We start from the raw sequence: 56,354 nt of genomic DNA on the forward strand, positions 1-56,354 counted from the left end.
CGCCGGGGGCCAGCGTCGGAAGGGCGGCGGTCAGCAGGAACTCGTCATCGACGGTGACCTCCACGGGGCCCGCCAGCAGGGCCTGCTCGGTGGCGTTGGACAGGACGAGCGTCGCGTACGCGGTCGGCTCGACGGACGGCACGCAGAGGTACTCCGTCCGCAGCCCGACCGGGATCTCGGTGACGGTGACGGTGTGCCAGCCGCCGTCCGACGGCACGTCCGCGCGGGCGGCCGCGTCGAAGCGGTGGTCGAAGGAGCCCGCCGACTCGCGGGGCCGTACGGCGTGCCCGGGCAGCGGCAGCGCGGCCACCGCCTCGGCGCGGCGGCGGTGTTCGGCCCCAACCGGGTCGACGGGCTGGTCCGGGAACAGCCGGCCCCGGCGGCCGACCGGCTCCTCAGGCCCGCGCAGCACGAGGGTCGCGTAGTCCAGCTCGGCGCCGCTCGGCCGCGGCGGACCCGCGGGCCGCGCCGGCGGCGGCGCCGCCATGCCGGGAGCCGCCGGCGCTGCCGGAGCCATGGCGCCGGCCGCGCCGGGCCGGGGCCCGCCGGGCCCGGCCGACCTACGCGCCCGGGCCGGCTGCGCGAAGGCCGGTGCCCCGCCGGCGAGGGACTGGGGGGCGCCGCCGGGAGCGGGCGGCGGCGGCCCCCCGTAGGCCTGCGGCGCCGGTGGCGGCGGTGGTGGCGACGGTACGGGCGGCGGCGGGGGAGCCGCTACGGGAGCGGCGACGGTCGTGGCGCGTGCGGGGACCGGGGCCGGGCGGGGGCCTGCCGCCGCGTACCCGGCGAACAGGTCCGCGAGGCCGGCCGGAGGCTCCCGCCAGCCGGACGGCGCGAGGTCGCCCTGCCGGCGGCCGATCCGCACCGACCGGAGCTTCGGCAGGTCGGTCCGGCGACGCAGGTCGGCGGTGGCCAGCGCGATGCGGACGCCGGACCAGTCCTCGCCGGTGCGCTGGGCGACCGAGGCCCGCAGCACCAGACGACCCGTCCCGTCGCCCTGACGGTGGGTGAGACGGTAGGCGGGCACCCAGACGGCGCCCGGTACCCCGTACTCCAACTCCAGCTCCACCTCGGCCTCCGCGGCGGCGCCGTCGAGGGTCAGCACCGCGCAGAGCGTGGTCTCCAGGTGCGCCGACGGGGCGTCGGTGGAGGCGCGGGCCAGCCGGTCCGAGGCGACGGCCCACTCGTGCCCGACCAGCGCCAGCGCCTCCTCCAGCTCGACGAGGCGGGCGTGCAGCCGGACCAGTCGCCCGTCGACGAAGTCGGCGAGGTCCAACCAGGCGTCGACCGGCGTCCGACGGTGCGGATCCTCCTCGCCGCGCGGCGGCGGCACCGGGTGCAGCGCCCGGACCTCCTCGATCAGGCCCAACTGCCGGTCCCGGCGGGCCAGCGCCGCCGCGTGCTCCGCGGCCAACCGCTCGACCTCACGGCGCAACGCGTCCGGAGCGTCGGCGGCGTGCGGCTGCGCCTCGACCTCCACCCGGGCCTCCGTGACCCGCACGCCGGGCGATCCCAGCACCGCGGCCCGCAGCGAACCCGGGTCCAGCGAACGGGGCAGGCCGCTCACCCGTACCCGGCCGTCGGACGGCACACTGCCCCGTGCCAGGCGCCGACACAGCGCGCCCCGCGCGTACACCACGACCGAGTCGAGCTCCGACCCCCACCTCTGTCCCACTCCAGCAGTCATCCGCTCCGCCCCCCACGACGTCCGTGCCTGCCGGAAGCCTACGCCGGGCCACTGACGGGCCGGGCCGGAACGAGCGCCGACGGCGCCCCGAGGAGTTCGGGCGGGCGCCGGGGCGGCGCGTAGGGTCGGGGGCGTGTCCGCTCCTCGCCTCCACCGCGTCGCCGTGCTCGTCCTCGAAGGCGCCAAGCCGCTCGACGTCGGGATCCCCGCACAGGTCTTCACGACCCGCGCGAGCATGCCGTACGAGGTACGGGTGTGCGGGGCGGCGCCCGGGCTGGTCGCCGGGGGCGACGGACTCTCGTACCACGTCACCCACGGGCTGGAGGCCCTCGCGTGGGCCGACATCGTCTTCGTCCCCGGGTACCGCTTCCCGGACCGTGATGATCCGCCGCGACCCGTCATCGACGCCCTGATCACCGCCCACGAGCGGGGCGCCCGACTCGCCGCGATCTCGACGGGCGCGTTCGCGCTCGCCGCCACGGGTCTCCTCGACGGCCGGCGCGCCACGACCCACTGGCACTACGCCCGTGCCCTCGCGGCCCGGCACCCGCTGGTCCGTCTCGACGAGAACGTGCTGTTCGTCGACGAGGGCAGCGTCCTCACCTCGGCCGGCGCGGCCTCCGGCATCGACCTGTGCCTGCACATCCTGCGCGGCGACCTCGGCGTGGCCGCCTCCAACCACGCCGCCCGGCGACTGGTCGCGGCCCCCTACCGCAGCGGCGGTCAGGCGCAATACGTACCGCGCAGCGTGCCCGAGCCGCTCGGCGAGCGGTTCGCCGCCACCCGGGAGTGGGCGCTGCACCGGCTCGGCGACCCCCTCACCCTGGACGTCCTCGCCCGGCACGCGGGGGTCTCGCCCCGCACGTTCTCGCGGCGCTTCGCCGAGGACACGGGGTACACGCCGATGCAGTGGATCATGCGGGCCCGGATCGACCTGGCCCGCGAGCTGCTCGAACGCTCGGAGCGGGGCGTCGAGCAGATCGCCGCCGACGTGGGCCTCGGCACCGGATCGAACCTGCGGCTCCACTTCCAACGCATCCTCGGCACCACCCCGACCGAGTACCGGCGCACCTTCACCCGGGGCGCATAGGCCGCGGCGCACACGCGAGAGCGCGGCGCCCGCCCGCGCGGCGCACACGCGAGAGCGCGGCGCCCGCCCGCGCCGGGCGGCGGGACCCCGGCGGCCGTAGCTCGGGGGAGGGGATTCCACGGCGAGATCCTTCTGGCGGGATCCTTGTGAACCATGGCGATCCCGCCTCTGTCGCGCAGCGGGGAGCGGCAGCGAATCTGGTGGCGAACGAAGGGACATCGCTCATGACTCGCATCGCCATCAACGGATTCGGCCGCATCGGTCGCAACGTGCTGCGCGCGCTCCTGGAACGCGACAGCGACCTCCAGGTCGTCGCCGTCAACGACCTCACGGAGCCCGCCGGCCTCGCCCGGCTGCTCGCCTACGACACCACCTCCGGCCGGCTCGGCCGCCCGGTGACCGTCGACGGGAACGTCCTCGTCGTGGACGGCCACCGCATCACGGTGCTCGCGGAACGCGAACCGGAGCGGCTGCCCTGGGCCGAGCTCGGTGTCGACCTCGTCCTGGAGGCGACCGGCCGCTTCACCTCGGCGGAGGCCGCCCGCGGCCACATCAAGGCGGGTGCGCGCAAGGTACTGGTCAGCGCGCCGTCCGACGGCGCCGACGTCACGCTCGCGTACGGGGTCAACTCCGACACCTACGACCCGGCCGTGCACACCATCGTCTCCAACGCCTCGTGCACGACCAACGCGCTGGCGCCCCTGGCCGCCGTACTGGACGACCTGGCGGGCATCGAGCACGGCTTCATGACCACGGTGCACGCCTACACGCAGGAGCAGAACCTGCAGGACGGCCCGCACCGCGACCCCCGCCGCGCCCGCGCCGCCGCCGTCAACATCGTGCCGACCTCGACGGGCGCCGCCAAGGCGATCGGTCTGGTCCTGCCCAACCTCGCCGGCAAGCTGTCGGGCGACTCGATCCGGGTGCCGGTGCCGGTCGGCTCGATCGTCGAGCTCAACACCACCGTCGCCCGCGACGTGACGCGCGAGCAGGTGCTGGAGGCCTACCGGACCGCGGCGAACGGCCCCCTGGCCGGCGTACTGGAGTACTCGGACGACCCGCTGGTGTCCTCCGACATCACCGGCAACCCCGCCTCCTCGATCTTCGACTCGGAGCTCACCCGCGTCGACGGCCGCCACATCAAGGTGGTCGCCTGGTACGACAACGAGTGGGGCTTCTCCAACCGGGTGATCGACACGCTCACCCTGCTCGCAGGCTGAGCCGACACCACCCACCGCCGGGACTCCGGAAGGCCGCCACGGACGGCCCGACCGGAGCCCGCGCGGGTAGGGCCGACGCGGCGCGGACGTACGGACGCGCGCCCCGGCCCGCGCCCGCCGACCGTCGGGCGTCCGGCCCCGATCACGCGCCGGTGCTCCTGGACCGGTTCGCCCTCACCACGTGGCGGCTGTTCGACCCGATGCCCGACCCGGCGGCGTGAGCGCCGGCGCCATCCGCCCGCAGCGGTGGACCGGACGATCACCCCGGCGGGGAAACCTCCGCGCGGTGGCCGACACGGGGAACACGCCATGGTCCGGGCCGCCGGTCGTCCCCGCCGCAGGACTTCCGCGGATCGCGCCGGAGCCCGTGTTAGCTTCCGGTCATGGAGCAGCGCGTCAGTCTGATCACCCTGGCAGTGGCGGACCTCGGGCGTTCCCGGGTGTTCTACGAGCGTCTCGGCTGGCGCGGGCAGGAGGTCGAGGAGACCGTCTTCTTCCAGGCCGGTGGCCTCGGGCTGGTCCTGTGGGACCGGGACAAGCTCGCCCTGGACTGCGGCCTCACCGACAGCCGTGGCACGGGGTTCGGCGGCATCGTCCTCGCCCACAACCTGCGGTCCCGGCAGGAGGTCGACGCCCTCCTCGCCGCGGCGGATCGAGCCGGCGGCACCCTCAGCAAGCCTGCGGAGGAAACCTTCTACGGCGGCTACTCGGGCTGTTTCGCCGACCCCGACGGCCACCTCTGGGAGATCGCCCACAATCCCGGATTCCCGTTGGCCGAGGACGGCGCCCTGACGATCCCGGACCTCGGTTCCCCGTAACGGAGTCCGGGCGGCGCGCGGCGACCGGCGTCGGACCGGGGGCCGAGGTGGCGCGTCCCGCGCCGGCCGGCCGCCGGCGGGACCGGTCGGGTGGTGGCCGGGCCCGGCGGGGACGCGGCCACGCGCGCCGGCCTAGCGCACGTGCCAGGTGAACTTGCCGCCGCCCACCCAGTGGACGTCCTCGGGGTCGTCGAGGTCGTGGACCGTGACGCCGGCCTCCGCGGCGACGAGCAGCACGTCCGTCATCGATGTGGCCCTCCCGATGAACTCCCCGTCGACCTCGACGAGGCGGAAGGGCGGGTTGCCGGGCTGCACGGCCAGCACGGTGACCCGGGCCGCGGAGATGTGAGGCGTCGAACTTTCGGTCATGCGGAGACGGTTCCACGTCCCGGGCGCCGGCGGGCGCGGCGACACGAACGGAAACCGCGTTCGTGGCGGCGGGGCGCGCACGGGGCACGGGCAGGGAACCCGATAGCGGCCCCCGGGGCGAACCCGCGTGCGGTCCGGATCGCCGGGTAGGCGCCGGGCATGCCCCTCCCGATGATCGACGGCACCGTTTCCCTGTGGACGCAGGGCTACGCCTGGCTGCCCGACCTGCGCCGACGCCGGGGCTCGGACGGCGGCCCGGTGCGCACCCGCGTGCTCGGGCGGCCCGCGATCGTCCTGCACGGTCCCGCCGATGTCGCGTTCTTCTACGAGGAGCGGCACGTCCTGCGGCACGACGCCCTACCGGGGCCCGTGCTCGACACCCTCTTCGGTCGCGGCGCCGTCCACACCCTGGACGGCGAGGCGCACCGGGTCCGCAAGGAGATGTTCGTGTCCCTGCTCATGTCGCGCGAGGGCGTCGCCGCCTTGGTGGACCGGATCGGGACGCACTGGCACGAGGCGTTCGCGCGGGCCCGCGGCCGGGAGATCGTGCTTTTCGACCGGATGGCCGCGGTGCTCGCCGAGGCGGTCTGCGACTGGGTGGGCCTGCCCGTGACCCAGGACGCGGCCCGCGAGATCGCCGAGGACTGCGTGGCCATGGTCGACGGTTTCGCGACGCCCGGGCCACGGCACTGGAAGGCCCGCCGGGCCCGCGCCCGACAGGAGCAGGGCTTGGCGCACGCCGTGACGGACGTACGGGCCGGCCGCGCGCATCCCGGTGTCCTCACCTTCCCGGGCGGCGGCGCGGGGCCGTCCCGGTCGGTCCTGGAGACGGTGGCCGAGCACCGCGACGCCGACGGCATGCCGCTCGACCCGCACACCGCCGCCGTGGAACTGCTCAACATCATCCGGCCCACCGTCGCGATCGCCTGGTTCGCCGCCTTCGCCGCGCACGCCCTGGAGCGCGACCCCGAGCTGCGCGCACGGCTGCGCGCGGGGGACTGGACGTACGCGCGGGCGTTCGCGCACGAGGTCCGCCGGTTCTACCCGTTCGTCCCCTTCGTGGGCGGGGTCGCCGCGCACGACCTCGAACACCGGGGCGACATCGTTCCCGCGGGCACCCTGGTCCTCCTGGACGTGTACGGCCACCACCACGACCCGGAGCTGTTCGAACGGCCCTACGTCTTCGACCCCACCCGCTTCCTGGGCCGCGAACCGCACGGCGACCTGCTGATCGCGCAGGGCGGGGGAGACGTCCGTACGGGGCACCGTTGCCCCGGCGAGGACGTCGTGGTCGGTGTGCTGACCGCCCTGGCCACCGCGCTGGGCCGGCTGGACCACACCGTCGCGCGCCAGGACCTGACGATCCCGCTGAACCGGATACCCACCCGGCCGCGCAGCGGCATGGTCATCCGACCCGTGTAGCGGCTCGGGCGCACCCGACCGGGACGGTCGGCCGGTCCCGGCGGTCAGGCGGCCGCGATCGCCGGGCAGGCGTGCCCCGGTGGGCGGCGTCGTCCGGACACCCCTTCATCGAGCGGCTGCCGCGCCCGCCCTCCGGTTGAACGGCAGCCGGCCCAGCACGACCGCCATGCCGCAGGTGTTGCTGAGGGCCGAGAACACCAACCCGGCCGCGACGCCCGCGGACAGCAGCTGGAACGCGGGGTGCGCGAAGCGGCCGAGGACCAGGCCGAGCAGGACCAGGGAACCCGCGGCGAGGCGGACCTGGCGTTCCATGGCCCAGACGGCCCGCGGCCGGCCGTCGGGGTGGACGAGGCGGTGGCCGCCGGCCGCCCAGGCGGTGGTGCCGCCGGTGAGCACGGACGCGTCGAGGCCGTGGGAGGCCAGGACGGCGACGGCGTTCGACGCACGGGCTCCGGAGGCGCACACCACCAGCAGCGGCCTGCGACCGGACGCCTCCCGCAGCTCCGGCAGGGACCGACCGAGCCGGTCGAGCGGCACGTTGACGGCGTCCGGCAGGTGCCCGGACGCGAACTCGCCTGGGGTACGGACGTCCACGACGGTCAGTTCGTGGAGGCGGGGCAGCGCCTCGGGCACGCTCAGGGCGGCGGTCACACTCATGGCGGATCGTGTTCCTCGGCAGGGGGACGGCGTGCGCGGAAGCGGCGGCACGTGCCGGGGATCCTAGGCGCCGCACCGCACTCGAAGCGGCTCCCCGGCCCGACTGCCACACGCTCGCCACGTTCCCGCAACAACGGACGCGGACCCGGCGCCGCGCACCGTGACGCACGAGATCGGCTTCGCCCGGGAGGTCGCCGACACCGTCGTGTTCATGGCGGCGGACTCGTCGTCGAACAGGGGTCGCCCGCGGCCGTGTGGGACGCGCCACGACAAGAGCGAACCCGGGCCTTCCGCTCCAAGGTGCTCTGACCCGGAGCACCGTTCACGCGGCGGGCGCCGGCCCGTCGGACCCCGAACGGGCGTGCGGAGCGCCCCGCACCGGTCCGATCCGGTCAAGCTGCGTGGCCGTTCGGTGAACCGCGCGCGGCGGGCGGCGAGTCCGAGCGCAGGTCACGGCCCGTTCCGCGGCGGGCCGGTGATCGCGCCGGGAGCGGAAGCACCCGCCGTGAGCTGCCCGAACGACCATTCGGTGCCCGCTATCCGAACGGAGTGTCCGTAAATCGGTCATCGATGTGCGCTGCCCCTTCGCATCGGACACTGTTTGTCGAGTCAAGGCGCGATATTGCAAGAAAGTATTGCGTTCAACCTTGGAATCGAAAGTGAGTTGTGCTGTGCGTCGCATCACCACGGTCTCTGCCGCCGCCCTCCTGTGTCTCGTAGGAGCTTCCGGTGTGGCCGAGGCCCGCCCGACGAGCCTGTACGCCCCGTCCGCGATGGTCTTCACCATCGTCCAGGGCGACACGGCCACGGACACCGCCTTACGTGCCGCCACCCTCAGCTGCGCCCCGACCGCCTCGGGTACGCACCCCGACCCCGCCGCCGCCTGCGGGGCGCTGAACGCCGCCGGTGGCGCCTTCGACCGGCTGCTGGCCGCCCCGGACCCGCAGCGGGCGTGCCCCATGCACTACGACCCCGTCACCGTCACGGCCGACGGTGTCTGGCAGGGCAGCCGGGTCGCCTGGAAGCACACGTTCTCCAACGCCTGCGTCATGAACGCGACCCTGAACGGCAACGCCGTCTTCGCCTTCTGATCCACGGCGGTCCGCGGTGGGGCGGCGTGCGTCGCGGCGCCGCGACGCGCGGCGGAGGGGTTGTGGGCGCCGGGGGGGCTACGGGTGGCGGCTGTGCGGGCGGCGCGCTCTTCGGTTCCCTCCCGCACCCGTGACATGCGTCACGGCCCGCACGCCGGCCGGACGGCCTTCGCGGTGATCCTAGGGGCGGCGACATGTCGGCTTATGTCGCTGTTTCGCGAGGACATGCCGCACTCCGCCAGAACGGAATTCCTGACTCCTGTTCGACCCGCTCCAACAAGGCCGACGGGGGCCGGTTCTGGCGGTCCACCAGGTGGGGGCCCTCGCGGCCGCAGCCCGACATGCACGATCTTCGGGCCGATTCAAGCCGTGTCCCGGACCCCCTCCACGGCTCCGGGGTCGCGGCTTGCCAGGCCCCTGCCGGGCTTCTAAGAATGGCGACTCCTCCGGCGCCTTCGCGGTCCGGCGCCGGGAGCTTCGCGATCACCGAGTGAGGTCCCGCATGAAGAAGCACCGTAAGAAGAAGCACCACCGGAAGATAGCCGTCGCCGTCGGCGTGCTGGCCGTCGTGGGCGTGCCCACCACGGCCATGGCGTGCCTGGACACCCAGGAGACCGACCCCGTACGGGTCGTCTCCTCCCAGCAGGACAGCCGCCCCTGGCACGGCCGACCGGGGGCGCAGCAGCCCGTGCAGGCTCCGGTCCGGGCCGAGGCCCCCGAGGCGGCGCCGGCCGAGCCCGTCGCGCAGCCGGTGGCGCAGCCCGTCGCCGAGCCGCCCGTCGCCGACCCGGTGGCCGAGGCTCCGCAGCCCGCCGAGCGGCCCCAGCAGGCACCCCGGCAGCCGGCGCAGCCGCCGGTCGAGCAGCCGCAGCCCGTCGAGCCGTCGACCGAGGCGCCCGGGACCGGCGCCCCCGCCGACGCCCAGGCCCCCACCGGCGCCGCCGCCGAGGTCCTGGCACTCGTCAACAAGGAGCGGACCGCCGTCGGGTGCCCCGTGCTCACCGTCAACGAGAAGCTGACGAAGGCCGCACAGGACCACAGCGCCGACATGGCCGCCCACTCCAACATGTCCCACACCGGTTCCGACGGTTCGGACCCGGGGCAGCGCATCACCCGCGCCGGCTACCAGTGGAGGACGTACGGCGAGAACGTCGCCTACGGCTACGACACCGCCGCGAAGGTCATGGAAGGCTGGATGAACAGCCCGGGGCACAAGCGGAACATCCTCGACTGCTCCTTCAAGGAGATCGGGATCGGCCTCGCCCAGCCCGGCCAGTACTGGACGCAGAGCTTCGGCGCCACGCGCTGACCCGCCCGAGCGGCCCGGTGACGCGAGGCGCCGACGTACGGCGTACCGCGCCGACGGAGGACGAGGGGGCGGCCGGATTCCGGCCGCCCCCTCCGCGTTCCCGCCCTCTCCGCGTTCCCGCCTTCCCGTGCTCCCGTGCTCCCGTGCTCAGACCTTCGCACGGGCCCGACCCCGCGGCGCCCGGCCGGCGAGCGCGTGCAGCCGGGGGTACCGTGCGCGCCGTTCGCGCGAATGGCGGTCCAGCTCCTCCATCAGTCGCGCCGAGCGCTTCTCCACCCCCAGCTCGTCCAGCACCCGGTCCGCGTCGGCCAGCAGGGACCCGTAGAGCTGCCACTCGTCGGGGTGCCGCGCGATCTGCCCCGGCAGCAGGGCGGCGAACCGCTCGCGGCTGCGGCGGGCGATGGCCAGCTCCTCGTTCAGCCGTTCCTCGGCCGCCTCCGCGTTGGCGCTGACCTGGGCCGTCACGAGCTGGGCGAAGGACTCGACCGCGCCCGCCAAGTGCTCGTACACCTCCTGGAGCGCCTCCGCCACCAGGGGCGGGAACAACGGCTCCGGACCGCGGGAGCGGGCCATGTCGGTCAAGGTCCGGCAGGACACCCGCAGGACGACCGCGCAGATCTCCAGCGTGTCCAGACCCGTGCGCAGCACGAGCCGGAAGAGCAGGCCCTCGCGGACGCGGGGATTGAGCCGCAGGCTGTCCTCGGCCTGCCGCAGCGCCGCGTCGACCTCGGCGACGTCGTTGTCGAGGCGGCGGGCCTCGTGCAGCCGGGCGGCGGCCGATTCCACGGTCGTGGCGTGCTCCGCCTCGCTCCCGATGTGCAGGAGGAGCGTGCGCATCCGCGTCGCGAGACCGGTGATCGCGGCGCTCGCCGGCTCCACCCACACGGGCGGGGCGACGAGCACGTTGAAGGCCAGCCCGACCGCCGCGCCGATCAGCGTTTCGAGGACCCGGTCCCAGGCGGTGTCCGCCACCCGGGTCACCCCGAGGACCAGCATGGCGCTGATCGCCACCTCGGGAACGAACTCCCCGGCCCGCACCAAGCGGCCCACCACGAGCGAGGCCAGGATGACCAGGCCGAGGCTCCACCACGTCAGACCCACCAGCGCGCTGAACGCGATCGCGACGAGGACCCCCGCGACCACCGAGTTCACCCGCCGGATCCCGGTGGTGAGCGTGGTGAAGAGCGTGACCTGTACGACGAGCAGGGCGGTCAGCGGCGCCGTCAACGGCGCGGGTTCACTGCTCAGCCGTAGCGCGACGGCATAAGAGACGACGGCGGCGGCCGTCGAGCGGAGCGCTTGGACGACCGCTGGTTCTCGACGTACGACGTGCAGGAGCGAGGCAAGTGCGTGGGTCATGCTCGTGCGCCTGCCCGCGCGCGGCGGCGGAAACCCGTGACCGGCAGGTTTGGGGGGCCCGGGACGTTTCAACCGCGCCGCGCCGAGCACGCGCCGGACGAGGCAAGTGACCCCAGCCAGGAGGGAGCCGGCATGGCAGCCGACCGGCAGCACAAGGATCAGGACCAGGACGTGGTGGCGCTGATCCTGAAGGACCACCGCAGGATGGAGGACCTGTTCCGCCGGATGCGGAGCGTGGAGTCCGACCGTGCGGACGCGCTGGCGAAGTTCTCCGCCCTGCTCATCGCGCACGGCGAGGCGGAGGAGTCGAAGGTGTACGGCGCCCTGAAGCGTTTCCAGGGCGTGGACAACGAGGAAGTCGAGCACGGGACGGAAGAACACGAGGAGGGCAACGAAGCCCTGCTGGCCCTCCTCGAAGTCGACGAGGTGGGCTCCGACGAGTGGGACTCCAAGCTGGAGGACCTGGTCAAGGCGGTCTCCCACCACCTGGACGAGGAGGAACGGACCATCCTCAACGGCGCCAGGGAGAACGTCCCCGACGAGCGGCGCGCCGAGCTCGGCGCCGCCTTCCTGGAGGAACGCGCCCGTCACCTGGCCGCGGACTGCGGCAGCGTCGAGAACGTCCGGGCCGTCGTCGGCAAGTAGCCGTGAACGGGACGGGCGGCCGCCTCGCAGCCCGCCCCCGCCCCCGCGGTGGTGCGGGGGCGGCACGGCTGCCGTGCCCCCCCCCGCGATGCCCCGGGGCAGCGGCAGGCTGCCCGTGGTGAACGATGGCCTCGGGGCGAACCGTCGGGGGCGAGCAGGATGACCGAGGCCCCGTCCGCGGCCGGGCCGCCGGCCGGACCCGCCGAATCGGCCAGGTCCTGCGGGGTGTAGTCCTCGCACGGCCTGCGAACGCCACCGCTGTTGGACACCCACTGGTTGCCCCGGCTGTCGGCCGCGATGCCCATCGGCCGGCGCAGCCCGCCGCCGGTCACCGTACGCTCCGGGTTCCCCTGCGGACGGAACGCGGCCACGCCGTCGCTACCGTCGCCCGTCGCCCGTCGCCCGTCGCCCGAGCAGGGCGGCCAGGAGGGCCACCCGCTGCCACGGCGCACGCGCATCCGCATGGTCCTTCCGTCGGGCTGGGGCACGGTCGGCGACAGCGCACAGCACCGGCCGCGCCCCCGTCCGGTCCCGCCCCGCCGCGCCCCGCCCACCCGATCCGCCCGTACGGACCGACCACCACCGCCGGGCGACGGCCCGCTTCGGGTCAGGGTCCCCGGCCGATTCCTCGACACCGAGCAGGTGCCCGTCCGGGATCCCGCGCCCTTGGAGCTCGCCCGCTCCCGGCCCGGTCACGCCGACGCATCCGGCGCGCCCCCTCCCACGCCCCCGGCCGCCGCTCGGCCCGCATCCGGTGCACCCATCAGGTGGACGGGCCGCGTGCGTTGTCTGAGCCCCTCCGTCCACGGGGGACAAATGCCTCGGACCGGCAGCGGTTGCGGGAGAACGCATCCGTGCGCCCGGTGAACGCGGAACAGGTGGCAAGCACCACTTCACGACACGGAGGACTCTATGCACGCGAAGTCGGTCGCCCGCCACCTCATCACCCACCGCCCCACCGCACACGCCTCCCGGCCCCCCACCGCGGCAACCGTCGACGCCGATGTCGACCACGCCGTCACCGGCGAGCTGGCGCGCCTGTGCGCCGACTCCGTCGCGTACAGCCGCTCGCTCGACCCGGTCTTCGCCACCGACGTCGCGGAACGCCTGGCCGACTTCACCCTCGGCGGCGGCTCGCGGATCCGACCCCGCTTCTTGTGGTGGGCCATGCGCGCCTGCGGCGGCACCGACACCCACGCCGCCGGCGCGCTGCGCCTGGGCGCCGCGCTCGAACTCATCCAGAGCTGCGCCCTCGTCCATGACGACGTCATGGACCAATCGGCGGTACGCCGAGGCAGGCCCTCCTTCCACGCGCAGGTCGGCCTCCAGTTCCCGGCGAACACCCGCCCGGACGAAGCCGACCCGGCATCCTTCGCCCAGTCCGTCGCCGTCCTCGCCGGAGACCTCGCGCTGTGCTGGGCGGATGACCTCGTGGCCGGAGCCGACCTCGACCCGCCCGTACGCACCGACATCCTGCGGATCTGGCGAGCCATGCGGACCGAGATGGTCGCCGGGCAGTACCTCGACCTCCACGGGCAGGCGACCTCCTCCCGCTCGGCCGTCCGCGCCATCCGCACCGTCTGCCTCAAGACGGCCCGCTACACCGTCGAACAGCCTCTGGCCCTGGGCGCCGCGCTGACGGCAGTCGACGACGCCACCCGCCGCTCCCTGGCCGCCGCCGGCCGGTGCGCCGGAATCGCCTTCCAACTCCGCGACGACCTCCTCGGCGTATTCGGCGACCCCGCGGTCACCGGCAAACCCTCGGGCGACGACATCCGCGCCGGCAAGGCGACCTACCTGGTCGCCCTCGCCCACGCGGCCGCCCGCACCACCGGCAACCACGCGGCCGTCGACCTCCTCGAGGCCTGCCGGGGGAGCGGAGCCCTCTCCGGCCCCGACCTGGCCGCGGTCCGTACGGCCCTTCACGCCACCGGGGCGCCCGCTCACGTCGAACGGCGCATCGACCGCCTGGCCCGCGCCTCCGAACGCCACCTCGCCGCGGCCCGCCTGCACGGCCCCGCCGCCCGGCACCTGACCGAACTGCTCAGACGGGTCGCCTCGCCCGCGCCGCCGGATGTCCCGGCCGATGAACCCGCCGCCCGCTACGGAGGCACCCGATGAGGAAGGTCACCGGCCGCACCGACCACGTGGTCGTCGTCGGCGCCGGTCTCGCCGGTCTCTCCGCCGCCCTCCACCTGCTCGGCGCCGGCCGGCAGGTCACCCTCGTGGAACGCGACCGCCTCCCCGGAGGCCGGGCCGGCCTCATCGAACGCGACGGCTACCGCTTCGATGCCGGCCCCACCGTCCTGACCATGCCGCACCTGCTGGAGGAGGCCTTCGCCGCGGTCGGCATGACCATGTCCGACCGGCTGACCCTGCACCCCCTCCACCCCGCCTACCACGCCCGCTTCGCGGACGGCAGCAGCCTCGACGTCCACACCGACGCCCAGGCCATGGAAGCCGAGATCGAACGCTTCGCCGGCGGCCACGAAGCCGCGGGCTATCGGCGCCTGCGCCACTGGCTGCACGACCTGTACCGGGCGCAGATGGGCCGCTTCATCGAGACCAACTTCGACTCGCCGCTCTCCCTCCTGCACCCCGATTTGGCCCGCCTCGCCGCCCTGGGCGGATTCGGCCGTCTCCAGCCCGCCATCGGCCGGTTCATCACCGACGAGCGGCTCCAGCGCGTGTTCTCCTTCCAGGCCCTGTACGCAGGCGTCCCGCCGGCCCGCGCGCTCGCCGCCTACGCCGTCATCGCCTACATGGACACCATCGCCGGCGTGTACTTCCCCGAAGGCGGCATGCACGCCGTCCCCGCCGCTCTGGCCACCGCCGCCACCGAGGGGGGTGCCACCCTCCACTACGGGCAGAGCGTCACCCGCCTGGAACGCACCGGCGACCGCATCACCGCCGTCGTCACCGACCGGCAGCGCATCCCGTGCGACGCGGTCGTCCTGACCCCCGACCTGCCCGTCTCCTACCGCCTGCTCGGCGCCCGCCCCCGCCGCCCGCTCGCCCTGCGCCACTCCCCGTCGGCCGTCGTCCTGCACGTCGGAACGGACCGGACCTGGCCGGAGCTGGCCCACCACACGATCTCCTTCGGCGCCGCCTGGAAGCAGACCTTCCACGAACTCACCCGGACCGGCCGCCTGATGAGCGACCCCTCCCTCCTCATCACCCGGCCCACCGCCACCGATCCGGGGCTCGCCCCACCCGGCAAGCACACCCACTACGTCCTCGCCCCTTGCCCCAACACGGCCGTCGGCCCCTCGGCCGCCTCCTGGCACGACCTCGCCCCCCGCTACCGCGCCAGCCTGCTGCGCGAACTGGAGGCCCGGGGCCTGACCGGCTTCGCCGACGCCATCGACACCGAGGTCCTCATCACCCCCGCCGACTGGGCCTCCCAGGGCCACGCCGACGGCACCCCCTTCTCCGTCGCCCACACCTTCCCCCAGACCGGCCCCTTCCGCCCCCGCAACCTCGTGCGCGGCACCGTCAACGCCGTACTCGCGGGCTGCGGCACCACCCCCGGCGTCGGCGTCCCGACCGTCCTGATCTCCGGCCGCCTCGCCGCCGCCCGCATCACCGGCCTGCCCGCCGGCCCCCGCACCACGGCGCCACTCCCCGCAGCGAAAGGCAGCCCCGCATGACGCGACGCGAACTCGACGCCGCCGCCATCACCGACCCCGCCCTGCGCGCGGCCTTCGACCGCTGCCGCCGCCTCAACGCCCGGCACGGCAAGACGTACTTCCTCGCCACCCGGCTGCTGCCCGCCTCCCGCCGGCCCGCCGTGCACGCCCTCTACGCCTTCGCCCGGCTCGCCGACGACATCGTCGACGACCTCACCGCCCCCGCGGACCCCGGCGACCGCGCCGAGCGGCTCCACACCCTCTCGCGAGACCTCCACACGGCGATCACCGGTGGTACCGGCCACCACCCCGTCGTCACCGCCGTCGCCCACACCGCGCACCACTACCGCATCCCGCACCGCCACTTCGACGACTTCCTCACCTCCATGCGCAGCGACCTCACCGTCACCGACTACGACACGCTGGACGCACTGCGCGGTTACATGCACGGCTCCGCCGCCGTCATCGGCCTCCAGATGCTCCCCGTACTGGGCCACACCGCCCCCCGCGACGAAGCCGCCCCGCACGCCGCCGCCCTCGGCGAGGCGTTCCAACTCACCAACTTCATCCGCGACGTCGGCGAAGACCTCGACCGCGACCGCGTCTACCTGCCCGCCGACCTCCTCGCCGCCGAGGGCGTGGATCGCGAGCTGCTGCTGTGGAGCAGACGCACCGGCCGCAGCGACCCCCGCGTCACGAACGCCCTGCGCGCCGCCGCCGCCCTGGCGCGGCGCTTCTACGCGAGGGCGGAGCCCGGCCTGAACATGCTCGAACCCCGCTCCCGGCCCTGCGTCCGCACCGCCTTCGTCCTCTACGGCGAGATCCTCGACGCCGTCGCCCGCGACGGATACACCAGCGTCCACCGCCGCTCCGCCGTCCCCCTCACCCGCAGGGCGGCCGTCGCCGCCGCCGGACTGGCCCGTATCGCAGCCGGCCGCCTGACCGCCCCGGCCGCCCCCACCGCCAAGGAGCCGGTCCGATGAGCCCGCGCGCCCGCCGCCGCATCCCCGTCAGCCTGCGCCGCGAACCCGTGGCCTGGCACCGGCAGGAACCGACCTGGCGGAGCGCCTCGCCCCGGCTCATCGACGCCGCCCTCAAACGGGCGCAGGCCCGGCCCACGGGCAACTGGTACGTGCTGGGCCCCAGCAGCGCCGTCCGTACGGGCGCCGGGTACGGCGTCACGGTCGACGGCATCGAGATCGTGGCCTGGCGGGACGCCGGGGGAACGCTCGTCGCCGGACCGGGCGCCTGCCCGCACCTGGGCGCCGCGCTGGCCCAGGCCCCGGTCCGCTGCGGCACCCTGGTGTGCCCCTGGCACGGACTCGCCCTCACCGGCGCCCCCTTCGCCGGATGGAACCCCTTCCCCGCCCACGACGACGGCGTCCTGGCCTGGGTACGGCTCGACGACCACGGCGGCGAGGAACCCCTCGACGCGCCCCCCGTACCCGTCCGCCCACCCGCCGCCCGCTCCCTGGCCGCCGTCTACACCGGTACGGGCGTCTGCGAGCCCGAGGACATCGTCGCCAACCGCCTCGACCCCTGGCACGGGGCGTGGTTCCACCCCTACTCCTTCGTCGACCTCACCGTCCTCGACGACGGCGCGGACACCGACGTCCTGACCGTGCGCGTCTCCTTCAAGGTGGCCCGCCGCATCGTCGTCCCCGTGACGGCCGAGTTCACCGCCCCCGGTCCGCGCACCGTCGTCATGCGCATCACCGAGGGCGAAGGCCGGGGCTCCGTCGTCGAAACCCACGCCACCCCGCTCGGGCCCGGCCGCGACGACCGCCCCCGCACCCGGGTCACCGAAGCCGTCATCGCCACCTCCCACCGGCCCGGCTTCACCCTCGCCCGCACCGCCGCCCCCCTCCTGCGGCCCCTGGTACGCCGCACGGCTGCCCGGCTGTGGCGCGACGACCTCGCCTACGCCGAACGCCGCATGCACCTGCGCGGCACGGGCCGCTTCCCCGGCTGACCCCCGCGCCAGGAGCCGGCACCGGCCCGGTGGCGGGCCGCCCCGCTACCGCGCGCGGGGCGACCGCTGCCCGAGTCCCGCCAACAACCGGCCCGCCGCGGACCGGCCCCGGTCCGGCACCGTCCACAGCGTTTCGCCGCGCACACCCCACCGCTCCAGCAGCGCGTTCGCCGCCAGGAAACCGCTCGTCGCCGCCCGCTCCATCAGCGCCACCGGCAAACCCGTACGCACCAGGTCACCGGCCACCACCACCCGCGCGTCACCCGTCCGAACACCCGGCCGCTCGCGGTGGCCGCCCACCGTGAACAGCGGACAGTCCTCACGCCACTCGTGCCGCACATCCACGATCCCGGAGTCCGCCGTCTCCGGGTACACCTCACGCAGCCGGCCCACCAGCCGTTCCTCCACGTCCCGCCGCCGCTCCGCCGCATCGACCGCGTACGCGTGCAGCTCCACCACCGAACCACCGGTGCGCAACGCCCACCGGTGCGCTTCGCCCTCCCACCGGTCCAGGACGCTCACGTTGTCGAGGTCACCGAAACCGCTCGTGCCCAGGAACCCGTGCCGGCCGCCCGCCACCGGGCGCGACAACCACAGCCTCGACACCAGGAACGGCGGCGCCGTCCGCAGCCCCGCCACCGATGCCCGCCACGCCGGACCCACGAGCCGCGGCGACGCGCCGACCACCGCCCGCAGCCCCCCGGTGTCCAGTGCCAGAACCACCCCGTCGACCCGCTCGACCGCCGTCCCAGCGACGACCTCCACCTGCTCCTCACCGACGGGGCGCACCTCGTCGACCGGGGTGCCCGTACGCAACTCCACGCCCAGCCCGTCCAGATGGCGGGCCAGCGGATCCCACAGGGCCTGCGGGAACGGCTCGCGCGGCACATCGAACAGCAACCCCTCGCTGGAGCCGAGGAAGTAGATGTGGAACATCAGCACCAGCTCCGCCGCCGACAGCGTCGCCGGATCGGCGAAGAAGCTCCGGGAGAACACCTCGAACGCCAGATGGTGCGCCGCCTCGGGGAAACGGATCGACGCCAGGAACTCGCTCGCGCTCACCCCGTCCAACGCCTCGTACACCTCCGGGACACCGACATCCAGCAGAGGCAGAGCCGCGCGCGGGTTCATCCGGCCCAGATCACGCCAGCCGAACGACGGGCTCTGCGCGACGAAACCCAGCGCGCTCAGCGGCGGAGTGCGCGGCACCCGCGCGAAGCTGTCCTGCCCGCCGTCGCGGTGGCGCAGCGGGTAGTCCGCCAGCCCCGTCAGCCCGTGCAGCCCCGGATCGGTCCGGCGCAGCAGCGCCCGCAGGTTGTAGTACTGCCGGAAGAACGCGTGGAAACCGCGGCTCATCGTCGCTTCCGTGCCGTCCGCGAGCCGCGTCCGCCATCCCGCGAGCCGGCCACCGAGCTGCCCGTCCCGCTCGAAGAGGACGACGCGCACACCGCGTTCGGCGAGGGCCGTGGCCGCCGACAGGCCCGCGATGCCCCCGCCGACCACGGCCACCCGCGGTCCGTTCTCCTCGACCCGCGGCCGCCCACCGCGGGGATCCACGCGCCGGGCCCGCCGGTCCCGGCCCGGGTAGGCCCCGCTCACGGGGCGACCCGCCCGACGAAGGTGTGGGTGATCCCCGTCTGCCACCCCGGCAGCGGCAGCACCCGCACGTCCGCGAACCCGGCCGCCCGCATCCGCGCGGCGAACCGCGGCGCCGTGTCGAAACCGAGCACGCTGCGCCACAGGTGCTCGTACAGTCGGGCGTCCCCGCCCGTACGCCCCAGCGGCATGATCACCGTCCGGCACACGGCCGTCCACAGCGCCCGGTGCACCGGCTTCCCGCTGAGCGCGTACTCGTGCACGGCGATCCTCGCGCCCGGCGCCATCACGGCCCGCACACGGGCCAACGTCAGGTCGGGATCGGGCACGTTGCGCAGGAGGTACGCGGCGAAGACGGCGTCGAACGGCCCGCGGACGCCGGCTTCGCCGAGCCCGTCGGCCGACGCCTGCACGAAGTCGACGCCGGCGGGCCAGTTCTTGGCCGCGGCCCGTTCCAGCATGCCCGCGGAGGCGTCCACCCCGGTCACGTGGGCCGCGCCCGCGACCGACAACAGCGCCGCCGTCGAGGCACCGGTGCCGCAGCCCAGGTCCAGGACGCGGACGCCGCGGCCCGCGTCCACCAGCCCCAGCCGGCGAGCCGATCGGCGCAGATGCCCGTGGTAACCGGGACTCGCCGCGACCAGCAGGTCGTAGCGCGCCGCGGCGTGGTCGAAGGCGACCGACAGGGAGTCGTCGCGTAGCAGTGACATGACAACCTTTCAGTACCGTCCCGGCCCCAAGGCGGGGACGGTACGGCGCAGGAGCGGCAGTTCCAGGAGCGACCGCAGCATGGGCAGGACGGGCGTGCGCAGACCGATCCCGAAGTCCTCGACGGGCGAGGTCGCGCCGTCCAGGAACCGCAGGACCCGCTCGATGGGCACCGATGCGAAGAGGTGACAGAAGAAGGCCCCGCCGTCGATCCGCCCCGTGTCCAGCGCGCGCAACAGCACCGCGTCCATCCCCCGGGCCCGGCGCCCGTGCACGGCGGGTGCCCGGGCGGGGGAGCGCCCCGCCCGCACCGCTTCGGCCAGGTGATGGCTCTGACGCTGGATCGCGGAGAACGTGTAGCCCGTGGAAGGCCGGGTCGCCCCGCCGGCCGCGCCGATGAAGTGGACCCGGTGCCCGTCGCGACGGGGGTACGCGCCGTCGCTCATCGGGATGATCCCCTGCTCCCGCTCACCCACCGTGTAGTCGCCGAGGCCCAGGACCGACGTGCAGTAGTGGTGCAGGGCACGCTCGTACGCCGCCTCGTCGAGCACCGAGCGGGAGAACTCCGTGTACTCGACCAGCGCTTCGTACCGGTTGAGCGGCAGCACGTACCCGAAGGCGAGCCCCCGGGGCGGCTGGGTGAGGCGGAAGTCCATCAGGGTTGCCGCGTCAGGATCGAAGGCAGGCTCCGCGGTCCGCACGAACCACCCCCGGAAGTGCTGGAGCAGCGTGGTCCGGGCAGCGGGCAGCCGCTGCGGCTGCCGCGAATCGAAGACCAGCCGCGATCGGACCACCGACGGCGCCCCCGACACGTCGCTGCCGTGGACCACCGCACCATCACCGGCGTCCCGCGCCGATTCCACCGTCATCAGCCGCAGATCGACCCCGTACGCACCGAGCCGCCCCGCCATGGCTGCCCCGAACCGGTCCGACCGCAGCATCTTGTACCGCGCCGACCCCAGCGGCCGGTCGATCACCGCGCCGTCCGGCGCGTACAGACGCAGTCGGTTCCAGCTCGCGGTCAGCAGCCCGTCGTACGGACCGGCGCCCGTCTCCCAGAAACACCAGGTCCGGGTGGGCGGCCGCAACGCACCGGGCGGCGCCTCGACCACCACCACGCGCGGTGCCGGGCCGGCCCCGGACAGGGGCCGCGCGAGGCGGACCGCGAGGGACAGGCCCGCTGCCCCCGCCCCGATCACGGTCACATCCGCATCCCGGCTCACCCCGACCTCCCGCCCATCGCGCCAACCTTCCCTCTTCCGCGCCGACCACCCCCGCGGATGCAGTCAACCCCTCCGGCGGGAGCAGCCCCCCAAGGACCACGACAGACGGCAGAAGGACCATCCCCATGGCCCTCTGGCGCCACCCCGTGAGGGCGGCCTCCACGGGACACGAGCCCCGGACCAACCACCTCGCCCGGAGCCCGGTAGCCGGTGACAAGGGGGTGCGCCGGCGCCCGGCCCGTGAGGCGCCCCCGCGCGCAGCACGCCGCGGCGCCGAGGGCTCAGCGCCGCCAGGCGGGGACGGTCGGAACGGTGTCCGTTCGCCCGGTGGTGAGGTTGCTGCCGTCCGTACGACCGGTCAGCCAGGCGAGAACGTCGTGCGCGCAACCGGCCACGTGCGGGCCGGCACCATCGCCGGTGCTGTGGGTCGAACCCTCATCGACGACGTGGATCCGCGCCGACGGCATCGACGGATCGCGCTGCAGCCGCAGCACCGTTTCGTTCAGTTCACGGATGACGAAGGCGTGTGGCCAGTCGGCGGGCGTGTAGCCGGCGGCCAGGTCCACATGGTGCACCTCCAGCTCGCGCAGGAGGCTCCACAGCACCCCGCGGACCGGGCGCCTGCCTCCTCCCAGCCACCGCACCGGCACGTCCCAGGCCGCGGCGGGATGAGCTGCGATGGCCTTCAAGAGGCCGTGGAGCGACTTCGTCAGATCCGAGCGGATGACGTCCGGCTCGCGCAGGGCTCCGGTCGCGATATCGCGGGCCCGGCTTTCCTCGTCGGGATACTGGGGATGGTCGTCGCCGGTCCGCGCGGCCGTCAGCAGACGCACACGAGAATCCGCGCCGCGCGCGAGGTGAACCAACACGTGTGCCCGGGTCCAGCCGGGCAGCGGGGAGGCAGCACGCGTCTGCCGCGCGGTCAGAGAGCGGGCGGTGGACAGGAACTGTTCGGCCGATGTGGTCAGGAGGGGCAGCAGAACGTGGGGCTGGTCCTCTCCGACGCGGTCCGGTTCGGTCATGGCGGGTCACCTTTCCCATGGAGTCGTGCGACGTACGGCAGGGTGATCGGACGTCGACTGTTCCTCGGCCCGGCACGGTGCAGTGCCTCGGGAGGCCGCCGGGGCAACGCAACCGAAATCCCCGGTTTGAGCCGCATGCCCGACGCCGCCCCCACCATTACCGTTCGCGCTTGCTCCCCGCCACTGACCGACGGACCGCTCCGCGGCCACCCGGACCGGACACTGCGGATGGTTCCGACCCAGGAGCTGCCGGCGCGCGCAACGACCCGGCGACGGAGGGTGACGGCCGGGGCGTGGGGGCCTACCGGTCAGGGGGTGGCGTTTCTCGGTGCCCGTTGGGTAGGCACGGAATGGACGGAGCACAGGGAGGCCCCGGGCTCCGGCGGATCGCGGGCCGGCGGGGGCGCACTCGCCACCTGTCACAAGGACCCGGCCCGTGACCCCACTCCCGCGCCCCCGTACCGTGCCCTCAGCCGTCGAGGTTGGCGACCACACCCACGGCGGCCTACGCGTAGCGAAGGCAGGAATCATGATCTCGGTGTCGATATCGCTCATCCCCACCGCCGACGGCCAGCTCCTCATTCCCGCTACCGAGGTGACCGCACTTTTGCGCACGTTGGCAAGCGACTGGATGACCCCGCCCGAAGCCGTCGAGGAGACCTCCACTCCCGGTCCGGTCGACGAGGCGGCCGGCGCCATCCGGCAACTGGCCGATCAAATCGACGCGGAGTGCATCGCGTGCATCGGTCCACCGGAAACGGGCGACGTCGGGTGAGGAGAAGTATCCGTACCCATGGCATGTTCGACGTCCATGGGTGAAGCGGTGAAAGGGGGGCAGGCGGCGGTGTGAGACGCATCACCGCCATTCATCAGGAGGAGGAGCCTTGAGTGACTTCCAGGATGCGCGCCGTCAGGATGAGAGCAGGACGACGGCTGCGGCACACACGGTGCAGGACAAGGCCGGCGAGAGCGTTTCGCTGGTCGGGGACAAGGCCGCCGAGGTAGGCGGTACGGCAAAGGAGCAGGCCGCCAACGTGGTCGGTGAGGCCACCGCGCAGGCACGCGATCTCGTAGGCGAGCTGCGGACCCAGCTGACCGGCCAGGCCGAGACCCAGACGCAACGCCTCGCGGAAAACGTACGGCGGCTCTCACAGGAGCTGCGGGAGCTCGGCGAGAACGGCAAGCCCGACTCGACCATGGCCGGCGTCGCCCGTCAGCTGGCCGACGGCGGACAGAAGGTCGCCTCGCGCATGGACACCCGGGGTCCCGACGGCCTGGTCAGCGATCTGCAGACCTTCGCCCGCCGCCGTCCCGGCGTCTTCCTCGCCGGAGCGGCCCTGGCCGGTTTCGTCGTCGCACGGGCCGGCAAGGGCATCAGCGCCGCTGCCTCCTCGGAGAGCGGCACCCCTGCCGACAACGGCAGCGTTCCCCCCGTCGGCCGCCCGGCCACCGGCAGCAGCACCCCGGCCGCAGGCCGCCTTCCGGCCCCCGACCGCGGCGGCATACCCGCCGGGTACGAGGACCCCCTCGACACCTACGGCCAGTCGCAGCCGCCGCACGTCACCCCGACGCCCCCGGCCTACCCGCCGGCGAGCCCACCGCCCACGGGCACCCCGAGGCCCGGAGGAGGGATCTGAGCATGGCCCTCTCCTCTCACGAACGACCTGCGGCGCCCGCGCCGCCCCCACCGGCACCCACCGAAGCCTCCCTCGGTGACCTGATCGGCGAGATAGGCCAGGACCTCTCTCAACTCGTCCGTGATGAAATCGAGTTGGCCAAGGCCGAGATCAAGCAGGAGTCCACCAAGGCGGGCAAGGCCGTCGGCCTGCTCGGCGGAGCGGGTTACGCCGGACACGTCGTGCTGCTCTTCGCGAGCCTGACTGTCGTCTTCGCCCTCGCCAACGTGATGGACCCGGCCTGGGCCGCACTGATCGTCACCGTCCTGTGGGCCGTGGTGGGCGGCGTCCTCTACGTCATGGGCCGCAAACACCTGCGGACCGTCAACCTCAAGCCCGAACAGACCGTGGAAACCTTGAAGGAGGATGCCCGATGGGCCCGACACCCGACGAGCTGAGGACCGACGTGGAGTACCGACGCGCACACCTCGCGCGCAATGTCGACCTCCTCGCCGACAAGATGACCCCGAGCAGGATCGCCCAGCGCAAGGTCGACTCGATGCGCGACCGGGTGAGCGGAGTGAAGGAGCGCGTCATGGGCAGTGCACAGGACACGGCGCACACCACCACCGGAAGCCTGCACCAAGCCGCCGAGAGCGTCGGCGAAACGGCCCGCGAGGCGGGCAGCAGCGCCCAGGAGGCCATCCAGCAGGCACCGGCGAAGATCAAGCGGCAGACCCAGGGCAGCCCGCTCGCCGCGGGCCTGATGGCCTTCGGCGCCGGTATGCTCGCCGCTGCCCTGCTGCCGACCTCCGAAGTCGAGGAGCAGGCGGGACAGCGCCTGCGAGAACACTCCGACGAACTGCTCGAACCGGTGAAGCAGACCGCCCTGGACGCCGTACACGAAGTCCGCGACGAGCTGAAGGAACCGGTGGCCGATGCCGTTGAATCGGTCAAGGGAACAGCCCAGGAGGCCGTGGCGACCACGAGCGAACACGCGCAGAGCGCCGGCCGTGAAACAGCCGACGGACTGCGTCAGGCCGGGCAGGACACCGCCGCGGAGGTCCGCAACGACCCCGGAACGCGGCGCCCTCCCCAGTAGAGCCGGTCGACAGAGCCACAGGGCCGGGGCGCAGGCGGCGCCGTCCGGGGCATCCGCCCCGAGCGCGTCACCACCGCCCCGGTCTTCGTGGCTGCCCCGGCCGCCAGGTGACCCATCAGCGAGCGGCCGATGCATCTCGCGCCTACTGAACTTCGTCCCACCGAACGGCGCACCATGGAGGCGGTAGGGCACGGCCCCCGGAGCGGGGCGAGACGGCGTGAGAGGAGCAGCAGTGAAGGAGCGGAACGCAGGTCCGCTGTTGGTGTTCGCCAATTTCCTCTCGGACCTGGCGGTCGACCTGGAGGCGGGCGAAGTGCTGGCGCAGTGGGCTCAGCAGGCGCCGCGCAAGGCATGGCTGTTGCGAGCCGGCGATGTCCTGGTGACCCCCGGATCGCTGAGCGAGGAGTTCCTGCGGTACGTGCACGACCTGACGGGCGTGCCCCGCGCGCAGACGGCGGTGATCGAAGTGCCGCCGGCCGGTGCGGTCCCGCTGGCCCAGGCCGTTCGCCAGGCCGGGCTGATGGAACGGGTCGCCGCTCACGTGCGTGAGCCGGGAACGGCACTGTTGCCGACCGCCCCCGACGCATCCGCCGTCGCGTTCGCGCGTGATCTCGGCCTGACCGTGCACCCGTACGCGACGGTCGACGAAGCCGCCGCCGCCGTGCCGGTCACGATGCTGTTGAACACGAAGTCGGGCTTCCGTCGAGCGGCCGCGCGACTGGGCATGCGCCTGCCGGCGGGACAGGTGTGCCGCCGACCCGAGGTCGAAGGTGTCGTACGCCGGCTGCTCACCCGGTACGAGCAGGTGGTGGTCAAACCCGACCGCTCCGCGGGGGGCCACGGGATGCGCTTCCTCTCCCGGCAGGACCTGGCCGGAACGAGCCTCGCGCTGGAAGCGGTCGGTGGCCCGGAAGGAACGTGGTTGGTGGAGGAGTGCCTGACCGTGGCCGAGTCGGTGAGCATCCAGATGGAGAACACGGCTTCGGGCCCTCGCGCCCTGTTCAGCGGGGCCATGCGAACGGAACAGGGATCCTTCACGGGCTACGTGTCACCCCTGCCGTCGTCGTGTGCGCACGTGGCCGGTGAACTGGAGGAATGGGGCATGCGACTGGGCCGCCACCTCGCCGCTCACGGCCACCTCGGCCCGTTCGGACTCGACGCGCTCGTCGACACGGACGGAGTGCCGTACGCCGGCGAGAGCAACGTCCGCCGGACCGCAACCACCACGCCCCACGACATGGTCACCCGGCTCACGGCCGCGTCCGGCGCGGCCTCCCGGGCGTGGATGGTGTCGAAGGGGCGCACCCGGACGGCCTTCGGGCTGGCGGAAGCCCTTGAGCGGCTGGGTACCCACCGGCTCGCCTTCGACCCGGCGAGCGGGGAGGGGGTGGTGCTCTACGCGGACGCCCCACCGGACGGCCGCTCATGGCGCTACGCGGTCATCGCGGCGGATGCGACCGGGGCGAGCGAGTGGGAAAGCGGACTGGCAGAAGCCTTTGGATTGGAGTGAGCGGCCGCTGTGCACCGAGCCACCCGAGCACGTGGCGTTCGTACCGCACCGCGTGCGCGCACTGACGAAGACGCGGGCGGCCTGAACCGCGTCATGAACGGCGAGCCCCGGACCCTGGAGGTCCGGGGCTCGCACCCGCGAAGACGCCCCTCGCCGGGGGCGCGCGGTCGGATCAGGTCACGGCGGGGAAGCGCTCCCACACGCGGTGGGCCGCCAGCAGTTCCATGAGTCGGCGCATCCCCTGAGCGCCGTCGCTGACGAGGACTCCCGGCTCGCCGACCGAGATCCCGGCGGCCTCGAAGAGGGTCCCCGCGTCGCCCAGACCGATCAGTGCCTTGCCGTGCCGGTAGGCCTCGGTGAGCAGCGCGAGGACACGGGGGTCGCTGACGGGCGGCCGTGGGGCGCCGGCCTTGGCATCGCGCGCCCCGTAGGCGTCGGCGCCCGCTCCGGGCACGCCCGCGAAGATCAGCGCGTCGAATTCGACGGAGCGGGCGGTGGCGAAGGTGCGCTGCACGGTCACCGGCTCGGCGCCGCCGAGCACTCCGCCCGCCGCGGCGATGACCAGCGGGACCATCCCCGCGTCCAGGATGACCTGGCGGAGCGCGTCCACACCGATCATGTCGATGTCCTGGCCTGCGACGATGCCGACGACGCGGCCGTCCAGCGGCCAGGTGTCGCCGACCTGCGACAGGCGGGGGCTGGGGGCGACGTCGGCGAGGGGTTCGGTGGGAGCGGGGGCGGGCAGTCCGAGCCCGGCCGCGACCTGGGCGCACAGTTCGGGGTCGATGTTGGCGAGCACGCCCAGGGTGCGTTCCTTGATGGCCTGCTCGTAGCACTTGCCGAGTTCGAAGGTGTAGGCGGCGATGATGTGCTCGCGCTCGACCGGGGTCATGCTGAGCCAGAACAGGCGCGGCTGGGAGAAGTGGTCGCTGAAGGAGGCGGGTGCTTCGCGGACCTTGCGTCCGGCCGGTACCTCGACCGGGACCTCGATGAACGCGCCGGTGTCGGCGCCGGCGAAGAACGGGCAGCCGCCGTCGAGACTGTTGGGCTTGTAGGGGGCCACCCCGCGGTGCACGGCCGTCTGGTGGAAGCCGTCGCGGAGCATGTCGTTGACGGGCGCGTGGGTGCGGTTGATCGGGATCTGCGGGAAGTTGGGGCCGCCGAGCCGGGTGAGCTGGGTGTCCAGGTAGGAGAACATGCGACCGGCCAGCAGCGGGTCGTCGGTGGCGTCGATGCCGGGGACGAGGTGGCCGGTGTGGAAGGCGACCTGTTCGACCTCGGCGAAGAAGTTCGACGGGTTCTTGTGGAGGGTCAGCAGGCCCACCGGCTTCACCGGCGCGAGCTCCTCCGGGACGATCTTCGTGGGGTCGAGGAGATCGATGCCCTCGAAGGTCTGGTCGGCGGTGTCGGGGAAGGTCTGGATGCCGAGTTCCCACTGGGGGAACGCGCCCGCCTCGATGGAGTCGTACAGGTCACGCCGGTGGAAGTCGGGATCCACCCCGGCGAGGATCTGCGCCTCCTCCCACACGAGGGAGTGCACGCCCAGCTTGGGCTTCCAGTGGAACTTCACCAACGTGGTGGCGCCCTGGGCGTTGACGAGGCGGAAGGTGTGGACGCCGAAGCCCTCCATCATCCGGTAGGAGCGGGGGATGCCCCGGTCGGACATGTTCCACAGGGTGTGGTGGGTGGCCTCGGTGTGCAGGGAGACGAAGTCCCAGAACGTGTCGTGCGCGGACTGGGCCTGCGGGATCTCCCGATCCGGATGCGGCTTGCCGGCGTGGATGACGTCGGGGAACTTGATCGCGTCCTGGATGAAGAACACCGGGATGTTGTTCCCGACCAGGTCGAACACGCCCTCCTCGGTGTAGAACTTCGTCGCGAACCCCCGGGTGTCGCGCACGGTGTCGGCGGAGCCGCGCGATCCCAGGACGGTGGAGAACCGCACGAACACCGGCGTCTCCACCTCCCCGGCCAGGAACGCCGCCTTGCTGACCGCCTGCGCGGTCCCGTAGGACTGGAAAACACCATGCGCGGCCGCGCCGCGCGCGTGGACCACGCGCTCCGGGATCCGCTCGTGGTCGAAGTGCATGAGCTTCTCGCGCAGGTGATGATCCTGCAGCAGCACCGGCCCCCGCGGGCCCGCCTTCAACGAATGGTCACTGTCGGGCAGCCGCACACCCTGCGCACTCGTCAGGTACGCGCCGCTCTGCGCCATGCGGGCCTGCTCCGCGCCGGTGGGTTGCCCGGTCGGGCTGACCGTTTCCGGTCCGCTCTGGTCCGCCTTCGGCGGCAACGGCTCCACCGGCGTCGTGGGCTCGACGAGCTGCGGGGAGACAGGAGCCGGCTTCCCGGGAATCCCTTCCTCGGGTCCTTCGGCCGGGTCGGTGTGGAGCATGTCGCTGATCTTGTCGGCGACGGCCTTCACCGGGTTCTTCTCGGACATCAGTTCTCCAGATGCAGGGGGGCGGACCACGGCCCCTCGGGGGCCCTGCATCTGTGACCCGAGCAACGCACGACGAAACCCAGGGCCGACCCGCGCCACGCCCGAAAACCGCAGCCGGCGGATCTACCGGTCAGGGCACGCGGCTCTGCCGAATTCCCAGGTGAGCGGAGCTAACGACAGGTCAGCGACCGGCTCGCTCGAACAGGGCGGCAGGCCCGAACTGTGAACCGTCCGAGAGGGTGAGAGCGGTCAGGGCGCCTGCCCCCGTTCGGGTGCCGTCTCGCCGTCGGGCAGGGACCGGTCATCCCGCACCTGATCCTCTTCGCGGTTCTCGTTCGCGCGCCGGACCCGGTCGGCGTCCGCCGGCGCGTATCCGTCGGCGCCCACCCTCGATGGATCCCCCGGGGGACGACCGTGTTCGTCGACCGGAACGCCCCTGTCCGCGACCGGCGGGGCTGACTGCTGCTCGTTCTCTCGTTCGTCTCGGTTGGCGTCCACTGCCGTTGTCCTCCTGGAGCGATGTGGCCGGTACGCGGCACGCTCACCGCGTGCCTTCGTTCAGTTCCCGCGTCTCCCGCGTCTCCTGCGTCAAAGGTCTTCGGACGTGCGCCGTTCCAACGGTTCCAGCGCCGGTCCCTGCAGCACGGCGCCGTCGATGCCGAAGCGCGAGCCGTGGCAGGGGCACTCCCAGGTCCGCTCGGCATTGTTGAACGCGACGAGGCAGCCCATGTGGGTGCACACCGCGGATACGGCGTGCAGCTCACCCTTGTCGTCGCGGTGGACGGCACACGGCTTCCCACCGGCCCGCACCACGGTGCCCTCGCCCGGCCGTAGCCCACTGACGGGCCCGTTGGTACCGTCGCCCAGGGTGTCCAGGCGATCCTTGACGAAGTGCTTGCCGGTGTCCCACTGGGCTTTGAGGAACGCGGGCGCGGAGCGGACGGCGGGGCCGAAACGGTGGGGGTCGTAGAGCTCGGTCCACGGCCGACGGACGCCGGTGACCAGGGAAGCGATGAGCTGTCCGGCCATGACGCCCCCCGTCATGCCCCAGCCGGCGAAGCCCGTGGCCACGTACACGTTGTCACCCGCGGTGGGCAGGCCGCCGATCAAGGGGAGGGCGTCGGTGGAGCTGTTGTCCTGTGCCGCCCAGCGCTGCGTGATCGAGACACCGGGGAAACGCTCCCGGGCCCAGGCCTCCAGGCGGGCGTAACGGACTCGGGTGTCGTCACCGGTGCCCGGGGCGAAGGCCTCACCGGTGACGATCAGGAGCCGTTGCCCGTCCGCCAGCGGGGCGGTGCGCACGGACCGCTTCCCGCCTTCCTCGGTGATGTACATCCCGTCGGGGTCCAGATCCGCGGGCATCGGCCCCGCGATCACCAGGTCCCGGTGCTGGGTCAGGCGGGTGGCCAGCAGTGCGTGGTCGAAGACCGGGTGGTGGGTGGCCACGACCACGTGATGGGCGAGGACAGTGGCTCCCGAGGCGGTGGTCAGCCGGCAGGGATCGCCACCCTCCACCTTCGTGACCTGCGTACCCTCGTGGATACGGCCTCCGCGGGCGAGAAGGTCGTCGACCAGGCCGCGCAGGTAGGCGAGCGGATGGAACTGGGCCTGGTTCTCGAGCCTGACCGCCCCCGCCACCGGATACGGGAGTCCCGTCTCGGTGACGAAGGATGCGTCGAGTCCGGCCGCCCGGGCCGCTTCGGCCTCGGCGCGCAGGGCCTCGACCCCGGCCGGGTCCTCGCAGTAGGTCACGGCGGGGCGGCGCTCCAGCGAGCAGTCGACGCCGAGTTCCTCGGCCACCTCGATGACGTGGGCCAGTGCCGCACTCTGCGACACCGCGTAGAGGCGGGCGGCATCGCCGCCGTGCCGGGTGCGCAGCGTCTCGTAGACGGCCGTGTGCAGGGCTGTGAGCTTGCCGGTGGTATGCCCCGTTACACCGCTCGCGATCCTGTCGGCCTCCAGCACGAGGACGCCCAGACCCGCCCGGGCTAGCTCCCACGCTGTACTGAGGCCCGCGATGCCGCCGCCGACGACCGCCACGTCCACTTCCACGGGGGCCGTCAGAGACGGGAAGGACGGGAAGTCGGTCGTCCGCATCCAGTAGGAGGAGCCGGAAACGTCAGAGGGGTTCATGTGGGGCGATTGCCCGAAACCGAGCCCTCAAAGCATGACGCTTCCGAAAGCCTGCCAGGACAGGCCCCAGGAGGGGACAACGGATGCCGCGGAGGGTCCGGCTCCCCGACGACCGAACGAGGGGACGGGCGGTGCTCCGTCGCGGCCGTTGACACGGGTCCGACGGTTCCCGCCGCCGGGTCGGGGGCCTGAAGACCTCCGGCGGTCAGGGCTTGATGATGGCGGTCCAGCCGAGGGTGCAGGAGAGGGCGGGGGCGGTGCAGGAGGTTTCGTAGAGGTCGCCGCCGGCGGTGAGGACCTTGACGTGGACGCGTTCACCGTTGAGCTTGATGCCGACGCTGCAGGTGTTGCGCGGGTACCCGGGGGTGGCGGGCAGGGTGAGGTCACGCCAGGTGTAGGCGCCGGTGAGGGTGGGGCGGTAGCCGACGAACGTCTTCCCGCGGGTGAGGGCGGCGCTGTACTCGCTGCCGGGCGCGGTACCGGCGACGACGGCGACGTCGACGCACGGGCCGGCGGGCCCGGCCGGACCGCGATCACCCTTCGGCCCCTTGGGCCCCTTCGCGCCCCGGGGACCGCGTGGTCCGTCGTTGCCGCGCGATGCGTGCGGCCCGTCCGATGCCTGCGCCGTGCTCGCCCCGCCGGTGTCGGTGCCGGGGGCGGCGAGTGCCGGCGCGGCGAGAGCGGTCAGGCTCAGGGCCAGCGGCACGGCCACAAGGGCCAGGGGCCGCATGCGCCGCGTGGTCTTCGGAACTCCCTGCATTGTGCTGCTCCTCGTTCGTGGTGGTGGCCGAGGGGAGCGTGGCGCGCGGGGCGGGAAGCGGGGCGCTGACAGGCCGATTGTCGGATGAATGTCAGCGGATCGGCGCAGCCGCCGCAGGGTAAGGGGACCGCTTCGCGCCACCGTTCGAGCTTCGGGAGCAGGCTTTCACCGCTGCGCGGCGGGTGGGAACACCTGGCGCCGCCCGCTCCGTAGGGGCAGCAGAGTTCCGGCCTGTCCGCGCGATCGTGCGTCTGTTCGTGGGTCATGGGCGGCGGGAACGGGGGCAGGGGCGAGGTCGGGGGAAGGTCTCCCCGGGTACGGGCCGGGCACCTGTCCGGCCGACGAAGAGGAAGGATGTTTCTGTGTCGAAGGTCGAGGAGTCCGTCGAGGTCGAGGTTCCCGTGCGTACCGCCTACAACCAGTGGACGCAGTTCGAGTCGTTCCCCCACTTCATGGACGGGGTGGAGCGCATCGACCAGCTCACCCCGACCCTCACCCACTGGGTGACGAAGTTCGGTGGGGTGGATCGGGAGTTCGACGCGGAGATCACCGAGCAGATTCCCGACGAGCGGGTCGCCTGGACCACCGTCGGCGGCGAGGTGAAGCAGGCCGGTGTGGTGACCTTCCACCACTTGGCCGACAACAAGTCGAAGGTGATGCTGCAGCTCGACTACGACCCGGAGGGCTTCGCCGAGAACGTCGGCGACAAGCTCGGCTTCGTCAAGCGGCAGGTCACCGGCGACCTGAAGCGGTTCAAGGAGTACATCGAGGAGCGTGGCCGCGAGAGCGGTTCCTGGCGCGGCGAGGTCTGAGAGCCCCGGGGACGCAACGCCCGCTCGACCCCCGACGGCGGCGCCCGGGCCGCCGTCGGGGTCCGCGGGCCGGGACGGACCGGTCCGCGGCGCGACGGCCTCAGTCGGCCGGCCCGCCGGTCGCGGCGATGTCCCGGCCCGGTGGGCACGTTCCTCGATGAGTGCGGAGCCGGGCGGGGGAGTGACGTGCTGCGCCAACCCGACCCACCTCCAGCAGCCGCACCAACCTGCTGGAGGTGGGTCCGGGCTTCTCTCCGCTGTGCGCGGCGCGCTCGCCGTGGATCGCGGAGGGTGTTGCGCGTACGGGACCGTGGCCCGGATGCCGGCCCGGTAACCGGCCACGGCTACCGGGTCCGCCGGCGCACCCGCGATGGGCCGGTTCACTCGCCTAGTCGGCGTCCAGGCGCGGGGACTTGCTCCCGGTCGTCCGGCTCTGGCGCCGTTGCGTCTGCGGCGTCGGGTGGGGACGGGGTGCAGCCACCGGTGTGGGGCCCATCGGGAGCCCCGCCGTCGAGTCCAGGAGACCGGCGGCCCCGTGCAGGACGTACTGCGGGATGCTCACGTCACGCCCGGCCGCTTCCAGGTGTCGTCTGCCCTCACGGGTCACCCGGCGGTCCGCGCCCCTCACCAGCCCCCATGCGGCCAGCCGACGGCCGATCTCCCAGATCTCCCGCGAGCGTTGCAGATCGCTGTGGACGGCACCGATGCTCCTCTCACGCCCGCAGTACGCGTACACACGACGCTCGACCGCGTGCCCGGGCAGCTCCCCGTCCACCGTACGTACCCGCGCGGCGTGCACCACCAGCAGACCGCGCCTGTTCAGCGCGACGATCGCACAGTCCGCCACCCGCCCCACCCCGCCGCCCAAGAACGCGATCTCGTACACATCCAGATCCCGCACCTCACCCGAGCCCCTTGAGGACCTCCGAAACACCCACCGCACAACAGCCCCCCCGTTCGCCGCACCTCACCTGCCGGCAGTGTCACCTGACAGCACAGCAGCCAACCCTCCTGCGGCCACCTCAGAGCGAAAATTGAGCTACGCCGGGGCTTGGTACCGACAGCGCCGGTAACGCCCTGCTCCCCGCCCGCCCCTTCACCACCCTCGGGGCCGCCCGGATCCGGATTGGCCCAACCCCGGCCCGCAGGGGACGCATGCGGGCGGCAGTGGCTCGGAGGTCGGGCCATGTGTCGGCGTCGGCTAACGCGGTGGCCGCTCCACCGTCAAGCGAAGCCTCCGCTGGGCACCGCGTCGTCCTCGGCTCCGTCGGGTGAGGCCGCAGGAGCGGTGTGGCCGGCCCCGGGCAGGGCATGGCGGGCGAGCGAGCGAGCGCCGGATTGTCGAAGGTGGGGAACCGCCGGTGGGGTGGATGGCGTGGACGGGGGGAAGGCGGAGGGTGTGGGAGGAGCGGGTATGACTGGGACGCCACGTCACGCGGCTGGTCTTGAAGGCGTGGATGCCCGACGGCTCGCTCAGGAGGTTCTGGCTCCCCACGGTGTGAGTCAGCGCGTGCTGGACGACGTGTTGGTGGTGGTCGCCGAATTGGTGTCCAACGCCACTCGACATGCGGGTGGTGTGACCGCCTTCGACGTGCGTCACCGTCAGGACGAAGTGGCGGTCGAGGTGTCGGACGCCTCCCCACTCCTACCCGTCTCCCCGGGAACGCCGGCCACGGTGCCGGGCGGCTTCGGTTGGCTCCTGGTGAACAAGATGGCCACCCGCACCGAAATCCATGCCGACCGTCACGGTAAGACGATCACCGCCTACCTCCCCCTCATGTAGAGGGCCGGACTCCTTGGGGTTGTGGGCGGCCGCTACCAGGCACGGCGCTTGCCGGGGGCGTTCTGTGGCTGGGGCGTTGGGAGCGGCCCCCGTGCCGGCCTCTTCCAGGGATCCCCGGTTGGAGAGACGGTCGGCGGTAATCCTCCCCTCCTTACGCTGCGTGGAGCACTCGTCGTGCGAGGCGCACAGCGAGGAGCTAGAGCGTGTCTCTTTGATGGGCTGGTCAGTTGATCGGATGTGTCTGTCCGATTGGTGATCACCGATGCGATGTGGGACCGGATCGAACCGTTGATGCCGGACGATCCGGCCCGTGGGCGACGGTGGGCTGACCACCGCCGAACCTTTGAGGCCATTGCGTGGAAGTACCGCACCTGCTCGCCCTGGCGGGACCTGCCCACCGAGCTCGGGTCTTTTCAGACCGCTCACAAGCGCTTGATCAGGTGGGCCGTGGGCGGCACGTGGGAACGCATCTTCGCGGCACCACTTGCTGCGGCGGATGAGGGTGACGATGTGGACTGGACGGTCTCTGTGGACTCCACTGTCTGCCGGGCTCACCAACATTCGGCCGGAGCCAGGAAAAGGGGGCGCCCGGCCGGTCGGATCCTGAGGATCACGCGCTCGGACGTTCCCGTGGCGGGCTGAGCACGAAGGTCCACTTGGCCAGTGACAGCCGGGCCCGTCCTCTGGGTATCCACGTCACCGCCGGTCAGGCTGGTGACGCGCCGGCCTTCGAGGCGGTCATGGCCAGGATTCGGATCCCGCGCAGCGGGCCCGGAAGGCCAAGAACGCGCCCGACAACCGTCCTGGCGGATCGCGCCTATTCATCCCGCGCGATCCGTGGACACCTTCGTCGCCGAGGCATCCGGGCTGTCATCCCGCAGCCCGCAGACCAGATCGGTCACCGCCTGCGTCGAGGCCGTGCCGGAGGCCGCCCACCCAGCTTCGACGCCGCGAAATACAGAGCGCAATGTCGTCGAGCGGTGCATCGCCCGCCTCAAACAGTGGCGCGGCCTGGCCCTGCGGACGGACAAACTCGCCATCGCCTACCAGGCCGCACACTCCACGTCGCGTCCATCCTTCTCTGGGCGCGGCAGTGACACGACCGCGGAAGCTACAGGCCCAAACTCGAGACGAAACCCGAGAAAGTAGGCGCTACGACCCGCCACTCGCACAGAAGGGGATCCGTCCAGAAGTCACTGCCGACGATGCGGGGATCTGAGGGGTCAGTCCGGTAGTCGAGAGCCAAGGCGCCATCATCACCGGGATTGCGAGTGGTGGCGATCAGCACTGCTTGGTCAACGTCAAGCCAAGGAAGTTCGAGCGGGGCGACGCTCCTGCTTCCGCGTGCCTGGCGAAAGAAGTCGGAGTGTGGATCATCGGCGAACATGTCCATTGATTGGGACGCGTACGCCATCTGCTCGGGGTTCGACACGAAGCCAAGTGGGTCCTTGAACCACGGAATGGCCTTCGCCAGCACCGCATCGCCCGGGTGACACCAGAGGCCGCGATCGATGAGCGACGTCAGCAGGGCGGGCAGAGCAAGTCCACGGACTATCGAAGGCTCCATGACGCACAGCTTCGCACGGCGGACAGCACCAAGGAGACACGCTGTAGACCCCGAGTGTGGAGGCGGAACAGCAGCAGGAGAACGCAGGTCAGGAGAGAAGCCGTGCCAGGAAGTGGAGCACGGCGGGCGCAGATTGACCGGCACCCTGATCGGGGCTGTGGCCGGTCTGACAGGGAGCGTCCTCGGGTACTACGAAGCCGGGAGGGCGAGGGAGGTTGAGGTAGAAGCCAGAAGAGCTGATATTCGCAGACAGGCATACGTCGAGTTCGGTACCGAGGCCCAGGACCTGGTAACGGAAATGTCCAGCGTGCGAAATTTCGTACTTCAGTATCCGAATGACATTTCCCTCAAGGAACTCACGCAGCAGCACAATGACAAGTACATCCCCGCACTCCAGCGGATCCTGCAAGCAGAAGTGACGGTACGCCTGGTGGGGACACCTGAGGCCCGAAAATGGCTGGCAAGGTCCGTAGCGCCACGCGAAGCGGCAGTTCAAGAAGTGGCGAATGGGTACCTCGGAATCAAGTCGGGTGAGAAGTGGGGCGATGAAATGATCAAAGCGGTCGAAGAATTCAAAAGGAATGTGGAGGCGTTCATGGATCATGTGGACGCGGAAGTGCTCTGACCGGCTTCTCGACCAAGTGATGGTGTGGCCGGTCGGGCCACGGCCCGCACCCCGTTTGGTTGCTTCGCATGGTGGAGGCGTCCAACCTCGCGCATCGTTACGTGGAGTAGCCGCTATCGCGTGCTGTGCCCCGCGTCGGGCATGCGTACCCCGCGGTGCCGCGCACGCAGGCGCATACGGACGGAGCGATCCATGAGTGACTACGCCATACCGGCGCCGGCCCTCGTCCTAGCCCCGGCCGCATCCGAAGGCCCGGCCCGGCAGGCGGTTCTCCCGTGAGCGCGCCGACCGCCGCCCGAGGGCGGCCCCGCAGTCGAATGCGCCGGAGAGCGAGCCGGAGAGCGAGCCCGGCCCTGCTCCACCACTCGGACGGAGGTGTCATGTCTGGGAGAAGGCGCTGGATGACGGGCGTCTGTGTGAGTACGGTTGCCGCCGGCCTGCTGCTCACCGGGGGCACCCTTGCCCCGCCGCAGCGACAGGTCGCCGGCGCTGACGCCCGGCCCGAGGTCGCGGTGGGTGCCTACCTCCACTACGGCTCACCCGGCGTCGACAGGATGGAAGGGCTTTCCCACTGGCTCGGGGGTACCGAGCTGCGTGCGGGCCACACCTACCTGCCGGGCGACACCTGGGCCAACATCGAGGGTGCGCCTGATTCGTTGCACAGCTGGGCACGATGGCGCAAGGCGAGGGTCGACCGGCTGTTCGTCCTGAACGTGCCCATGCAGGAGCGCAACGAGGCAGGCGTGCCCGACGCCCGGGTCGCCGAGCTGATCCGCGCCGGCGCGCGCGGTGAGAACGACCACCACTTCCAGCGGCTGGCGAAGCGGCTCGTCGCCATCGGGGTACCCGACACGGTGATCGTGCTCGGCTGGGAGATGAACGGTTTCAACTACAGCCACCGCTGCCGGCCGGATCCCGAGAACTGGAAGAGGTACTGGCGGCGCATCGTGGGCGCCATGCGCACGGTGAAGGGCCAACGGTTCCGCTTCGACTTCGCCCCCAACCGCGGGAGTGACGCGATCGCCTGGACCCGGTGCTACCCCGGCGACGACGTGGTCGACATCATCGGCATGGACTCCTACGACCAACCGCCCGGCCACTCCTTCGACGAGCAGATAACCCAGCCCTACGGACTCCAGCAGCAGGTCGACTTCGCGAAGGCGCACGGCAAGCGGATCTCGTACCCCGAGTGGGGACTGTTCCGCAACGGCGACAACCCCGAGTACATGCGGGACATGTTGGAATGGATGGCCGAGCACCGGCCCCTCTACCACAGCATCACCGACTACTGCCCCCACGGCGTGTGGCAGTGCACCGAGAACCCACGCTCCGCCCAAGTCTTCCAGGAGCTCCTGTCCCCTGAACGGGAAGGCCGATCGGCCACCGGTCTCCGGCCGCCGGACTGACTCGGCCGACGGTCCGATGAGGGACCCGTGGTGTATGGCCCAGTGAGGTCGGGGGCCGCTGAGGCATCGGTTCGGCTGCGGTTGGCCGCTCCCCGCGGCGGAGGGAGGACCCCGGTCCTGCACGCCAGGTACGAGCCGTCCGGGAGGCCATCACGCGGGGCGAACCTGCGCATCGCCGCGTCGTGCTCGTGGTCCGTCCGGGACGGAGCGGTCGAGCCGGGTGGTGACGGGTGTGGCCGCGACGCCGTGCAGGAGTACCGATAGGAGCACGGTGAAGGTCACCACCGCCCACAACTCACGGGCAGGGGCGGCGAAGTCTGCTTCGCCCAAGGCGTACGCCAGGTAGAAGAACGAACCGATGCCCCGTATCCCGAAGAAGGCTACGGCGGCACGCTCCTTGCCCACGGCTCTACCTCGCATCTGGACGGCCCAACCGACGGCCGGCCGGATCAGCAGGAAGAGCACGAGTCCGAGAACGGCTCCACGCCACGTCAGCGCGGCGAGGCCGCCGTCCGCGATGTAGCCACCGACGAGGAAGAGGATGACGGCGGTGAGGAGCCGTTCGATCTGATCGGTGAACGCGTGCATGACGCGGTGGTACCGGTGGCCGCGTTCGGCGTTGCGGATCGTGCAGGCGGCGACGAAGACGGCCAGGAAGCCGTAGCCGTGCAAGATCTCGGTCAGCCCGTACGCCGTGAAGGTCGCGGCCGCCGCCACGAAGCCCTCGCGGTGTTCGGAGAGCCGCAGGGCCTTCCAGGAGGCCTGGAAGAACATCCAGCCGAGGAGCCGTCCCACGCCGAACCCGACCGCCAATCCGACCACGCTGCGCACCAGGATGTCACTCCACACCCAGTGCCAGAGTCCATCGGTGGACCAGCCCGTCGCCGAAGCCGTGGTCAGCGCGATGGCCGCCAGGACGAAAGGAAAGGCCAGACCGTCGTTGAGCCCGGCCTCGCTGGTCAGCGCGAAGCGGACCTCGTCCTCGTCGTCCTCGTCGTCGGAGGGCTCTCCCACGCGCACCTCGGCGGCCAGGACCGGATCCGTGGGAGCGAGGGCAGCGGCCACCAGCAGGGCCACGGCCGGAGGCCACCCCACCAGCCATCCCGCCACGGCCGCGGTGAGCAGGATCGTCAGCGGCATGGCCAAACCCAGCAACCGCCACGTCGTCGACCAGGCACGCCGGCCCGGTGGCCGGTTGATGGCCAGACCCGCGCCCATCAACGCGATGACGACACAGACCTCGGTCAGGTGCTCCACCACGCTTCGGTGCCGGACGGGGTCGAGCGTCGGAAGTGCGTCGAGCGGCAGCAGGAACACCAGGAACCCGGCCGCCAGGAACACGATGGGCAGGGACAGGGGCCGCTTCGCGAGCGCGGTGGGCAGCACGGCCGCGCCCAGAGCCCCCAGTCCCGCGCAGGCGTACACCACGTCAATTCCGGTCAAACCCAGCAAGTCGGATCACCATTCCCCAGCGAAGCCCTCGTGGGGCCCGCCTACCCGATCTTGCGACGGCCAGCCTCAACCCGCCCTGCGGCTCACGTACGCGAGGACCGCCGGGACGCCACGGACGTGGCCGACCCGGTGCCGGCGGAACCGGCCGTGCCCGCGCCGCAGCCCGGCGAGATCCGGTGCTGCTCCGAGGCGAATTCCGGTTTCACCGGGAAGCCCGGGCGCATCCGTACGATCCGGACGTCGGGAATGGTTCAGCCTGCGACCGAGGCGCGTACGTCGTAACGCCGCCCGGCGAGGAGTTGGCGCGCGGACCGGAGTGCGGCGTGGGGTGTCCGGCGCCCGACGAGTACGCACAGGGTGTAGGCGGCGTCGTCGAGCCGGGCCTGGACGGCCGGGTCGGCGGGAGCGGTCAGGGCGAGATGCCGCAGCCGCTGGAAGCGGGCCAGATGCGTGCGCAGTACGTCCGCGTCGGGGTGAATCCGTTGCACCTCCGGCCCCCGTACCGTACGAGCGGCCGCGATGGCCGTGCGTAGCACCTGTTGCACCGGGTCGCGGGGATCGGGGCCACGGATCAGGGCGAGTGCCGCTCCTGCCGCTCGGTGTGCGTCGCCCTCGGTCGCCCTCGCAGTACGCACCACGAGGTGTCGGGCGGTTTCGATCCCGCACGGCACCAGCGACATGAGGATTCCGATCGCGCGGGCGATGTCAACAGCTGCGGGGAGGGGGTGAGCAGGCGAGAGGCGGTGCGGATCTGCCTGCGGGCCGGGCTGTGTCATGGCCATGGGCCCACCTCCTGGGATGCGGCGGGGGCCGGGCCGACGGCCCCCGGTCGATGAAGACGTGTCGTGTGTCCATGGTGCGCCTGATCGTCGTCCCCGCCTGTCGGCATCGGCATTCAGCAGTCGCAGTCGGCAGTCGGCGTGAGGAGCCGGCGGGGCGCGCGTGAGACGTATGCCCGGCGGAGCAGTTCTGATGTCCGCGCGGTGCTGCTGCCGCCGAACGCCCTCCCGGCACATGCGTAGGGGTGATGCGGGATGAACCGGGTACGCGCTGGGAGGAGCGGGTGCGGGTCCCTGATGGCGAACGCTGTTCTCGCGGTGGAGGTGCCTGCTGTTGGTTCACCCGTCCGGGGGAGGGCCCCTCCGGACGTTTCCTGCCGGTGTCCGAGGGCTCCAGTCGGCCATGACCGACCGGAACCGTCGCGTCCGAGTGCGCGGGCCGGCCGCAAGCGCACGACACTGAGTACGTCGCTGTTACGGGCTGCGGTCACGCGTCCGTCGCCCATCGAAGGAGCAGACCGTGGCCGAACAGCCACCCCGACAGCCCCGAAGTGTCCCCGACATCCGCGTCGCCTCGGTTCCCGCGGGCCACGTCTACGTCCGGCACTGCTCCGCGCAAGAACCCGACGGCGTCAGCCGCCTGGCGGACCCCCGTCCCACTGGGGCGCCCAGCACCTCGCAGCGCTGGTGGCCCCCGGTCATGTTGGACCCGGACTGGGTGCGCACGCACCACCAGGACTTCGACGTCTTTCACCTGCACTTCGGGTTCGACGCGCAAAGCCCCGCTCAATTGTCCGCACTGGTGGACGCCCTCCGACACCACGGCAAACCGCTGGTCTACACCGTGCACGACCTCCGCAACCCCCATCAGTCGGACCCGGCCCTTCACGACGCCGCCCTCGACGTCGTCATCCCGGCCGCGGACCGGCTGATCACCCTCACACCGGGCGCCGCGCAGACCATCCGCGGCCGCTGGAACCGGCCGGCGACCGTGCTGCCCCACCCGCACGTGGTCGAACTGCCGCGACTGACCCGGCCCCGGCCCGCCCACGACCGGTTCCGCGTGGGGGTACATGCCAAGAGCCTGCGCCCCAACATGGCCGTCCTGCCCGTCGTACGCGTCCTCGCCGACGCGCTGGCCGAGTTCCCGGACGCGGAACTCCAGGTCGACGTCCACCGCGAGGTAGCGGACCCCGCAGCTCCCGCGCACGACCCGGACGTCATGCGCGAACTCGTCGAACTCGCCGACCGGGGTCGGCTGACGCTCCGCGTCCACGACTACTTCGACGACGGGCAGCTCTGGGACTACCTCGCCTCACTGGACGTGTCGGTGCTGCCCTACCGGTTCGGCACCCACTCCGGATGGCTGGAAGCGTGCCACGACCTGGGTACCGCCGTGGTGGCCCCCGATTGCGGCTTCTACGCCCAACAACACCCCTGCCTCACCTACGGCCACAACCAGCACGGCGGCCTGGACGCCGAGTCGCTGCACAAGGCCGTGCGGATGGCGTACGAGCAGGGACCGGCCCGCCGCGCGACCGCGAAGGACCGTACGCGTGAACGCGCCGAGATCGCCGCCGCCCACCGCGCCCTCTACGAAAGCGTTCTGCGGTGAGCACGATGCGGGTGGCTCTCATCGCGTCCGCGCGCCATCCGATCGCGGAACCCTTCGCGGGAGGTCTCGAAGCCCACACCTGGTCCCTCGCACACGCCCTGACCCGCCTCGGCCACCACGTGGAACTCTTCGCCGCACCCGGTTCCGACCCCGCCCTCGGAGCGTGCGAACTCCCGGTCCGCACAGCCGAGTTCTCCGCGGCGGCGCGCGCGGATGCGAGTATGCCCAGCGAAGTATGGATGAAGGAACACCACGCCTACCTGGGACTCATGCTGGACCTCGCTCGTGACGGCGAGGACCGTTTCGACGTCGTGCACAACAACAGCCTGCACCACCTCCCCGTCGCCATGGCTCCGGCTCTGCGCATACCGGTGGTGACGACGCTGCACACACCGCCCACGCCATGGCTGGAATCGGCCATCCGTAGCCACGACGCGTGCCCCGTGACGTTCACCGCGGTCAGCCGCTTCACCGCGACGGCCTGGCAGCCGACGGTGCCCGCCGCACACGTCGTGCGCAACGGCATCGACATCGACTTCTGGCAACCGGGCCCCGGCGGCGACGCACTGGCGTGGTCGGGTCGCTTCGTCCCCGAGAAGGCGCCGCACCTCGCCATCCTCGCCGCCCGCACCGCCGGTGTACCGCTGCGGCTGGCGGGACCCATCTCGGACCGGCGGTACTTCGAGGAGCAGGTGGCCCCCCTCCTGGGGCAGGACGCCGTCTACGCCGGGCACCTGGACCGCCGACAGCTCGGCGAACTTCTGGGGTCCTGCGCCGCTGCCCTCGTGACGCCCGGCTGGGACGAACCGTACGGTCTGGTCGTCGCCGAGGCACTTGCCTGTGGAACACCGGTCTGCGGGTTCGACCGCGGTGCCCTCGCGGAAATCCTCACCCCGCAATGCGGGCTGCTGGCACCGCCGGGGGACGTGGACGCCCTGGCCGCCCTCATTCCGCGCGTCATGGAACTCGACCGCCGGGACGCCCGCCGACGGGCGGAGGATTTCTGCTGCCTCGGCCGCACAGCGGATGCCTACACCCGGTTGTACGAAGAGGTGATGCGGTGATCGGCTACTACGTCCACCACCAGGGGCGCGGACACCTGCACCGTGCCATGTGCATCGCCGCACACGTGGAGGAAGAGGTCACGATCCTCTCCTCCCTGCCCCGGCCCGCAGACTGGCCGGGGCCTTGGGTACCGCTGCCGGAGGACACCGCCGACGCCCCCGGCGACCCGACCGCACATGGCCGGCTGCACTGGGTTCCGACCCACCACCCCGGCCACCGCGAGCGCATGGCAGCGATCGCCGAGTGGATCCGGTGGAAGAGCCCCGCCTTGTTCGTCAGTGACGTCTCGGTGGAGGCCGCCACTCTGGCACGCCTCATGGGCATCCCCGTCGTGGTCGCCGCCATGCGGGGCGACCGCCAGGACGAAGGTCACCGCCTCGCCTACGACCTCGCGGACGCCCTCCTGGCCCCCTGGCCGTCCAGCCTCCCGGAACCGGGCTGGCCCGGACACTGGTACGCCAAGACCGTCCACACCGGCGGCATCTCGCGCTACGACGGACGGCCCCGCCCCACCCCCGACAGCGGCACGTCGCCTTCGCGACGGGAGGTCGTGGTGATGTTGGGCGCGGGAGGGGCCGGCGTCACCGTCCCGCAGATCCAGGAGGCGGCCTGGGCCACCCCCGACTGGGCGTGGACCGTTATCGGCGGTCATCGAGCACCCTGGGTCGAGGACCCGTGGCCTGTCCTGTGCGGCGCGACCGTGGTGCTCACCCACGCCGGGCAGAACGCCATCGCGGAATGCGCCGCAGCACGGGTCCCGACCCTCGTCATCCCCCAGGAACGGCCCCATCGCGAACAGCACGCCACGGCCCGGGCGCTGGGGGCGGCGGGCCTGACCACCGTGCGGGACGCCTGGCCCGACCCGCAGGACTGGCCGACACTCCTGGCGGAGGCCGCCGCACGGCCCGACCGCTGGGCGCACTGGTCGCCCGGCGACGGCGCGCACAAGGCGGCACGCCTGCTCACCGACCTGGCTCGGCGAACATGACGGGAACCCGTCCGCGCACCGCGGTGATCACCCTCGCGGCCGGCCGGCACGAGCACCTGCTCCTCCAGCAGGACGGCCTTGCCGCGAGCCCGGCCGGCCCCGACCACTACGTGGTCGTCTCCATGGCGGACCCCGCCATCGCAGCCCTCACCGCCGGCAGGAAGCCCGCCGCGGACGTCATCGGCGTGCCCCGGCAGGACGGGCGTCTGCCGCTGGCTGCCGCCCGCAACGCCGGGGCCGAGCGGGCCCTCTCCTTCGGCGCGGACCTCCTGGTCTTCCTCGACGTGGACTGTGTCCCCGGCCCGGAACTCCTGAACGGCTACGCACGGGCCGCTCGTGACGGCGCCCTGCTCTGCGGCACCGTCGCCTATTTGCCGCCCGCGCCCGCGGGCGGCTACCGACTCGACTCCTTGCACGGCATGGCCCGGCCGCACCCTGCCCGTCCCGTACCGGAGGACGGTCAGGTCGTGCGCGGGGGAGATCCCCGACTGTTCTGGTCGCTGTCGTTCGCCCTCACCGCCCCCACCTGGGAACGGATCGGGGGCTTCTGCGAGGCCTACGCAGGGTACGGCGGCGAGGACACCGACTTCGCCGCCACCGCGGCCGAGCGAGGCGTTGACCTGTGGTGGGTGGGCGGCGCTCCTGCGTACCACCAGTACCACCCCACCCAACACCCGCCCGTTCAACACGTTGATGACATCCTCCGCAACGGCGCCATCTACCGGGAACGGTGGGGCACCTGGCCGATGGAGGGCTGGTTGCGCGAATTCGCGAGCCGAGGCATGGCCGCATACGAACCGGCCACCGACACGTGGCGTCGCAAGTAGGGCCGGGGGCGCTGGACTTCGAGAGCGGCACCCCCGTCCAGCAGGCACTGTGGCGCCTGGGGGAACGACGGACGGCGCTGGTGGTGGCGCACCGGCGGCTACTTGACCGCGCCCGCGGTGAGGCCCGAGCGCCAGAAGCGTTGGAGCAGGAGGAACGCGGCGACCAACGGGACCACCGCCACGAGCGAGCCGGTGATGGCCAACGAGTACATCTCGGGGCTCTCGGCCACCGACAGGTTCCACATGTGGAGCCCGAGGCTCACGGGGTACAGCTCCTCGTCGTTCAACATGACCAGCGCACCGTAGAAGTTGTTCCAGCTCGCGGTGAAGGAGAACAGGAACAGGGTCACGAACCCCGGTGCCAGCATCGGCAGCGCGATGGTGCGGAACGTCCGGACCTCCCCGGCGCCGTCCACCCGCGCCGCCTCGATCACCTCGTACGGGACGTAGCCCTCGGAGAACACCCGGGCGAGGTAGACGCCGAACGGGTTGACCAGGGAGGGGAGCAGCAGCGCCCCGTACGTGTTGGAGATGCCCGCCTGCGAGGCCAGCAGGTACATGGGCAGGGTCAGGACCGCGCCGGGCACCAGGACGCCGGCGAGGACCAGTCCGAAGAGCTTCTCCTTGCCCGCGAACCGGTAGGTGTCGAAGGCGTACCCCGCGGCGATCGAGATCAGGGAGGACAGGACCGAACCGACCACGGCGTACAGCAGCGTGTTGAGCAGCCAACGCCCGTAGATGCCGTCGTCATGGGTGAAGACCGCGTGCAGGTTCGAGAGGAGGTGGAACTCCCCGAGGGCGAAACCGTCGGTGCCGAAGAGGTCGCGACGGTTCTTGGTGGCGGCGATCAACAGCCAGCTGACGGGCATCAGGGTGTAGAGCGCCAGTACGGCCAGCACCGTGTTGACGGCCGCCTTGGAGCCCAGGGCGCGCGGCGCCCGGCGGCGCGGACGGGCGGCGGCGGGCCGGCCGGGTGCGGTGCGGGGCCGGCGGTCCGGGCGGCGGGTGACGGTGTCCGTGCTCATGATTCCTGCCACCGCTTCCCCGTCCGTGTGACCACGAAGGACAGTGCCCCGGCCACGAGCGCCAGGAGCAGTGACGCGGCGGCCGCGCCCGCGTAGTCCTGGTCCACGAAGGCCTTGCTGACGATGTACATGGTCGGTGACCAGTCGTTGCCGAGGGCTTGGGCCCGGGTGGAGAGCAGGTGCGGCTCGGTGAACAGTTGGACGGCGCCGACGCAGGTGAACAGGACGGTCATCACCACGGAGGAGCGGATGACGGGGACCTTGACGCGCAGGGCGATGCGCCAGGCGCCGGCCCCGTCCACGGTGGCGGCCTCGATGACCTCGCGGGGCACGGCCTGGAGCGCGGCGAAGAAGATCACCATGTTGTAGCCGATCCACTGCCACACGGCGATGTTCACCATCGAGGCCAGGGAGTTGCCGGGCGAGAAGAAGTCCCAGCTGCCGCCCGCGGCGTCGATCCAGCCGATGACCGGGCTGAGTCCGGGCGTGTAGAGGTAGATCCAGATCAGCGCGGCGATCAGCCCCGGCACGGCGTGCGGGAGGAAGAACGCGAGCTGGAAGAAGCGGGCCGCCCGCGCGTACGCCGAGTCGACCAGCAGGGCCAACCCCAGGGCCCCGCCGATCATCACCGGTACGTAGACCAGGCAGTAGGCGCCGACGTGCAGGAACGAGGCCCGGAACACCGGGTCGCCGAGGACGGCCGTGTAGTTGGCCGTCCCCGCGAACGTGCGCTCCACGCCGCCGAATCCGAGGCCCGAGGAGCGCTCCTGGAACAGGCTGGTCCATCCCGCGTACACCACCGGTGCGATCGTCACGAGGGTGAACAGCACGAAGAACGGGGCGAGGAACAGGACGACGGCGAAACGCTGTTGGCGGCGCAACGGGTTCGCGGTCGTGGGCGGGGTCGGGGCGGGGGAGGTCGGTGCCACGGGGGCGCTCCTTGGCCGTGGGTGCGGGTCCGGTGAGGGCTGCTGTCCGAAGCGGTGTCGGCGCGGCGCGGGGTGGTGTCGGCGGCCGCCGCGGGGGATCAACCGGCGAGTTCGAGACCGCGGTCGGTGATGGCCGTCGCGGCCGATCGCTGCGCCTTGGCCAGCGCGCCGGGCAGCCCGCCCCGCGCGGCCTCGTCCTTGAAGTCGGCGCCGACCTTGCCCCAGACGGGGCCCCAGGTCCACCCGGGGACGATGGTGGCGACCTGCGCGCGGGTCAGGGCGTATAGGTCCTGGCCGCCGAAGTAGGAGGTGTCGAAGGCCTGCGCCGCGACCTCGGCCATCGCGGGGTTCGCGGGCAGGGCGCTGCTCGGGCTCTTCAGGGCGCCGACGCGGGCCCGCATCGAGGCGGGATCGGTGGTCATCCACTTGATGAACTCGGCTGCGGCCGACTCGTGTTGGCTTCCCTTCGGCACGGCGAAGCTGGTGCCGCCGTACATCCCGCTGGCGGGCGTGCCCCAGTGGGGGATCGGGGCGACGCCCCACTTGCCCTTGAGGTCGGGCATGGCGGCGATCATCGGGCCCGCGCTCCACGAGGCGCCGATGACGCCCGCGCTCGTCCCGTCGGCCCTGGACTTGCTCTCCTCGGGCGTGCCGGCGCCGTGGCGGAACACGAGGTCGTCGTCGAGCATTCCCTGCCAGAAGGCGGCCACCTTCTGCGAGGGGGCGTCGTCGATCGCCGGCTTCCAGGCGTCGCCCTCGACGCGGAACCACCGGGCGCCGGCCTGCCAGGAGAGGGTCGCCTGGAGCGGGGCGTCGGTCGGGAAGGAACCGATGCGCGCCGCGGGGTCGGCGGCCTTGATCTTCTCGGCGGCCGTGCGGTACTCGTCCCACGTCGTCGGCACGTTCACGCCGTACTTCTCGAAGAGGTCCTTGCGGTAGAAGTACACCTGCGGGGTGGCGTCGAAGGGGACCGACCAGGTCCTGCCGCCGAAGGTCACCAGGTTCTGCACACCCGCCGGGAAGCTCTTTTTGACCAACTCGCCGGAGGACGCCGTGAGGTCCTTCAGGTAACCCTGGCTCGCGAACTCCGGGACCATGCTGTACTCGACGGTCGTCACGTCCGGCGCGTCACCGGCCTTGATGGCGTTGCTGATCTTGCTGTAGCCGTCCGGGCCGCCGGGTATCTGCGAGAACCGGACCTGGATGTCGGTGTGGGTCCTGTTGAACTCGGCGGTGGCGGCCTCGGCCCCGCTGGTCCAGGTCCAGTACGTGAGGGTCACCGGCTTGCCGCCGTTGTCGCCGCCGGCGCCGGAGGCCGCGGGGGAGTCGGAACCGGCGCACGCGGAGGCCAGGAGGGCGAGGGAGAGCGCTGCCGCAACCGCACCGCAGGTACGCAAGGACTGGGACGTCATGTGAACTGCTCCTTGGCGAGTGGGCTGAACGGCTCGAATCATTCGCCCCCACGAGATGAACGTCAAGAGCATATGAACAAATGATCAATATGATCAGTTCCGGGTATGGAGGGGCGCGTTCGGGGCTCCGTGCGGGCGGGGATCAGGCGGTACGGGTCAGGTCCTCGCGGAGCACCGGGTGCATGAAGGGCAGGCCCGCCGCGTAGCGGGCGATCTCCGCGATCGCGGAATCGGCCATCCGGTGCAGCTCGTTGCCCATCGACCCCGCGACGTGCGGCGTGAGCACCACGTTGGGCAGGTCGTACAGCGGATCGCCGGCCGGGAGGACCTCCGGTTCGGTGACGTCGATGACCGCCTGGAGGCGGCCGGCGGTCAACTCGTCGGTGAGCGCCGGGCCGTCGACCAGCGAGCCGCGCGCCGTGTTGATCAGGGTGGCGCCGTCGCGCATCAGCCCCAACCGCCCGCGGTCGATCATCGCGCGCGTCTCGGGCAACTCCGGCGCGTGCAGGCTGACGACGTCCGAGATCCGGCACAACTCGTCGAGCCCCACCGCGCGGACTCCGAGGAGATCGGCCGCCCCCTCGGTCACGTACGGGTCGTACAGCACGAGTTCGAGGTCGTACGGGTGCAACAGCTCGATCACCCGGCGGCCGATCCGCGAGGCCCCCACGATGCCGACGGTCCTGCGGTAGTTGCCCGCCCGCCCGTACCCCGGGTGCCAGTCGTGCGGCCGGCCGCGAAGGCGGCGGTACTCCTCGCGGACCTGCATCACCCGTTTGTTGGAGAGCAGCACCATGGCCACGGTGTACTCGGCCACGGGCAGGGAATTGGCGTGCGCGGCGGAGGAGACGGTGATGCCGCGGTCCCAACAGGCGTCGGTGACGAAGTGCTTGACGGACCCTGCGGCGTGCACGACGGCCCTGAGGCGCGGCGCCCCGGCCAGCGCCCGGGCGTCGATCGTGGGGGCTCCCCAGAAGGTGAGGAGCACCTCGGCCCCGGCCAGGGCGCCTGAGATCCCGGGTGTGGTGAAGTCGGCGGCGACGACGTCGAGATCGGACTCGGCGACCTGGAGCAGGCGCCGGGAACCGGCCTCGTCGAGCAGGCGGGGCAGGAGTGCGGGATCCATCGCGAGCAGGGTCCGCGGGCGGCGACCGGGCATCTGGGTGCTCCTTGCGGCGGGGTGAGGCCGCGCCGACTCTATGGAGCCGGATTCCGATCGTCAAGATCTATCGATCGTAAAGCTCTATTCGCTCAAAACGATCGTATGGTGGTCTGGTTCCCGTGCTGGTCCGTTCATGGCGTTGTCGCGGAACCGTGTCCCGGGGAGGTCGTCGGGCCCGATCACTTCACGTCCGCGGCGACGCCGCCCGGCTGGGGCCGGGTCCGCACGCCCCAGCGGGCGAGGGCGGGGCCGGCCGCGCCCAGCGCCGCGAAGAACAGCGCCAGCAGCAGCCACCCCGTCGTGCCGAGGCCGAGCACCAACGTCGTCAGGATCGCCGGGGCGAGGGCCTGGCCCGCGTTGAAGCCGAGGCCGAGGAGGCCCTGGTACTGGCCCTGGGCGTGGTCGGGAGCGAGACCGAAGCCGAGGGCGAAGGCCGCCGAGGACTCCCATACCTCGGCCAGGCTGTGGACGAAGACGGCGGCCAGGACCAGTGCCGCCGCCGCCCACACCGGGGTGTGCGCCGCCAGCGCCATCAACGGACAGCTGACGAGGAACAGCAGACCCGCGATGCGAAACGCCCTGCCGCCGTCGTGCGGGGTTTCGATCCGGGAGCCGATCCTGGTCTGCGTCAGCACGCAGAAGGCGGCATTGACGGCGAACAGCGCCGCGATCGTCCAGCGCGGCGCTTCGGTGTGCTCGGAGATCCAGATCGGCAGGAGCAGGGAGACCACCGGGTATTGCAGTCCCATGGCCCCGTAGAGGGCGGTGAACGTCAGGAACGGGCGGTCCGAGAAGGCGACCCACCGGCGCCGGCGCGGCGGCGCCGGCAGCACCGGATAGCGGGGCAGGCGGAGCAGGAGCGCCGCGCACAGGGCGAAGCTCGCCGCGTTGCCGAGGATCAGCGTGACGTAGGCGCCACGGGTGTCCACGGCCAGCGCCAACCCGGCACCGACGGTTCCGAGGATGACGCCCAGGTTGACGAAGGTGCGCAACCTGGCCCGGAACAGGGCGGGGCGCTCACCCCCGACCCGGACCACCAGCGCGCCCCAGGCCGCCCCACCCGCCGCCGCGGCGATCTGGTCGACGGTCGCGATGATCGTGAGCGCGGCCCAGCTCTCGACGAGGACGAGGGCGGCCATCGACAGCGCCTGGACCGCGAGGGCCGCCATCATGATCGTGCGGGCCCCGCGCCGGTCGGCGAGATGCCCTCCGGGTATCCCCGCGCCCAGGCCGATCAGCCCGGCGATGGTGAGCGCGGCGCCGACCTGCACCGCGGGCAGGCCCACGACCAGGGTGAAGTAGAGCGCCGACGCCGCGTTGAACAGACCGTTGCCGACCCGGTTGACGAAACTGGCGGCGATCAGCACGCGCTCCGGCCCGCTGTCCCCCGCCACGCCGCTTATTCGGCCGGACAGGCCCCCCTTGATCATGGACGGCAGGCTAACAGCGGGCTCGGAACCAGCCGGACGCCGACCGAGGCCGCCGGGCCCGTACCACCGCGGTCCGGGATCGCCGGACCCGTACCGCTGCCGGTCGCTATCCGGGCGAGGGGGTGTCCGTTCGGGCCGCGCGGAGCAACTGCACCCGCCAGTTCGTGCGGGCGTCCGCCGGGCGGGCCCGCACCCGGGTCGTGAGGCCGGACCGGAACGCCCGGAGCAGCTCTCCGGGGCGGCGAGGGTCTCCACCAGCGCGTTGAAATCGTTCCCCCGGATGTCGGTGTGCGTGACCGCCACCGCGATGCCCGGCGCCCGGCCGCGGGCGCCGGCCACGACGCGGGCCATCGGCTCCAACGCGTTGCCATCCGAGGCGCACCCGGGTCGGCCCCCCGCAGAGCCCGTCCCTCGTCCGGCAGCGGGAGCGCCGCCACCGCCCGGTCGAGCATGTCCAGCGCGGTCCCGATGCCGACGTGCCGCGCCGCCGGGTGCCGGCCGTAGCCGCTGCCCGTCATCCCGGTCCCGTCGCGCACCACCACACGTCCGGAGGCCGATGTCCTCGTGGCCGTACACCACCCTGGGCCGCGCCCCGATCCGGTCGCATCCGCGCGCGGACGACGATCAGGACTGCGCGCCGCCTCCCAGCAGGGTGCGGGCGGCCGAGCGCAGGCGGGCGTCGGTGCCGGTGCTGCGGCGCCCCGTGATGCCGGAGCGGAACAGGGCGGACCCCTCCATCAGCATGACGAAGACCTCCGCCCGGTGGTGCGCGTCGGCCGCCGACACCCCGGGTGCGTTGTCCCGGACGAACGAGGCCACGTGCGCGGCGTACCGGTCGTAGAAGGCACGGACCGCCGCGGCCGCCTCCTCGTCGTGGGCGGCGAGGGCCCACACCTCGGTGAACAGCCGCACCAGACGCGGGTCGTCGTGATCGGAGAGGACACCGTCGAGGAGGGCGTCGAGTGCGGCGTCCAGGCCGGCGCCCCGTCCGGAACCGGGGCCGGCCTCCGCCGTGCGAGCGGTGTCGGTGAGGTGGGTGACGCGTTCCAGGGACAGGGTCAGGACCCGCTCCAGGAGCGCCGACAAGAGGTCGGTGCGGGCCGGGAAGTAGTACTGGAGGTGCCCCAGGCGGACCCCGGCCTCCTCGGCGACCGCCCGCAAGGTGAGTTCCGATCCGCCGGCGGACGTGAGGACGCGTTCGGCGGCGTCGAGGAGGGCCGCTCGGCGCTGCTGCCCCTTGGGCGTCGGTCCCGCGCTCACGCGGCGGCCCCCGTCCCGGCCCGACCGCTCCCGGCGCCGTGTTCGTGGGGTGCTTCCCGCCGCTCGGAGCCCGTGCCCGATTCCCCGTCCACCGTGACCTCGACGCCGTGCGCCGCGAGCTGGGCGGGCGCGCGCGCCGGATCCGGATGCTGTTCCGGGAAGGCCAAGCCCCGAGGGGCGGGGGAGCCGTCCGTGCCGAGTACGCGGCGCAGGCCCAGAACGGCTCCGACAGCCGTCAAGTGGTGCTGCCCGCGCGGGTCGGCGACGGTCGCCGTGCGCGAGCGCCCGCCGTGGCCGACGTCGATCCGCAGCCGGGCGGTGCCGCCCTCGCCCGGCGAGTGGAGCAGCGCCCGACGGGCGGGAGCCCAGCGTTCGCCGTCGGCCCAGCGGAAGAAGCCCGTGCCGCGCAGTGCGAGGAGCGCCCGGGTCGCGGCCGGGGAGCTGAATCCGATGCGGGTGGCCGCGGTGGCCGTGCCGAGGGTCAGCGGCAGGGTGTACTGCTCCGGGGTGTCGATGCGGGCGACGCGTACGGAGGTTCCGTCGATGCGGACCGTACGGGACTCCGTCATCGGCGCGGCCAACCGGCGCCTACCGCCGTCCACCACCTCGAAGGCCACGCCCAGCCGGTCCATGAACTCCACGGAGTCCGCGCCCGCCCGGTCGGCCATGTCCCAGCGAATGGCGATCTCCACCCGCTCGGCGCCGCCCAGCTCCTCGGCCAGGACGGCCGCCACCAGGCTGCTGACCCCGCCCATCCAGGCGGACGACAGCAGCACCGGTGCGGTCGGGCGGAGCAGGGCGGCGACGGTGACGGCCCGTTGCAGCCGACCCGTCCACCGGGTGATGTCGACGTACGGGACACCCGCCGCCGCGGCGGCCAACAGCACCCTGTCCTCAGGGTCGTTGACCGAGCTGATCACGGCCCGGACGGCCGCCCGGAACGGGGACGGGTCCGCCAGGTCCCAGGCGCGCACCTCGCTCCCGGTCTCGGCGGCCAGCGCGGCGCCCCGGCCCGGCGTGCGGCCGGTCAGCAGGGTCGGGGTGTCCACGGCCAGGATGCGGGCGATTTCGGCACCCACCGTGCCGTACCCGCCGGTGATCAGCACGGGGCCGGAGGGGTCATGGCGCAGCTCGTCGATCGATTCGGTGATCATGGGCCTTACTTTAGGTCAGACGACCTAGAAATGCGACCGGGGTGGTCGTCGGAGCGGCCGGAGCGCCCGGACGTCCCACCCCGAACGGCGAGGACCGCCGACCGTCGGGAGGCTGCCGGACGCCCCGGCCCGGCCGGGGGACTGGGACGGAACGTTCCGCCCCCGCCCCCGGCCCGGCGGGTGGACGGGAAGGCCTACGGGCGGAGCCCGGCCAGCAGGACGGACGTCACGACCCGGTCGGCCGTGCCGGTGTTCCAGTCGGCGTTCATGGGGCTGACGGCGATCCGGCCGGCGGCCACGGCTTCCAGGTCACCACCCTTGGCGGCGGGCCGCAGGGACACCTTGACCGCCACCTTCCAGGTGCCGTCGCCGGCGTCGGTGAACTCCGGTTCCAGGACCGTCTGCGGGTCCTGGAAGGTGGTGGCGACCCCGGCGGCCGTGCCCTTGCCGTCAGCGCCGATGACCGGGTGGTTGACGTTCAGGCCCACACCCTCGGGCAGCAGCGGACCGGACCGGGCGCGGGCCCGCAGCCGGTCGATCAGCTTCACGGCGAAGTCCATCGTGGGAACCATCGCGTTGACGGTCGTCACGGGGTCGGGCACGGTCAGGGCGCCGGTGCTCAGGGCGATGGCCGGGACCCCCGATTCCAGCGCGGTGACGGCGCCGCCGACGGTCCCGGAATGCGTGGCGAGCCCGGCGACGTTCGGGCCGAAGTTCGTCCCGGAGACCACCAGGTCCGGAGCGCGGCCCTGGAAGACCTCCGCGAGCCCGAAGGCCACCGAGTCGCCGGGCGTGCCGTCCACGGCCCACACCTTCGGCTCGGGGTGCTTCACGCTCACGGACGGGGCGTTCGTCATCTTCGTCCCCGTGCCGCTCTGATTGGTGAGCGGGGCGACGATCGTGACGTCGTGCCCGGCCGCGGTCAGGCGCTCGTACGCTTTGCGGATGCCCGGAGCGTCGTAACCGTCGTCGTTCGTGAGCAGGATGCGCAGCGGGCCGGCGGGCGGGCCCTGCGGTGAGGCGGTGGCGGGCGCCGTACCCACCAGGGCGGGCGCGCACAGCACCAGGGCGGCCAGGGACAGAACTCGCATGCGTCTCACGGAGTGCTCCTTCGGAGAGGGAGGTGCGGGGAGGGACGTGCGGGACGGAAGGGTCGTGAGGGTGGGCCGGGCCGGGTGGTGACCGGCGGGCGGGCGACCCTCGGCGCCCGCCCGCCGGAGTGCGGGGCGGGCGGGCCCGTCGCGCGGACGGGCCCGGGGGAGATCAGCGCACGCTGCGGATCGGGAGGATCGCGAGGGCGCCGATCAGCGAAAGGGCTCCGCCGACGAGGAACAGCGGGGTGTAGCCGCCCAGCGCGGTCACCACGGCGGAGGCGACGAAGGGGGCGATGATCTGCGGCCCCGCGTTCGCGACGTTGAGGACGCCCATGTCGCGGGCGGCGTCCTCGGCCCGCGGCAGGACCAGGGTGACGAGGGCGGTGTCGACGGCCATGAAGCAGCCGAACGCGAGCCCGTTGAGCGCACTGAAGACGAGCATGCCCGTCCAGGTCGGGCTGATGACCGGAACCACCATGACGAGACCGGCCAGCGCGGCGGAGACCCCGACGAACACCTTGCGGCGGTTCCACCGGTCGGACAGCAGCCCACCGACCACCGTGGACACGGCCATCGCGACCATCGACACGGGGGTGAGGACGGCCATGGCGGCGGGCGGTGTCAGTCCTTGGGGCAGCGCGATGTGGTCGCCGAGGATGTAGAGCTGGTAGCCGACGACGGAGAAGTAGCCGAGGACCATCAGGGCCCGGCCGATGAAGGCCCACCGGAAGTCGTGGTTGGCCAGCGCGGAGAGGAAGGCGGCCCACTGGGCGCCCTTGGCCGCCCTCGTGACCGCGGTCGTCGACCCGGAGGGATCCGTCGGGCCGGTTCCGGCTTCCGCCGTGGCGCCCACCGCCGCGTCGGTGCGATCCGTCGGCTCCGTGCGCCGGACGTCCCGGCAGAACGTCGTGAGCAGCACGGCGGCCAGGGCGATGACGGCGCCGAAGACGAGGTACCCGACGCGCAGGTGCTCGGCGGTCCGGGAGGCGACGAGGACACCGACGGTCCCCCCGATGGGCAACCCCAGGCCCACCAGCGCGGACGCGGTACCGCGGCGGACCGCGGGTAGCCGGTCGGGCACGATGGCGGTGACGGCGGCCTGGTAGACGTTCATGGTCGCCTGGACGAGGCACCAGCCGATGCCCACGAGCAGAGCGGTGCTCACGCTCCCGAGGAACGCGAGCCCCACGAGCGAGGCGAGGGCGCCGCCGAGCACCCACGGCCCGCGCCGGCCGCTGCGGTCGGAGAGCGCACCGGCGATCGGGTTGAAGGCGGTCGCGAAGATGGCGCTGATCCCACCGATCAGGCCCAGCACGGCGACCTTGTCGTCCGGGGCGATCGCCGCGATCTGGGTGGGCAGGAGTACGGAACCGACTCCCATGTAGACCGCCATCATCGCGGAGTTGGCGACCAGCAGCAGCGGCAACAGCCCGCGCTGGCGGGGTGGTTCGGCGACTGCGGGGACGGGCGGGCCGGCGACTTCGTTCGTGGCCATGACGACTCCTCGGGGGACGGTGCGGGGAGGTGGCGAGCAGCGGTCGAGCGTGGGGGAGGGGCGCCGCGTGGGCGGCGGCGGGAGCGGGGCGACGGGCGACGGGCGGCAGGGCAGGGGTGTTGCCCGGAGCCGTGGGCCGACGGGCCCGTCGACGTGGGGTGTTGTTACACGTGTCACCAACGGCGCTGGAGACTGTGTAGCACCCATTCGGAGGCTCCGCCAGGGCCTGGGAAGGGTCGCGGTGCAGATCGTGACCACGGTGGCCCAGCGAGGGCGGTCGGGCCGCCGTGGGTGTGTGCGTGCCGTCGGGCGGCTCTCCGGGCCTCGTGATCTGACTCGTGTAACCTCGAACGAGGAAACGCGCGCGGAGCACGAGGAACGTCGAGGGACGCCATGGCCGATGAAACCCGGGTCCCCACGCCCAAGACGACGCCCAAGACGACGCCCAAGACGACGACCGAGGCAACGACCAAGACGGCGACCGAGACAACGACCCCGCCGGCCACGGCCGCCACCACGAGTGCGGACGTGGCCCGACTCGCGGGCGTCTCGCGCGCCACCGTCTCCTTCGTCCTCAACGACACCCAGGGCCACCGCGTCAGCGAGGCCACCCGGGCCCGCGTGCTCGACGCGGCCCGCCGGCTGGGCTACGTACCGCACGCCGCGGCCCGGTCCCTGCGGGCCGGACGCAGCAACCTCGTGCTGATGCCCTCCTCGGTCTCCGCCATAGGGCGCTTGGTCAGCGACTGGGTCGACGACCTGCACGGCGAGCTGGACCGGCACGGCTACACGGCCGTGCTGCACGCGGGCCGTTTCGACGACCCCGTGGACGCCGCACGGGCCTGGGCGGAGCTGCGTCCGGCCGGTGTCGTCGCTCTGGACGGCGACCGGTTCCCGCCCCGGGCGGCCGAACTGCTACGCCGGGCGGGCGTGCGCGGGCTGCTGGCGTTCGCGGCGCACCCCGTCGAGGGCGTGCACACCGTCGGCTTCGACCACGCGCACATCGGCGCCACCGCGGCCGAGCACCTCATCGCCCGTGGCCGCACCCGGATCGGCGTGGTCGTGCCACAGGAGCGCGGTCTCGGGACGCTGGCCC

General features: G+C 72.6%; 50 protein-coding genes and 2 pseudogenes (2 of these 52 cut by a window edge). 27 read left to right on the forward strand and 25 right to left on the reverse strand.

The features are described from left to right. On the reverse strand, window positions 1-1,684 hold the 5' portion of the coding sequence (locus ACZ4XJ_RS26165) for a DUF4139 domain-containing protein (protein ID WP_468497580.1). Its footprint begins 380 nt before the window's first position; only the first 1,684 of its 2,064 coding nucleotides appear in the window; the start codon lies at window positions 1,682-1,684; its stop codon lies off the left edge, out of view. 133 nt (window positions 1,685-1,817) lie between these two features. On the opposite strand from ACZ4XJ_RS26165, the gene ACZ4XJ_RS26170 reads away from it, so the two are divergent. From ACZ4XJ_RS26170 to ACZ4XJ_RS26180, 3 genes are all read left to right on the forward strand, one after another. After that, the gene (locus tag ACZ4XJ_RS26170) at window positions 1,818-2,774 is read left to right on the forward strand and encodes a GlxA family transcriptional regulator (RefSeq protein ID WP_362881443.1); all 957 of its coding nucleotides are present in this window, start codon (window positions 1,818-1,820) and stop codon (window positions 2,772-2,774) included. A 224-nt stretch (window positions 2,775-2,998) separates the two neighbouring features. Further along, window positions 2,999-3,994 (forward strand): type I glyceraldehyde-3-phosphate dehydrogenase, encoded by a 996-nt coding sequence (gap, locus tag ACZ4XJ_RS26175; RefSeq protein WP_468497581.1) that lies wholly within the window; start codon window positions 2,999-3,001, stop codon window positions 3,992-3,994. Window positions 3,995-4,377: 383 nt separating this feature from the next. After that, on the forward strand, window positions 4,378-4,812 hold the full coding sequence (locus tag ACZ4XJ_RS26180; RefSeq protein WP_362881439.1) for a VOC family protein: 435 nt from the start codon (window positions 4,378-4,380) through the stop codon (window positions 4,810-4,812). Between the two features lie 132 nt (window positions 4,813-4,944). Here the strand turns inward: ACZ4XJ_RS26180 and ACZ4XJ_RS26185 are convergent, their stop codons facing one another. After that, window positions 4,945-5,181 carry a hypothetical protein gene (locus ACZ4XJ_RS26185; RefSeq protein WP_362881437.1) on the reverse strand — a complete coding sequence of 79 codons (237 nt, stop codon included), beginning with the start codon at window positions 5,179-5,181 and terminating at the stop codon, window positions 4,945-4,947. 159 nt (window positions 5,182-5,340) lie between these two features. Between ACZ4XJ_RS26185 and ACZ4XJ_RS26190 the strand changes: the two genes are divergently transcribed. Beyond that, window positions 5,341-6,603, forward strand: a complete 1,263-nt coding sequence (locus ACZ4XJ_RS26190) for a cytochrome P450 (RefSeq protein ID WP_468497582.1) — start codon at window positions 5,341-5,343, stop codon at window positions 6,601-6,603. A gap of 105 nt (window positions 6,604-6,708) precedes the next feature. Here ACZ4XJ_RS26190 and ACZ4XJ_RS26195 read toward each other — a convergent pair whose 3' ends face one another. Then, the gene (locus tag ACZ4XJ_RS26195; protein WP_362881434.1) at window positions 6,709-7,260 is read right to left on the reverse strand and encodes a rhodanese-like domain-containing protein; all 552 of its coding nucleotides are present in this window, start codon (window positions 7,258-7,260) and stop codon (window positions 6,709-6,711) included. A 160-nt stretch (window positions 7,261-7,420) separates the two neighbouring features. Here ACZ4XJ_RS26195 and ACZ4XJ_RS26200 point away from each other — a divergent pair. The 3 genes and pseudogenes from ACZ4XJ_RS26200 to ACZ4XJ_RS26210 all read left to right on the forward strand — a co-directional run. After that, a pseudogene (locus ACZ4XJ_RS26200) lies at window positions 7,421-7,569 on the forward strand (ectoine/hydroxyectoine ABC transporter ATP-binding protein EhuA); the annotation flags it as partial. A gap of 422 nt (window positions 7,570-7,991) precedes the next feature. Then, window positions 7,992-8,351: a subtilase-type protease inhibitor gene (locus tag ACZ4XJ_RS26205; RefSeq protein WP_468497583.1), complete on the forward strand. Its 360-nt coding sequence runs from the start codon at window positions 7,992-7,994 to the stop codon at window positions 8,349-8,351. A 502-nt stretch (window positions 8,352-8,853) separates the two neighbouring features. Continuing rightward, window positions 8,854-9,660, forward strand: coding sequence for a CAP domain-containing protein (locus ACZ4XJ_RS26210; RefSeq protein ID WP_468497584.1), 807 nt, complete (start codon window positions 8,854-8,856; stop codon window positions 9,658-9,660). 147 nt (window positions 9,661-9,807) lie between these two features. On the opposite strand, the gene ACZ4XJ_RS26215 is transcribed toward ACZ4XJ_RS26210, so the two are convergent. Continuing rightward, window positions 9,808-11,019 (reverse strand): FUSC family protein, encoded by a 1,212-nt coding sequence (locus ACZ4XJ_RS26215; protein WP_362878512.1) that lies wholly within the window; start codon window positions 11,017-11,019, stop codon window positions 9,808-9,810. Between the two features lie 132 nt (window positions 11,020-11,151). On the opposite strand from ACZ4XJ_RS26215, the gene ACZ4XJ_RS26220 reads away from it, so the two are divergent. The 5 genes from ACZ4XJ_RS26220 (at window position 11,152) to ACZ4XJ_RS26240 (ending at window position 17,265) form a co-directional block, all read left to right on the forward strand. Continuing rightward, window positions 11,152-11,664: a hemerythrin domain-containing protein gene (locus ACZ4XJ_RS26220; RefSeq protein WP_362878514.1), complete on the forward strand. Its 513-nt coding sequence runs from the start codon at window positions 11,152-11,154 to the stop codon at window positions 11,662-11,664. Between the two features lie 912 nt (window positions 11,665-12,576). Next, entirely contained in the window at window positions 12,577-13,785 is a 1,209-nt protein-coding gene (locus ACZ4XJ_RS26225) for a polyprenyl synthetase family protein (RefSeq protein ID WP_468497585.1), read from the forward strand. Continuing rightward, on the forward strand, window positions 13,782-15,314 hold the full coding sequence (locus ACZ4XJ_RS26230; RefSeq protein ID WP_468497586.1) for a phytoene desaturase: 1,533 nt from the start codon (window positions 13,782-13,784) through the stop codon (window positions 15,312-15,314). Before ACZ4XJ_RS26225 ends, ACZ4XJ_RS26230 begins: the two co-directional genes overlap by 4 nt. Further along, window positions 15,311-16,276 carry a phytoene/squalene synthase family protein gene (locus ACZ4XJ_RS26235; RefSeq protein ID WP_468497587.1) on the forward strand — a complete coding sequence of 322 codons (966 nt, stop codon included), beginning with the start codon at window positions 15,311-15,313 and terminating at the stop codon, window positions 16,274-16,276. The genes ACZ4XJ_RS26230 and ACZ4XJ_RS26235 overlap by 4 nt, the downstream gene beginning before the upstream one ends. Continuing rightward, window positions 16,273-17,265, forward strand: a complete 993-nt coding sequence (locus tag ACZ4XJ_RS26240) for a DUF5914 domain-containing protein (RefSeq protein ID WP_468497588.1) — start codon at window positions 16,273-16,275, stop codon at window positions 17,263-17,265. The genes ACZ4XJ_RS26235 and ACZ4XJ_RS26240 overlap by 4 nt, the downstream gene beginning before the upstream one ends. 45 nt (window positions 17,266-17,310) lie before the next feature. Here the strand turns inward: ACZ4XJ_RS26240 and ACZ4XJ_RS26245 are convergent, their stop codons facing one another. The 4 genes from ACZ4XJ_RS26245 to ACZ4XJ_RS26260 form a co-directional block, all read right to left on the reverse strand. After that, on the reverse strand, window positions 17,311-18,864 hold the full coding sequence (locus ACZ4XJ_RS26245) for an FAD-dependent oxidoreductase (RefSeq protein ID WP_468497589.1): 1,554 nt from the start codon (window positions 18,862-18,864) through the stop codon (window positions 17,311-17,313). Beyond that, entirely contained in the window at window positions 18,861-19,571 is a 711-nt protein-coding gene (locus ACZ4XJ_RS26250; protein WP_362878523.1) for a class I SAM-dependent methyltransferase, read from the reverse strand. The genes ACZ4XJ_RS26245 and ACZ4XJ_RS26250 overlap by 4 nt, the downstream gene beginning before the upstream one ends. Before the next feature lie 9 nt (window positions 19,572-19,580). Next, a complete protein-coding gene (locus ACZ4XJ_RS26255; protein ID WP_468497590.1) occupies window positions 19,581-20,774 on the reverse strand; it encodes a lycopene cyclase family protein in 1,194 nt (397 codons plus the stop codon). A 299-nt stretch (window positions 20,775-21,073) separates the two neighbouring features. Next, entirely contained in the window at window positions 21,074-21,814 is a 741-nt protein-coding gene (locus ACZ4XJ_RS26260; protein ID WP_362878527.1) for a maleylpyruvate isomerase family mycothiol-dependent enzyme, read from the reverse strand. Window positions 21,815-22,343: 529 nt separating this feature from the next. Here ACZ4XJ_RS26260 and ACZ4XJ_RS26265 point away from each other — a divergent pair. The 5 genes from ACZ4XJ_RS26265 (at window position 22,344) to ACZ4XJ_RS26285 (ending at window position 26,042) form a co-directional block, all read left to right on the forward strand. Continuing rightward, on the forward strand, window positions 22,344-22,589 hold the full coding sequence (locus ACZ4XJ_RS26265; RefSeq protein WP_362878528.1) for a hypothetical protein: 246 nt from the start codon (window positions 22,344-22,346) through the stop codon (window positions 22,587-22,589). A gap of 109 nt (window positions 22,590-22,698) precedes the next feature. Next, window positions 22,699-23,451: a hypothetical protein gene (locus tag ACZ4XJ_RS26270; protein WP_468497591.1), complete on the forward strand. Its 753-nt coding sequence runs from the start codon at window positions 22,699-22,701 to the stop codon at window positions 23,449-23,451. A gap of 2 nt (window positions 23,452-23,453) precedes the next feature. Continuing rightward, window positions 23,454-23,888 (forward strand): phage holin family protein, encoded by a 435-nt coding sequence (locus ACZ4XJ_RS26275; RefSeq protein ID WP_468497592.1) that lies wholly within the window; start codon window positions 23,454-23,456, stop codon window positions 23,886-23,888. Beyond that, the gene (locus ACZ4XJ_RS26280; RefSeq protein ID WP_468497593.1) at window positions 23,864-24,532 is read left to right on the forward strand and encodes a DUF3618 domain-containing protein; all 669 of its coding nucleotides are present in this window, start codon (window positions 23,864-23,866) and stop codon (window positions 24,530-24,532) included. The genes ACZ4XJ_RS26275 and ACZ4XJ_RS26280 overlap by 25 nt, the downstream gene beginning before the upstream one ends. A gap of 232 nt (window positions 24,533-24,764) precedes the next feature. Further along, window positions 24,765-26,042, forward strand: coding sequence for a preATP grasp domain-containing protein (locus ACZ4XJ_RS26285; RefSeq protein ID WP_468497594.1), 1,278 nt, complete (start codon window positions 24,765-24,767; stop codon window positions 26,040-26,042). A 172-nt stretch (window positions 26,043-26,214) separates the two neighbouring features. Here the strand turns inward: ACZ4XJ_RS26285 and ACZ4XJ_RS26290 are convergent, their stop codons facing one another. The 4 genes from ACZ4XJ_RS26290 to ACZ4XJ_RS26305 form a co-directional block, all read right to left on the reverse strand. Further along, window positions 26,215-28,485 (reverse strand): catalase, encoded by a 2,271-nt coding sequence (locus ACZ4XJ_RS26290; RefSeq protein ID WP_468497595.1) that lies wholly within the window; start codon window positions 28,483-28,485, stop codon window positions 26,215-26,217. A 249-nt stretch (window positions 28,486-28,734) separates the two neighbouring features. Continuing rightward, window positions 28,735-28,983, reverse strand: coding sequence for a hypothetical protein (locus ACZ4XJ_RS26295; RefSeq protein ID WP_468497596.1), 249 nt, complete (start codon window positions 28,981-28,983; stop codon window positions 28,735-28,737). 90 nt (window positions 28,984-29,073) lie between these two features. Then, entirely contained in the window at window positions 29,074-30,618 is a 1,545-nt protein-coding gene (locus ACZ4XJ_RS26300) for an FAD-dependent oxidoreductase (RefSeq protein ID WP_468497597.1), read from the reverse strand. Window positions 30,619-30,823: 205 nt separating this feature from the next. Beyond that, complete coding sequence (locus tag ACZ4XJ_RS26305; RefSeq protein ID WP_468497598.1) at window positions 30,824-31,378, reverse strand: hypothetical protein; 555 nt, start codon at window positions 31,376-31,378, stop codon at window positions 30,824-30,826. Window positions 31,379-31,740: 362 nt separating this feature from the next. On the opposite strand from ACZ4XJ_RS26305, the gene ACZ4XJ_RS26310 reads away from it, so the two are divergent. Continuing rightward, entirely contained in the window at window positions 31,741-32,190 is a 450-nt protein-coding gene (locus ACZ4XJ_RS26310; protein WP_362878541.1) for an SRPBCC family protein, read from the forward strand. Window positions 32,191-32,578: 388 nt separating this feature from the next. On the opposite strand, the gene ACZ4XJ_RS26315 is transcribed toward ACZ4XJ_RS26310, so the two are convergent. Continuing rightward, the gene (locus ACZ4XJ_RS26315; RefSeq protein ID WP_468497599.1) at window positions 32,579-33,133 is read right to left on the reverse strand and encodes a TIGR04222 domain-containing membrane protein; all 555 of its coding nucleotides are present in this window, start codon (window positions 33,131-33,133) and stop codon (window positions 32,579-32,581) included. A 471-nt stretch (window positions 33,134-33,604) separates the two neighbouring features. Here ACZ4XJ_RS26315 and ACZ4XJ_RS26320 point away from each other — a divergent pair, with 471 nt between their 5' ends. Continuing rightward, window positions 33,605-33,973 (forward strand): ATP-binding protein, encoded by a 369-nt coding sequence (locus tag ACZ4XJ_RS26320; protein ID WP_468497600.1) that lies wholly within the window; start codon window positions 33,605-33,607, stop codon window positions 33,971-33,973. A gap of 267 nt (window positions 33,974-34,240) precedes the next feature. After that, window positions 34,241-35,070: pseudogene (locus ACZ4XJ_RS26325) on the forward strand (IS5 family transposase). A 14-nt stretch (window positions 35,071-35,084) separates the two neighbouring features. Here the strand turns inward: ACZ4XJ_RS26325 and ACZ4XJ_RS26330 are convergent. Continuing rightward, window positions 35,085-35,540 carry a hypothetical protein gene (locus tag ACZ4XJ_RS26330; RefSeq protein WP_362878547.1) on the reverse strand — a complete coding sequence of 152 codons (456 nt, stop codon included), beginning with the start codon at window positions 35,538-35,540 and terminating at the stop codon, window positions 35,085-35,087. Here ACZ4XJ_RS26330 and ACZ4XJ_RS26335 point away from each other — a divergent pair. Beyond that, complete coding sequence (locus tag ACZ4XJ_RS26335; RefSeq protein WP_468497601.1) at window positions 35,539-36,165, forward strand: hypothetical protein; 627 nt, start codon at window positions 35,539-35,541, stop codon at window positions 36,163-36,165. The two genes, ACZ4XJ_RS26330 and ACZ4XJ_RS26335, sit on opposite strands and share 2 nt — an antisense overlap. Window positions 36,166-36,545: 380 nt before the next feature. Further along, window positions 36,546-37,571, forward strand: coding sequence for a glycoside hydrolase family 26 protein (locus ACZ4XJ_RS26340; protein ID WP_468497602.1), 1,026 nt, complete (start codon window positions 36,546-36,548; stop codon window positions 37,569-37,571). A 150-nt stretch (window positions 37,572-37,721) separates the two neighbouring features. Here the strand turns inward: ACZ4XJ_RS26340 and ACZ4XJ_RS26345 are convergent, their stop codons facing one another. Both ACZ4XJ_RS26345 and ACZ4XJ_RS26350 read right to left on the reverse strand, forming a co-directional pair. Continuing rightward, window positions 37,722-39,014: a cation:proton antiporter gene (locus ACZ4XJ_RS26345; RefSeq protein WP_362878672.1), complete on the reverse strand. Its 1,293-nt coding sequence runs from the start codon at window positions 39,012-39,014 to the stop codon at window positions 37,722-37,724. Window positions 39,015-39,274: 260 nt separating this feature from the next. Beyond that, window positions 39,275-39,805, reverse strand: coding sequence for a DUF5133 domain-containing protein (locus ACZ4XJ_RS26350; RefSeq protein ID WP_468497603.1), 531 nt, complete (start codon window positions 39,803-39,805; stop codon window positions 39,275-39,277). A 517-nt stretch (window positions 39,806-40,322) separates the two neighbouring features. On the opposite strand from ACZ4XJ_RS26350, the gene ACZ4XJ_RS26355 reads away from it, so the two are divergent. From ACZ4XJ_RS26355 to ACZ4XJ_RS26370, 4 genes are read left to right on the forward strand one after another with little or no spacing between them, the layout of a single operon-like run. Further along, window positions 40,323-41,417, forward strand: a complete 1,095-nt coding sequence (locus ACZ4XJ_RS26355; protein WP_468497604.1) for a glycosyltransferase — start codon at window positions 40,323-40,325, stop codon at window positions 41,415-41,417. Between the two features lie 5 nt (window positions 41,418-41,422). Beyond that, complete coding sequence (locus ACZ4XJ_RS26360; RefSeq protein ID WP_468497723.1) at window positions 41,423-42,481, forward strand: glycosyltransferase; 1,059 nt, start codon at window positions 41,423-41,425, stop codon at window positions 42,479-42,481. Beyond that, on the forward strand, window positions 42,478-43,470 hold the full coding sequence (locus ACZ4XJ_RS26365; RefSeq protein ID WP_468497605.1) for a glycosyltransferase: 993 nt from the start codon (window positions 42,478-42,480) through the stop codon (window positions 43,468-43,470). Before ACZ4XJ_RS26360 ends, ACZ4XJ_RS26365 begins: the two co-directional genes overlap by 4 nt. After that, window positions 43,467-44,297 carry a glycosyltransferase family 2 protein gene (locus tag ACZ4XJ_RS26370; protein ID WP_468497606.1) on the forward strand — a complete coding sequence of 277 codons (831 nt, stop codon included), beginning with the start codon at window positions 43,467-43,469 and terminating at the stop codon, window positions 44,295-44,297. Before ACZ4XJ_RS26365 ends, ACZ4XJ_RS26370 begins: the two co-directional genes overlap by 4 nt. 98 nt (window positions 44,298-44,395) lie before the next feature. Here ACZ4XJ_RS26370 and ACZ4XJ_RS26375 read toward each other — a convergent pair whose 3' ends face one another. The 9 genes from ACZ4XJ_RS26375 to ACZ4XJ_RS26415 form a co-directional block, all read right to left on the reverse strand. Next, window positions 44,396-45,322 (reverse strand): carbohydrate ABC transporter permease, encoded by a 927-nt coding sequence (locus ACZ4XJ_RS26375; RefSeq protein ID WP_362878561.1) that lies wholly within the window; start codon window positions 45,320-45,322, stop codon window positions 44,396-44,398. Next, a complete protein-coding gene (locus tag ACZ4XJ_RS26380; RefSeq protein ID WP_468497607.1) occupies window positions 45,319-46,251 on the reverse strand; it encodes a carbohydrate ABC transporter permease in 933 nt (310 codons plus the stop codon). Before ACZ4XJ_RS26380 ends, ACZ4XJ_RS26375 begins: the two co-directional genes overlap by 4 nt. Before the next feature lie 98 nt (window positions 46,252-46,349). Then, window positions 46,350-47,663: an ABC transporter substrate-binding protein gene (locus ACZ4XJ_RS26385; protein WP_362878565.1), complete on the reverse strand. Its 1,314-nt coding sequence runs from the start codon at window positions 47,661-47,663 to the stop codon at window positions 46,350-46,352. 142 nt (window positions 47,664-47,805) lie between these two features. Beyond that, complete coding sequence (locus ACZ4XJ_RS26390) at window positions 47,806-48,822, reverse strand: hydroxyacid dehydrogenase (RefSeq protein WP_468497608.1); 1,017 nt, start codon at window positions 48,820-48,822, stop codon at window positions 47,806-47,808. A gap of 182 nt (window positions 48,823-49,004) precedes the next feature. Next, complete coding sequence (locus ACZ4XJ_RS26395; protein ID WP_468497609.1) at window positions 49,005-50,255, reverse strand: MFS transporter; 1,251 nt, start codon at window positions 50,253-50,255, stop codon at window positions 49,005-49,007. 624 nt (window positions 50,256-50,879) lie between these two features. After that, on the reverse strand, window positions 50,880-51,515 hold the full coding sequence (locus tag ACZ4XJ_RS26400; RefSeq protein ID WP_362878570.1) for a TetR/AcrR family transcriptional regulator: 636 nt from the start codon (window positions 51,513-51,515) through the stop codon (window positions 50,880-50,882). Beyond that, entirely contained in the window at window positions 51,512-52,669 is a 1,158-nt protein-coding gene (locus ACZ4XJ_RS26405; protein WP_468497610.1) for a saccharopine dehydrogenase family protein, read from the reverse strand. Before ACZ4XJ_RS26405 ends, ACZ4XJ_RS26400 begins: the two co-directional genes overlap by 4 nt. A gap of 194 nt (window positions 52,670-52,863) precedes the next feature. Next, the gene (gene surE / locus ACZ4XJ_RS26410) at window positions 52,864-53,760 is read right to left on the reverse strand and encodes a 5'/3'-nucleotidase SurE (RefSeq protein ID WP_468497724.1); all 897 of its coding nucleotides are present in this window, start codon (window positions 53,758-53,760) and stop codon (window positions 52,864-52,866) included. Window positions 53,761-53,932: 172 nt separating this feature from the next. Next, window positions 53,933-55,258: an MFS transporter gene (locus tag ACZ4XJ_RS26415; protein ID WP_468497611.1), complete on the reverse strand. Its 1,326-nt coding sequence runs from the start codon at window positions 55,256-55,258 to the stop codon at window positions 53,933-53,935. Window positions 55,259-55,651: 393 nt separating this feature from the next. Between ACZ4XJ_RS26415 and ACZ4XJ_RS26420 the strand changes: the two genes are divergently transcribed. Beyond that, window positions 55,652-56,354, forward strand: the 5' portion of a protein-coding gene (locus ACZ4XJ_RS26420; RefSeq protein ID WP_468497612.1) for a LacI family DNA-binding transcriptional regulator. The gene runs 395 nt beyond the window's last position; 703 of the gene's 1,098 nt are visible here — the first part of the coding sequence; it begins with the start codon at window positions 55,652-55,654; the stop codon falls past the right edge of the window.

This window comes from Streptomyces sp. NPDC029836, from assembly GCF_055574495.1.

Excerpts from the sequence above, each read along its gene's own strand:
- gap (WP_468497581.1), top strand. The coding sequence starts at position 2,999 with ATGACTCGCATCGCCATCAACGGATTCGGCCGCATCGGTCGCAACGTG.
- ACZ4XJ_RS26180 (WP_362881439.1), top strand. The coding sequence starts at position 4,378 with ATGGAGCAGCGCGTCAGTCTGATCACCCTGGCAGTGGCGGACCTCGGG.
- ACZ4XJ_RS26185 (WP_362881437.1), bottom strand. The coding sequence starts at position 5,181 with ATGACCGAAAGTTCGACGCCTCACATCTCCGCGGCCCGGGTCACCGTG.
- ACZ4XJ_RS26190 (WP_468497582.1), top strand. The coding sequence starts at position 5,341 with ATGCCCCTCCCGATGATCGACGGCACCGTTTCCCTGTGGACGCAGGGC.
- ACZ4XJ_RS26195 (WP_362881434.1), bottom strand. The coding sequence starts at position 7,260 with ATGAGTGTGACCGCCGCCCTGAGCGTGCCCGAGGCGCTGCCCCGCCTC.
- ACZ4XJ_RS26210 (WP_468497584.1), top strand. The coding sequence starts at position 8,854 with ATGAAGAAGCACCGTAAGAAGAAGCACCACCGGAAGATAGCCGTCGCC.
- ACZ4XJ_RS26215 (WP_362878512.1), bottom strand. The coding sequence starts at position 11,019 with ATGACCCACGCACTTGCCTCGCTCCTGCACGTCGTACGTCGAGAACCA.
- ACZ4XJ_RS26220 (WP_362878514.1), top strand. The coding sequence starts at position 11,152 with ATGGCAGCCGACCGGCAGCACAAGGATCAGGACCAGGACGTGGTGGCG.
- ACZ4XJ_RS26225 (WP_468497585.1), top strand. The coding sequence starts at position 12,577 with ATGCACGCGAAGTCGGTCGCCCGCCACCTCATCACCCACCGCCCCACC.
- ACZ4XJ_RS26230 (WP_468497586.1), top strand. The coding sequence starts at position 13,782 with ATGAGGAAGGTCACCGGCCGCACCGACCACGTGGTCGTCGTCGGCGCC.
- ACZ4XJ_RS26235 (WP_468497587.1), top strand. The coding sequence starts at position 15,311 with ATGACGCGACGCGAACTCGACGCCGCCGCCATCACCGACCCCGCCCTG.
- ACZ4XJ_RS26240 (WP_468497588.1), top strand. The coding sequence starts at position 16,273 with ATGAGCCCGCGCGCCCGCCGCCGCATCCCCGTCAGCCTGCGCCGCGAA.
- ACZ4XJ_RS26250 (WP_362878523.1), bottom strand. The coding sequence starts at position 19,571 with ATGTCACTGCTACGCGACGACTCCCTGTCGGTCGCCTTCGACCACGCC.
- ACZ4XJ_RS26260 (WP_362878527.1), bottom strand. The coding sequence starts at position 21,814 with ATGACCGAACCGGACCGCGTCGGAGAGGACCAGCCCCACGTTCTGCTG.
- ACZ4XJ_RS26265 (WP_362878528.1), top strand. The coding sequence starts at position 22,344 with ATGATCTCGGTGTCGATATCGCTCATCCCCACCGCCGACGGCCAGCTC.
- ACZ4XJ_RS26275 (WP_468497592.1), top strand. The coding sequence starts at position 23,454 with ATGGCCCTCTCCTCTCACGAACGACCTGCGGCGCCCGCGCCGCCCCCA.
- ACZ4XJ_RS26280 (WP_468497593.1), top strand. The coding sequence starts at position 23,864 with ATGGGCCCGACACCCGACGAGCTGAGGACCGACGTGGAGTACCGACGC.
- ACZ4XJ_RS26290 (WP_468497595.1), bottom strand. The coding sequence starts at position 28,485 with ATGTCCGAGAAGAACCCGGTGAAGGCCGTCGCCGACAAGATCAGCGAC.
- ACZ4XJ_RS26300 (WP_468497597.1), bottom strand. The coding sequence starts at position 30,618 with ATGAACCCCTCTGACGTTTCCGGCTCCTCCTACTGGATGCGGACGACC.
- ACZ4XJ_RS26305 (WP_468497598.1), bottom strand. The coding sequence starts at position 31,378 with ATGCAGGGAGTTCCGAAGACCACGCGGCGCATGCGGCCCCTGGCCCTT.
- ACZ4XJ_RS26320 (WP_468497600.1), top strand. The coding sequence starts at position 33,605 with ATGACTGGGACGCCACGTCACGCGGCTGGTCTTGAAGGCGTGGATGCC.
- ACZ4XJ_RS26335 (WP_468497601.1), top strand. The coding sequence starts at position 35,539 with ATGACGCACAGCTTCGCACGGCGGACAGCACCAAGGAGACACGCTGTA.
- ACZ4XJ_RS26330 (WP_362878547.1), bottom strand. The coding sequence starts at position 35,540 with ATGGAGCCTTCGATAGTCCGTGGACTTGCTCTGCCCGCCCTGCTGACG.
- ACZ4XJ_RS26340 (WP_468497602.1), top strand. The coding sequence starts at position 36,546 with ATGTCTGGGAGAAGGCGCTGGATGACGGGCGTCTGTGTGAGTACGGTT.
- ACZ4XJ_RS26350 (WP_468497603.1), bottom strand. The coding sequence starts at position 39,805 with ATGGCCATGACACAGCCCGGCCCGCAGGCAGATCCGCACCGCCTCTCG.
- ACZ4XJ_RS26360 (WP_468497723.1), top strand. The coding sequence starts at position 41,423 with ATGCGGGTGGCTCTCATCGCGTCCGCGCGCCATCCGATCGCGGAACCC.
- ACZ4XJ_RS26370 (WP_468497606.1), top strand. The coding sequence starts at position 43,467 with ATGACGGGAACCCGTCCGCGCACCGCGGTGATCACCCTCGCGGCCGGC.
- ACZ4XJ_RS26375 (WP_362878561.1), bottom strand. The coding sequence starts at position 45,322 with ATGAGCACGGACACCGTCACCCGCCGCCCGGACCGCCGGCCCCGCACC.
- ACZ4XJ_RS26385 (WP_362878565.1), bottom strand. The coding sequence starts at position 47,663 with ATGACGTCCCAGTCCTTGCGTACCTGCGGTGCGGTTGCGGCAGCGCTC.
- ACZ4XJ_RS26390 (WP_468497608.1), bottom strand. The coding sequence starts at position 48,822 with ATGCCCGGTCGCCGCCCGCGGACCCTGCTCGCGATGGATCCCGCACTC.
- ACZ4XJ_RS26395 (WP_468497609.1), bottom strand. The coding sequence starts at position 50,255 with ATGATCAAGGGGGGCCTGTCCGGCCGAATAAGCGGCGTGGCGGGGGAC.
- ACZ4XJ_RS26405 (WP_468497610.1), bottom strand. The coding sequence starts at position 52,669 with ATGATCACCGAATCGATCGACGAGCTGCGCCATGACCCCTCCGGCCCC.
- surE (WP_468497724.1), bottom strand. The coding sequence starts at position 53,760 with ATGCGAGTTCTGTCCCTGGCCGCCCTGGTGCTGTGCGCGCCCGCCCTG.
- ACZ4XJ_RS26415 (WP_468497611.1), bottom strand. The coding sequence starts at position 55,258 with ATGGCCACGAACGAAGTCGCCGGCCCGCCCGTCCCCGCAGTCGCCGAA.